At 48.7% G+C, this 57,671-nt stretch carries 47 protein-coding genes, 1 tRNA gene and 1 pseudogene; 26 read left to right on the forward strand and 23 right to left on the reverse strand.

What is annotated here, in order from left to right; translation table 11 throughout:
- The 7 genes and pseudogenes from HKK80_RS12675 to HKK80_RS12705 form a co-directional block, all read left to right on the forward strand.
- Positions 1–345, forward strand: a pseudogene (locus tag HKK80_RS12675) (ISH6 family transposase); the annotation flags it as partial.
- Positions 346–533: 188 nt separating this feature from the next.
- On the forward strand, positions 534–806 hold the full coding sequence (locus HKK80_RS12680; protein ID WP_411799964.1) for a hypothetical protein: 273 nt from the start codon (positions 534–536) through the stop codon (positions 804–806).
- Between the two features lie 192 nt (positions 807–998).
- A complete protein-coding gene (locus HKK80_RS12685; RefSeq protein ID WP_411799965.1) occupies positions 999–1,517 on the forward strand; it encodes a hypothetical protein in 519 nt (172 codons plus the stop codon).
- A gap of 89 nt (positions 1,518–1,606) precedes the next feature.
- Complete coding sequence (locus HKK80_RS12690) at positions 1,607–2,371, forward strand: SprT-like domain-containing protein (RefSeq protein WP_411799966.1); 765 nt, start codon at positions 1,607–1,609, stop codon at positions 2,369–2,371.
- Between the two features lie 40 nt (positions 2,372–2,411).
- Entirely contained in the window at positions 2,412–3,104 is a 693-nt protein-coding gene (locus HKK80_RS12695; RefSeq protein ID WP_411799967.1) for a hypothetical protein, read from the forward strand.
- 113 nt (positions 3,105–3,217) lie between these two features.
- Complete coding sequence (locus HKK80_RS12700) at positions 3,218–6,133, forward strand: helicase-related protein (RefSeq protein WP_411799968.1); 2,916 nt, start codon at positions 3,218–3,220, stop codon at positions 6,131–6,133.
- 174 nt (positions 6,134–6,307) lie between these two features.
- Positions 6,308–6,598 carry a hypothetical protein gene (locus HKK80_RS12705; RefSeq protein ID WP_411799969.1) on the forward strand — a complete coding sequence of 97 codons (291 nt, stop codon included), beginning with the start codon at positions 6,308–6,310 and terminating at the stop codon, positions 6,596–6,598.
- Positions 6,599–6,879: 281 nt separating this feature from the next.
- On the opposite strand, the gene HKK80_RS12710 is transcribed toward HKK80_RS12705, so the two are convergent.
- Together HKK80_RS12710 and HKK80_RS12715 are read right to left on the reverse strand one after the other, a co-directional pair.
- Entirely contained in the window at positions 6,880–9,531 is a 2,652-nt protein-coding gene (locus tag HKK80_RS12710; protein WP_411799970.1) for a restriction endonuclease, read from the reverse strand.
- Between the two features lie 139 nt (positions 9,532–9,670).
- Positions 9,671–10,042 carry a hypothetical protein gene (locus HKK80_RS12715; RefSeq protein ID WP_411799971.1) on the reverse strand — a complete coding sequence of 124 codons (372 nt, stop codon included), beginning with the start codon at positions 10,040–10,042 and terminating at the stop codon, positions 9,671–9,673.
- Positions 10,043–10,151: 109 nt separating this feature from the next.
- On the opposite strand from HKK80_RS12715, the gene HKK80_RS12720 reads away from it, so the two are divergent.
- A complete protein-coding gene (locus tag HKK80_RS12720) occupies positions 10,152–10,967 on the forward strand; it encodes a CBS domain-containing protein (RefSeq protein WP_411800014.1) in 816 nt (271 codons plus the stop codon).
- A gap of 137 nt (positions 10,968–11,104) precedes the next feature.
- On the opposite strand, the gene HKK80_RS12725 is transcribed toward HKK80_RS12720, so the two are convergent.
- A complete protein-coding gene (locus HKK80_RS12725; RefSeq protein ID WP_411799972.1) occupies positions 11,105–12,811 on the reverse strand; it encodes a serine/threonine protein kinase in 1,707 nt (568 codons plus the stop codon).
- Between the two features lie 178 nt (positions 12,812–12,989).
- On the opposite strand from HKK80_RS12725, the gene HKK80_RS12730 reads away from it, so the two are divergent.
- Positions 12,990–13,415, forward strand: a complete 426-nt coding sequence (locus HKK80_RS12730) for a hypothetical protein (RefSeq protein WP_411799973.1) — start codon at positions 12,990–12,992, stop codon at positions 13,413–13,415.
- A 574-nt stretch (positions 13,416–13,989) separates the two neighbouring features.
- Here the strand turns inward: HKK80_RS12730 and HKK80_RS12735 are convergent.
- Positions 13,990–14,322, reverse strand: coding sequence for a hypothetical protein (locus tag HKK80_RS12735; RefSeq protein ID WP_411799974.1), 333 nt, complete (start codon positions 14,320–14,322; stop codon positions 13,990–13,992).
- A 706-nt stretch (positions 14,323–15,028) separates the two neighbouring features.
- Between HKK80_RS12735 and HKK80_RS12740 the strand changes: the two genes are divergently transcribed.
- On the forward strand, positions 15,029–16,246 hold the full coding sequence (locus HKK80_RS12740) for a Cdc6/Cdc18 family protein (RefSeq protein ID WP_411799975.1): 1,218 nt from the start codon (positions 15,029–15,031) through the stop codon (positions 16,244–16,246).
- A 353-nt stretch (positions 16,247–16,599) separates the two neighbouring features.
- Here HKK80_RS12740 and HKK80_RS12745 read toward each other — a convergent pair whose 3' ends face one another.
- The 3 genes from HKK80_RS12745 to HKK80_RS12755 all read right to left on the reverse strand — a co-directional run bounded on the left by HKK80_RS12745 (position 16,600) and on the right by HKK80_RS12755 (position 18,528).
- On the reverse strand, positions 16,600–16,980 hold the full coding sequence (locus HKK80_RS12745; protein WP_411799976.1) for a hypothetical protein: 381 nt from the start codon (positions 16,978–16,980) through the stop codon (positions 16,600–16,602).
- Positions 16,977–17,831 carry a ParA family protein gene (locus HKK80_RS12750; RefSeq protein WP_411799977.1) on the reverse strand — a complete coding sequence of 285 codons (855 nt, stop codon included), beginning with the start codon at positions 17,829–17,831 and terminating at the stop codon, positions 16,977–16,979. Before HKK80_RS12750 ends, HKK80_RS12745 begins: the two co-directional genes overlap by 4 nt.
- A gap of 136 nt (positions 17,832–17,967) precedes the next feature.
- Complete coding sequence (locus HKK80_RS12755; RefSeq protein WP_411799978.1) at positions 17,968–18,528, reverse strand: TATA-box-binding protein; 561 nt, start codon at positions 18,526–18,528, stop codon at positions 17,968–17,970.
- A 293-nt stretch (positions 18,529–18,821) separates the two neighbouring features.
- On the opposite strand from HKK80_RS12755, the gene HKK80_RS12760 reads away from it, so the two are divergent.
- The 3 genes from HKK80_RS12760 to HKK80_RS12770 all read left to right on the forward strand — a co-directional run bounded on the left by HKK80_RS12760 (position 18,822) and on the right by HKK80_RS12770 (position 21,994).
- Entirely contained in the window at positions 18,822–20,213 is a 1,392-nt protein-coding gene (locus tag HKK80_RS12760) for a DEAD/DEAH box helicase (protein ID WP_411799979.1), read from the forward strand.
- The gene (locus HKK80_RS12765) at positions 20,213–21,556 is read left to right on the forward strand and encodes a DUF790 family protein (protein ID WP_411799980.1); all 1,344 of its coding nucleotides are present in this window, start codon (positions 20,213–20,215) and stop codon (positions 21,554–21,556) included. The genes HKK80_RS12760 and HKK80_RS12765 overlap by 1 nt, the downstream gene beginning before the upstream one ends.
- A gap of 84 nt (positions 21,557–21,640) precedes the next feature.
- Positions 21,641–21,994 (forward strand): helix-turn-helix transcriptional regulator, encoded by a 354-nt coding sequence (locus tag HKK80_RS12770; RefSeq protein ID WP_411799981.1) that lies wholly within the window; start codon positions 21,641–21,643, stop codon positions 21,992–21,994.
- A 22-nt stretch (positions 21,995–22,016) separates the two neighbouring features.
- Here the strand turns inward: HKK80_RS12770 and HKK80_RS12775 are convergent.
- The 6 genes from HKK80_RS12775 to HKK80_RS12800 all read right to left on the reverse strand — a co-directional run bounded on the left by HKK80_RS12775 (position 22,017) and on the right by HKK80_RS12800 (position 26,669).
- Positions 22,017–22,151, reverse strand: a tRNA-OTHER gene (locus tag HKK80_RS12775).
- 396 nt (positions 22,152–22,547) lie between these two features.
- A complete protein-coding gene (locus tag HKK80_RS12780; RefSeq protein ID WP_411799982.1) occupies positions 22,548–24,296 on the reverse strand; it encodes a histidine kinase N-terminal 7TM domain-containing protein in 1,749 nt (582 codons plus the stop codon).
- Positions 24,297–24,978: 682 nt separating this feature from the next.
- Entirely contained in the window at positions 24,979–25,266 is a 288-nt protein-coding gene (locus HKK80_RS12785) for a PadR family transcriptional regulator (protein ID WP_411799983.1), read from the reverse strand.
- A gap of 138 nt (positions 25,267–25,404) precedes the next feature.
- Complete coding sequence (locus HKK80_RS12790; protein WP_411799984.1) at positions 25,405–25,632, reverse strand: hypothetical protein; 228 nt, start codon at positions 25,630–25,632, stop codon at positions 25,405–25,407.
- A gap of 25 nt (positions 25,633–25,657) precedes the next feature.
- Positions 25,658–26,089 (reverse strand): TRAM domain-containing protein, encoded by a 432-nt coding sequence (locus HKK80_RS12795; RefSeq protein ID WP_411799985.1) that lies wholly within the window; start codon positions 26,087–26,089, stop codon positions 25,658–25,660.
- Between the two features lie 91 nt (positions 26,090–26,180).
- Positions 26,181–26,669, reverse strand: coding sequence for a hypothetical protein (locus HKK80_RS12800; protein ID WP_411799986.1), 489 nt, complete (start codon positions 26,667–26,669; stop codon positions 26,181–26,183).
- 267 nt (positions 26,670–26,936) lie between these two features.
- On the opposite strand from HKK80_RS12800, the gene HKK80_RS12805 reads away from it, so the two are divergent.
- A complete protein-coding gene (locus HKK80_RS12805) occupies positions 26,937–27,293 on the forward strand; it encodes a winged helix-turn-helix domain-containing protein (protein ID WP_411799987.1) in 357 nt (118 codons plus the stop codon).
- 243 nt (positions 27,294–27,536) lie between these two features.
- Here HKK80_RS12805 and HKK80_RS12810 read toward each other — a convergent pair whose 3' ends face one another.
- Entirely contained in the window at positions 27,537–29,027 is a 1,491-nt protein-coding gene (locus HKK80_RS12810; RefSeq protein WP_411799988.1) for a PQQ-binding-like beta-propeller repeat protein, read from the reverse strand.
- A gap of 394 nt (positions 29,028–29,421) precedes the next feature.
- Here HKK80_RS12810 and HKK80_RS12815 point away from each other — a divergent pair, with 394 nt between their 5' ends.
- Positions 29,422–30,666, forward strand: a complete 1,245-nt coding sequence (locus HKK80_RS12815; RefSeq protein WP_411799989.1) for a site-specific integrase — start codon at positions 29,422–29,424, stop codon at positions 30,664–30,666.
- Positions 30,667–30,864: 198 nt separating this feature from the next.
- On the opposite strand, the gene HKK80_RS12820 is transcribed toward HKK80_RS12815, so the two are convergent.
- Positions 30,865–32,079, reverse strand: coding sequence for a hypothetical protein (locus HKK80_RS12820; RefSeq protein WP_411799990.1), 1,215 nt, complete (start codon positions 32,077–32,079; stop codon positions 30,865–30,867).
- 136 nt (positions 32,080–32,215) lie between these two features.
- On the opposite strand from HKK80_RS12820, the gene HKK80_RS12825 reads away from it, so the two are divergent.
- Positions 32,216–32,746 carry a hypothetical protein gene (locus HKK80_RS12825; protein WP_411799991.1) on the forward strand — a complete coding sequence of 177 codons (531 nt, stop codon included), beginning with the start codon at positions 32,216–32,218 and terminating at the stop codon, positions 32,744–32,746.
- A gap of 2 nt (positions 32,747–32,748) precedes the next feature.
- Entirely contained in the window at positions 32,749–33,933 is a 1,185-nt protein-coding gene (locus tag HKK80_RS12830; protein ID WP_411799992.1) for a tyrosine-type recombinase/integrase, read from the forward strand.
- 381 nt (positions 33,934–34,314) lie between these two features.
- On the opposite strand, the gene HKK80_RS12835 is transcribed toward HKK80_RS12830, so the two are convergent.
- From HKK80_RS12835 to HKK80_RS12860, 6 genes are all read right to left on the reverse strand, one after another.
- Entirely contained in the window at positions 34,315–35,418 is a 1,104-nt protein-coding gene (locus HKK80_RS12835; protein WP_411799993.1) for a tyrosine-type recombinase/integrase, read from the reverse strand.
- Positions 35,415–35,975 (reverse strand): hypothetical protein, encoded by a 561-nt coding sequence (locus HKK80_RS12840; RefSeq protein ID WP_411799994.1) that lies wholly within the window; start codon positions 35,973–35,975, stop codon positions 35,415–35,417. The genes HKK80_RS12835 and HKK80_RS12840 overlap by 4 nt, the downstream gene beginning before the upstream one ends.
- 546 nt (positions 35,976–36,521) lie before the next feature.
- The gene (locus HKK80_RS12845; protein ID WP_411799995.1) at positions 36,522–37,493 is read right to left on the reverse strand and encodes a ParB/RepB/Spo0J family partition protein; all 972 of its coding nucleotides are present in this window, start codon (positions 37,491–37,493) and stop codon (positions 36,522–36,524) included.
- Positions 37,494–37,495: 2 nt separating this feature from the next.
- Positions 37,496–38,677 carry a ParB/RepB/Spo0J family partition protein gene (locus tag HKK80_RS12850; RefSeq protein ID WP_411799996.1) on the reverse strand — a complete coding sequence of 394 codons (1,182 nt, stop codon included), beginning with the start codon at positions 38,675–38,677 and terminating at the stop codon, positions 37,496–37,498.
- The gene (locus HKK80_RS12855) at positions 38,674–38,943 is read right to left on the reverse strand and encodes a hypothetical protein (RefSeq protein WP_411799997.1); all 270 of its coding nucleotides are present in this window, start codon (positions 38,941–38,943) and stop codon (positions 38,674–38,676) included. Before HKK80_RS12855 ends, HKK80_RS12850 begins: the two co-directional genes overlap by 4 nt.
- Positions 38,943–39,758, reverse strand: a complete 816-nt coding sequence (locus tag HKK80_RS12860) for a hypothetical protein (protein ID WP_411799998.1) — start codon at positions 39,756–39,758, stop codon at positions 38,943–38,945. Before HKK80_RS12860 ends, HKK80_RS12855 begins: the two co-directional genes overlap by 1 nt.
- Positions 39,759–40,433: 675 nt before the next feature.
- Between HKK80_RS12860 and HKK80_RS12865 the strand changes: the two genes are divergently transcribed.
- From HKK80_RS12865 to HKK80_RS12875, 3 genes are all read left to right on the forward strand, one after another.
- Positions 40,434–40,670, forward strand: a complete 237-nt coding sequence (locus HKK80_RS12865; RefSeq protein WP_411799999.1) for an ArsR family transcriptional regulator — start codon at positions 40,434–40,436, stop codon at positions 40,668–40,670.
- 198 nt (positions 40,671–40,868) lie between these two features.
- On the forward strand, positions 40,869–41,126 hold the full coding sequence (locus HKK80_RS12870) for a hypothetical protein (protein ID WP_411800000.1): 258 nt from the start codon (positions 40,869–40,871) through the stop codon (positions 41,124–41,126).
- Positions 41,127–42,367: 1,241 nt separating this feature from the next.
- Positions 42,368–42,613 carry a hypothetical protein gene (locus HKK80_RS12875; protein ID WP_411800001.1) on the forward strand — a complete coding sequence of 82 codons (246 nt, stop codon included), beginning with the start codon at positions 42,368–42,370 and terminating at the stop codon, positions 42,611–42,613.
- Between the two features lie 165 nt (positions 42,614–42,778).
- Here HKK80_RS12875 and HKK80_RS12880 read toward each other — a convergent pair whose 3' ends face one another.
- Together HKK80_RS12880 and HKK80_RS12885 are read right to left on the reverse strand one after the other, a co-directional pair.
- Positions 42,779–44,056 carry an McrC family protein gene (locus HKK80_RS12880; RefSeq protein WP_411800002.1) on the reverse strand — a complete coding sequence of 426 codons (1,278 nt, stop codon included), beginning with the start codon at positions 44,054–44,056 and terminating at the stop codon, positions 42,779–42,781.
- Complete coding sequence (locus HKK80_RS12885) at positions 44,053–46,755, reverse strand: McrB family protein (RefSeq protein WP_411800003.1); 2,703 nt, start codon at positions 46,753–46,755, stop codon at positions 44,053–44,055. Before HKK80_RS12885 ends, HKK80_RS12880 begins: the two co-directional genes overlap by 4 nt.
- A 138-nt stretch (positions 46,756–46,893) precedes the next feature.
- On the opposite strand from HKK80_RS12885, the gene HKK80_RS12890 reads away from it, so the two are divergent.
- Genes HKK80_RS12890 through HKK80_RS12915 form a run of 6 tightly spaced genes read left to right on the forward strand, consistent with a single transcriptional unit; the run spans position 46,894 to position 57,628 of the window.
- Complete coding sequence (locus HKK80_RS12890; RefSeq protein ID WP_411800004.1) at positions 46,894–47,736, forward strand: BrxA family protein; 843 nt, start codon at positions 46,894–46,896, stop codon at positions 47,734–47,736.
- Positions 47,733–51,422: a hypothetical protein gene (locus HKK80_RS12895; protein ID WP_411800005.1), complete on the forward strand. Its 3,690-nt coding sequence runs from the start codon at positions 47,733–47,735 to the stop codon at positions 51,420–51,422. The genes HKK80_RS12890 and HKK80_RS12895 overlap by 4 nt, the downstream gene beginning before the upstream one ends.
- Positions 51,419–52,000 (forward strand): BREX protein BrxB domain-containing protein, encoded by a 582-nt coding sequence (locus tag HKK80_RS12900; RefSeq protein ID WP_411800006.1) that lies wholly within the window; start codon positions 51,419–51,421, stop codon positions 51,998–52,000. The genes HKK80_RS12895 and HKK80_RS12900 overlap by 4 nt, the downstream gene beginning before the upstream one ends.
- Complete coding sequence (locus tag HKK80_RS12905; protein WP_411800007.1) at positions 51,997–55,839, forward strand: hypothetical protein; 3,843 nt, start codon at positions 51,997–51,999, stop codon at positions 55,837–55,839. The genes HKK80_RS12900 and HKK80_RS12905 overlap by 4 nt, the downstream gene beginning before the upstream one ends.
- Positions 55,840–55,898: 59 nt before the next feature.
- Positions 55,899–56,819: a helix-turn-helix domain-containing protein gene (locus HKK80_RS12910; RefSeq protein ID WP_411800008.1), complete on the forward strand. Its 921-nt coding sequence runs from the start codon at positions 55,899–55,901 to the stop codon at positions 56,817–56,819.
- Entirely contained in the window at positions 56,816–57,628 is an 813-nt protein-coding gene (locus HKK80_RS12915; RefSeq protein WP_411800009.1) for a nucleotidyltransferase, read from the forward strand. Before HKK80_RS12910 ends, HKK80_RS12915 begins: the two co-directional genes overlap by 4 nt.
- Positions 57,629–57,671: the final 43 nt, after the last annotated feature.

Genomic DNA, 57,671 nt, shown 5'->3' on the forward strand with positions numbered 1-57,671 from the left:
AAGACAGCGTGGCAGTTGGATCAGTACGGATCAGAGAAGGCAGCGGGATATCTCTATGGGTGGTTGCCGTCAATCGTGACATTTGCTGAGGCAGCTATCGAGGGGTTCGAGGTGCCGTGGACCTCGAACCCCGTCGAACGGCTGATGGGGGAAGTCAGCAAGCGGTGTAAGAACCAGTGGATGCGCTGGACAGCAGAGGGGCTAGAAGCGTTGCTCCAACTTCGGCTGGTGAAGTACGCCGATTCATCTCACTACCAGTTGTTCCTTGACGAACTGCTCCAGCGATCAACCAAAACAGCAATGAGCTGTGACCTCTCAACTGAAAACACCAGAGGCAAACTCTAGAGGACTTTGCGACGCGACCAATTAATCGGACTGCTCTTTGTTGGTCTGATAGTATTTTTGTCAGTTTTGGTCGGAGGGACTAATTTGCTCAACTACCGTATGAAATCATAGGTTATACTCAACAAGGAAACTACAAAATCCGATTCACCGTTAAGTCCATTATTCTTCCATGTCAGGACAAAAGTGCAATGGAATCAGAAACAGTTGAGCTTGGTTCAGCGCATGTGAAGGCCATAAAAGCTGTTCTTAACACGAGCGAAGAGATCAGTGGTGAACTGGACGACCAGCTACCAGAGGGTGAGAGCAGTGTAGAATTGGAGCTTGAGAATAAGCATCGAGAGATGTTGAGTGCTCTTCTTTCGGGTTATAAAGATATTTTGACTGAAGAATTACCAGAAGGGGAAGAATATCATGCTGACTTTGATGTAATAAAAGATGTTGAAGACGAAATTCATCGGTGAATATTTGGTATAACTACCATTTGAAATGAATAATTCGGGCTAACGTTCTAAGCAGATTACTCTGCAAGATACGCGCTGTGCATCTCGCACCGCCCATCTTGATAGCAATCCGATAAATTTGTTTCACTAATTTCGGCAAGAGTCTTCAATGTTATCGCCTCCTTCTTCACATCTAAGCGATTGGCCCTGACCATGGAGACAGACACGTGGATAGAGCGATTGATAGTACAGGAACTGTCGTATCCTGACAAACGGCATAAGCACGACTATAAGCCGAAAGAAGCTTCTACGATGGAATTGATAGTGACCGCTGCCTCGTTGAAGGACGAACTCGAAGAGATCACACAGACTTGGGAGGGCTTCGATGAACTCAAAGCGAAGCTAGAAGACGATGTTGAGCAGGCCATAGACCGCCTCCACGAGCGTGGCTTCATTACGAAGGAAGGTGAGCAACCCCTCCAGTTGAAATCCGCATCACTGCTAAACATCTTCGAGGAGCCAAACGACGAGCAAGAATCGGTCGATATGTCGCCGATCTGGACGCTTACCGACGACGGGTTGGCTGAGGCGGCTCGAATAAACGACGCATATACTGAGGACCTCGCAGAGATAGCGGCGCAATATGACGATCCCGAAGATGCGCCACGCTCTGAATTACTCCCATTGCTCAAAAAATACGGAATCAACCCAACTGGTCTACAGGTTGATTGATGTCAACGGGTGGAACAGCCACCCACAGTTCAACCTCCAAACGAGCGGTATCCGAGACGATTTTGTCTCCTGACCGCTTGCAGTGATACATGTCTGTGGCTGGTCACCTCGGTGATGCTCATGACCTCTCTGAACGCGCGCGGCAATATGCGAACGAGGTGATTTTCCGTGACGAGTGGCCGCTCACTGCTGAGCATGTTAACCTCAACCGGGTGACCTTCGAGACGAGCACGCGGATGGAGCGAAAGCACGGCGTGTGTTCGTCTGATGGAGCGGGCAATAGCACCATTCGGCTCTCCGAAAAGACCTTTGAGCGAGCCGGGTTCGAAGCAATGGAAGAGACGATTCGCCACGAACTTGTTCACGCTTACCAGCACCAGACCTCCGGGGTTGACCCCGGACATGGTGACTCATTCAAAGAGTGGGTAGGGCCGCTAAACCTCTCGGGTCGATGCAGTACTCACTATGACACTCAGCCCGAGGATTACAAATATCGGTTCTACTGTCTGCAGGGCTGTGGATTCATCGGCGGGCGACACCGGTGGAGTAAGGGTGTTCAGCGTGCAATCTGCGGAAATCTTGTCTGCGGTGAATGTGACAGTGACCTCCGTGTCGAAGGGCCAAACGGCGTGCTTGATGAAGTCCCAGAGTGGCGTAAGGACTCATCGTTCGACGAGGACGATCTTCAGTATCGATTCTACTGTGAGAATTGCGGGCTCATCGGTGGACGGCGGCAAATGTGCAAGACAGTGCGACGGGTAGCCCGAGGGGAAACGGTGTGTCAGGACTGTGGGTCTTGGAATATAACCGTCCGGGATGAGGACGATACTCTCCTTGCCCCCGCTGAGTTATAATACCTCCAAGGTTGACTGTACAGACAGAGACATAGTTCAAATGACGAGTGATAAAGACGCAGTCCACACGGATCTCGTTGACGCAGTTACAGCGGTCGTTGACCAGTGTCTTGAGGATACCCGCGCCGTTGAGGTTGGCCAAGATAACTGGTATCCAGACCTCCTGTTCCGCCAAGAGACGTTCATTGTCCACGAGACAGCCGATGACGTAACTATCCAAGTCTCCAGTGAAGCAGAAGCTGACCTCACAGAGTCAATGGCTGGGTCTGAATCCTATTACAAGCAGATTTCGGACGCACGGCCAAGGCTCGAAGACGAACTGAATGCACGCAATTTCGTTACCGAAGGATACAGCGATCCCGAAACTGGTGAGGGGAGATTACGTGTGTTTGGCTGGGATCACGATCCATCGTGGTTCGAACAGGGTGACTACATGAAGGTGTATCGCTGGCGAACGCCAATTGAGGTCGTTCACGTTAGCCCGCCTGGTGAGCAGCCTCCAGAAGATCGACCACTGCCAGTCACAGGCGATGGCGAGTATATCGGTGCAGATACGCTGCACTTGTATCTCCGTGGCAACCGAGGTGGCGAGTACCTTATCGACTATGACGATGACGTTGCCTCGCTTTACCAACGAGACTCTGACACGAGTGAGACGCTAACAAAATCGAGTGAACCGGGGAAGACAATTTTTGTCGGCAATCCCGAAACTGGCCCGCGACAAACTGGGTGATGGATCTGGGACGCCCTGTGGCACTGGCCCTGACGTACTCTAATCGTTGGAGATGTTGTAGGACGGCCGCCAACATTCAAGACATCGTGTTCTCTTGACTTCTATAGCCCCTGATGAGCGATATCGCATTCTCTCCCGGACAGCAAGTCCTTCTTAACGGCCGCTCTGCAGAGGTTATTCAGACCCAAACCGTCGGTGATATCGAGTATCTTCGAGTCTACATCGATGGCGATGGCACGAAAACAGTCTGTCTTGAGGACGTGGATATCGAAGCCAAACAGTCCGGTATCGACGGGCTCGGTGATCTTCAGCTCGAAGACTACCATCCAGATCACGAAGCTGTCTCCGCACAGTGGTTCGATCTTCACACGCAAGCAACGAAGCTCAAACTCGCCCACGAGCAAGGGCAACTGCTCAGCATCTCAAATTCACTTGTCCGATTAGAGCCCTATCAACTCGCCTGCGTGAACTGGGTGATGCAGAAGCTCCGCCAGCGAGCACTTATCGGCGACGACGTTGGACTCGGGAAAACGATTGAGGCAGGACTCATCCTCAAAGAACTCTCGGCCCGCAACCGTGCGGATCGTGTCTTGTTCGTCGTGCCAGCCCATCTCCAAAAGAAGTGGATTCGAGATATGGATCGCTTCTTTGATATCGACCTGACCGTCGCTGATCGGGCGTGGGTCGAAGGAGAACGGCGACGGCTCGGAGAGGAAGCCAATATCTGGAATCAGGATCACCAGCAGCTCGTCACAAGTATGGCGTTTCTGCGCCAAGAGGAGTTCCGCCCCGCACTGCAGGACGCCTTCTGGGATGTGGTCGTTGTCGATGAGGCACACAAGGCCGCCAAGCGAGGCGAGTCACCGAGCAAGACAGCCAAGACAATCGATACCGTCGCCGGAACTTCAGATTCACTGCTCTTGCTTAGTGCGACGCCACACGATGGAAAAGGTGAGGCATTCCGCTCGCTCGTTGAGTATATCGACCCGTTCCTCGTCGCCGAGGATCAAGAACTCTCCCAAGAGACGGTTGACCGAGTGATGATCCGGCGAGGGAAAACCGATATCTTCGATGACGACGGTGAGCGAATCTTCCCGGATCGAGAGGTCAACTCTGTCTCTGTCTCGATGACACATGATGAACGGCAGTTCTATCGTGCCGTCACCGATTACGTGAAGAACGTCTACAACCGCTCTGACAAGTTGAACGAACCCGCCGTCGGGTTCGCCATGGCACTCATGCAGAAGCGGCTGGTGAGTAGTGTTGGAGCGATTCATGCCACTCTCCGGCGTCGATTGGATGACCTACTAGATGAGGAAGCTGCGACTGAGAAGCTTTCTGCAGATGCTGAAGCATATCTTGATGGCGAAGACCTCGATGAAGATGCCAAACAAGACGCCGAAAACGAACTGGCCGGACTGACGATAGCCAGTAATGACGCGCAACTCGAAGAGGAAATCGATACACTGCGCGATCTCGTCGCTCTCGCAGAAGATCTCCCCGTCGATTCAAAAGCTCAGAAAGTGCGGCGATTCATCAGTCAACTGCTTGAGGAACAGCCAAACGAGAAGCTCCTGTTGTTTACCGAGTATCGGGACACCCTCGATTACCTACTCGACTTCGTCGAGGACGAACCATGGGCCGATGAGATTCTCGTTATTCACGGCGATGTAGACAAAGACGAGCGAGCGCGGATCGAAGACGAATTCAATCACGGCCAATCTCGGTTGCTGTTCGCTACGGACGCTGCCAGCGAAGGGATCGATCTCCAGCACAGTTGCCACATCATGGCTAACTACGAACTCCCGTGGAATCCCAACCGGCTCGAACAGCGCATCGGGCGTATCCACCGGTACGGACAGAACAAGGAAGTGAAAGTCTGGAACTTCCTGTTCGAGGATACCCGTGAGAGCGAGATTTTCGAGATGCTCCAAACCAAGGTCGAAGAGATCCGCACGAAACTCGGGAATACGGCCGATGTGCTCGGGATTCTCGATGATATCGATGTTGATGGGCTCATCATGGAATCGATCCAGAATGACGATCCACCCAGTGCCACGAAAGAAGAATTAGAGGAGATGATCGAAGAGCGACAGCAAACCCTAGAGGAGTGGTATGAGCGAAGCCTCGTCGATACGAGTACGTTCGATGCGGAAAGCCGCCAGCAGATCCAGGAAGTCGTCGATGCCTCTGAGGATGTCTATGGAAGTGCAGGGGATATTCGAGAGTTCTTCCAGCAAGCTGTCGAGGCGTTTGGCGGTGAATTCGAGAAACGAGGGACAAATCTGTATGAGGCCACACTGCCAGCGGAGTTACATCCCACCACAGAAGGTGAACCCTACGGCCCATTCACCTTCGACCGAGACTTCGCCATGGATCACGAGGATATCACGTACATCGCCCCAGACACTGATGTTGTTCAACAACTCATGACGCGAGTGCTTGATGATTCTCGTGGTGAGGTTGGAATCAAGCTACTCCCGTTTGTCGATACGCCAGGGATCACGTACAACTATCGCGTCGCCTTCGAGGACGGGACTGGAGAGATTGTGCGAGAAGAGACACTCCCAGTTTTCGTCGATGTCGATCAACAGGACGCACAGCAAGTACTGGGTGAGCGGGTTATCGAGGGAGACACGGTAACCGCGAAACCTGATATGGATGACCTGCGAGCAGTCCTTGATACCAGAGACGAACTCAGAAAAGCAGCTGACCGGTATGTAAGTGCCCAAGTGAACGAAATCAAAGCTGACCTCCAAGAGATGCGCCACGAGGAAACCACTCGGGAATTAGAAAATCTCGATGAATATGCACAGGCTGAACGAGAGCGGATTGAGTCCTTTATCGAAGAATACGAGCGGAAAGCTGAGGCGGGTTCAGACATGGATATTGCCATTCGAGGGCAGCAAGAACGGCTAGAACAACTCAAAGATCGGATCGAAACACGTCGAGCTGAACTCAAACGTCGAGAACAGATTATCTCGCTCGCGCCAACGGTCGACAATTACTGTCTCACTTTCCAATTGTAGAATTATAAGCGACCGGCCCAGTCCAACTCCGTCCAAAGCATGAATCTAATTTGATTGCAAAAGGAGAGAAGAGTATTTAAATTAATAACATATATTTTATATTAATCGCAAGAGGGAGTGTAGATAGAGGGTGCTACAAACAATTAGAAATCTACCCGTGCTACAATAGTGTGTATGAATTCCGAATCGATGGTTGAAGATCGAATCACTCGACAAATCCAGTACCAAAACGAAATCGCCGAATTAGAAGCTCAACATGGAAATGATATCTATCAAGATTCAACCACACCTATTGTGATATGGCTCTTCGAAGTTCAAGCGAAGAACACGAAGGTCGGTGGAAAAAAACCAGAAGCATGGATTCCCGAGGAAGTGGCTGAGAGCATTCAACGGTTCTGTAGCGAGCGTGACCGAGACGCTACGGAGTCAATCATCTCCGTGGCAACACCGTCTATCCGCCGGTAGGTGAAAGAGACAACCAAGCAGCTGGCCGACGAGGGACATAGTGATTGATGGCGATTAATCTCTATTCACGACCTCTGCCGAAGTTAGGCGACGTACCGTATCATCGAGCAAGGAGTTGATGTGCGAACGATGATGTTGGTGTGGGGTGGTCAGATTACTCCGCGATTGAACCATATCTCGGTAAGATAATAGAAGATAAAATCAGTCAATCAATGGTTAATTGATAATCAGTAATGCAAATTAGTAGATTATTCAATGGACTTGTCTTGCAAATAATCGTATTATTCAGGCGGAGGTAGTCTCGAATCACTTAACATATTTAGAAGTTGTTGTCCAGAAATTAATTCTATTTTTTTACCATGACGTTTTGCCTCTTCAATCGCTGTGTTAGTATATGAAGCTGAACTTACAATTATCGCACGGTCAGCGTTGTCACCTGAAAGTACACCTGCTGTTTTTTGCACTGTGGGTCTACCAACATTATTTCCGGTGCTGTTCTGCTTGACTTGTATAAGAACAGTTTCCTTATTATTTTTAGCGACAACATCAATACCTCTATCACTCGAAGCTTGCGTTACTGTGGTGGAATAACCCATATCGCTCCACAGACGGGAAACTAGATGTTCGAAGCTTTCCCAGTCGTACTGAAATAGATCTTCAGAAACCCACGTAGTGTTTATTATATCATCTATATTCCTCTCTAACGAATCTATTTTTTCAACATCTCCATTAGAAATTGCGTCGTTTAGACTTTCTAAGGTTTCATTTATATCAATATGAGGATAGTCCTCATCTATTTGTTCGACAAAATTTATAACATTCTCGGCCGAAGTTTTAATTTGCTCAAAATCTTTAATCTTCTGTTGTATTGAATTCTCGTCAACTTTTTTATTATTTATTTTTCTATTGAGTCCAGTTATAACTCCACGAAGTGGTAGTGAAGAATTCCATCCATACAATTTATTTATTCTTTCAACCATATCTACTGTCTTCTCATACGAATTAAGCATATTGATTGCTTGAGAGGGGTTATCATTTATGTCTATTTCAGCAATATTTTGTTGAAGAGTATCTGTTTCTAAATCTATATTTGTATTTTGTATTGAGTCGAGTCGTATATTGAGCGAACTTTTTATTTCGTAGCAATCAAGGAAAAGGGAAACTTCTTCAAGCTTTTCTTTGGCTTCACCAGGAGGATCGCCCCGGCTGATGATCTCAATAGCTTCTGTAGTCGATACATTAATATCAATAGGCTCATCTTTTTCAAATAGACTCTTTATTCTTTGTTCGATTTTACTGTGTTGTCGGATCGCTTCGCTTGTATCTTGTAAGTAATTATTAAAATCACTAACAGCCTTTTCAGCCTCATTAATCGAGTCGTAGTTCGTAGGACTAGCTTCCCTCATCCGGGATTCGATTTCAATATCAAAATCAACACTTTCGTTTATATCATTTGCACGCTGAATAGCCTCATCATAATCCTGTTGGACACTCTTCCTATGCGCCTGTTCTTTAGCTTTCTTAATAGCAACCACAGCTCCTCCGAGAACACCAATACCACCTAAAAATGCTCCAGATGTTTCAATATTTTGAATTTTTCTTTCAGTTTCTTCAGCAAATTTTTGTGCATTTTCATATTCCCTATTATCAAATGCAGATTTAGCAAGTGAAAGAGAACTCTCCTGACCAGATATTTCTTCAAACGTATTAACAACAGATGACGTGCTCATATTTTTTACCCTGCTGATATTTTTTTGTGCAATGGCGCGCTGACCTGCAAATGTATAAACAGAGTCCATTTCACCACTAAAGAACGCAGTATCATTATGGATTGTAATAAGCGGTGCCGCCGTGGTCGGTAAGGTATGACTCCATACTGTTTGGCCAGATCTACTGTCAACTGCTCGGATAGAACCATTTGAACTCCCTAAATATAGTATATTATTAGATTTTTTCTTGTTCATCCATTGAACTGCTCTATCGTACTTGTTTTTCCAAACAATTGATTGGTTTCCCATATCCACAGCTAATGTTACCCCGTCATCATAGCCAATATATAATAAATTACTAATCATTGTGGAATTCAATTGGTTATTCGAGACGCTCAAGTCCCAGCGTTTTTGTCCGTCAGAATAATCAAACCCATAGATTGTACCATCCTTTCCAATCCCCACAAGATGAGATTCTCCAGCTTGAGGATATCCTGTAAGAGAATAATCTCCAGTATTCCATAATAATTCTCCAGATTTTTGATTATATGCATGAATACTTCCATCAGATTCTATAATATCAAGCTCTGAGGTGTATTTTTCCTCAGCAATAGTTGCAAATATCTTTTCATTTTTTGTATCCATACCAACAACCGGTTTGCCACTTTTTGACCACTTATTCTTTCCATTATCTTTCCTAAGACACATTAATTCACCTGGTGTAACACGGAACCCATCACTATTTTTTCTGTTTTTAAATCCTCTTCCTGCCGCAAATATGTAGTTATCCTGAATAGACAAATATGGAAGTGGCTGTCCTTGGGCGAATTCCACCTCCCAAATCTTAGACCCCGCATTAGGATCTATAGAATATATATTATTCCTTCCTGTGACAAATACAGTTTTTTCATCAGTATAAGGGGTTCCAACAACGCTCGGGAGATCGATTGACCACATCCGTCTTCCAGAGTCAATATCAAGTGCAGCAAGTTTACCATTCGAATTTCCAAAATTACTCATTCCGACAAAAACAGTTTGATTTATTTTTCCACCAACATCTCCAGCATCGTAATCAATCTTAGACTCCCAATTTAGTTCCAATGGAAACCCAATATAGTAATTTTCCTCAGAAGGGTTCTCTTGCTGGGCAGAAACAAATGGTAGACTTGACGCTGCAATCACCCCAGAGAGTAATGAACGACGAGTTAATCCAGAATAATTCATATACAGTTGATTGTTAATCCATCTCCACCATACATAAATGTAACTCACAATAAAATATAAAACAAAACCTGGCTAAGTTGCAGAATAAGATAACTTTGTAGGAAATTACCCTCTTTAATAGGAGAATTAAAAGACGGAGTCAAGTGTGGACTAAATCAGATATCCCAGTGTCGAGGAGTGAATGATTCATGGAGCGAGTAGATAATGTTCCAATTTGCATAAGATCAAAACTCTCAATTGATCGGTCAAGTGAATGATCAACCGTTGATGCTACCAGTTGCAGAAGATTGTCAATTGAAATCACGGTAAGTGGGTGTTGACCAAGAAAATAACCGGTGGCTAAACTGTTTAGAGAAACAGTAATAAAAGAGCCTCTATTGACCTTATCAAGAGCTAATTCTGCGTCTCGCCGTTGGAAAACTGATGTCTCAAGATCTTCGATTGGGAATAATTCATCTACAACTTGGTACTCAACACCGCCTCCTGCAGAAGATAAATTCTTATTAGACATAACTAGATTATATTATATACTTAGTGGTGATAAAATTATGGATTTGCAACCAATATACTCTGAATATTATCCCTTGGATTTGAGTATACTCAATAATCAATTAACGATTATGGCACGGAACCTGTATGATTGCACTGCATCAGAACTCGCCACTCAATCCGTTGAAACACTCTCAAAGGATACATCCAATAGCGAAGCAGCGAATTGGTTTGAGGAAACTGGATATGACGCGGCTCCAGTTTACATATCAGAAGATCCCATTGGGTTCGTCCACAAGGACGATGTGAGCACCAAAGAGGAAAATATCGCTATTGAAGAGTCACTCACGCCACTCACTATTGAATATATAATTAGTGGTGACACCACATTTTTAGGTATGGTTTCAGCTCTGATTGAGAAGCCGGTATACTTCTTAGGCGGTCATAGACAAGTTGACGGTATTCTCACCCGCGCTGATCTTAATACAACGCCTGCACGAATATATCTCTTTGATCGGATAACATATCTTGAGGAAACTCTTAGAGAATTGATCCTTGATCGAATACCTGACTGGAAAGCAACGCTGAATGAAGAAGATATCATCAAAGAGATCGAAAAACGGTATGCAGAAGCACAAGATGCGAATGTCGCACTAGAAGAAATTCACTACACACAGTTCTCAACACTCTGCACAATCGTTTCAAGCGTTAAAGAATGCTGGGTTGCATGTGGATTCTCAAGAGAGAGGAAAGCTAAAGATCGTCTCAACGATATCAGAGAACTTCGGAATGATGTTGCACATGCCAATCTAATCGTTGAGAATACCGATAGTAGTGGATTTCTCAACGCTGGTCGCACAACAGAGAACTTCTATGAAGTGTTAGAATCGATCAATGACGTTCTCAATTCCTTACAAGCAGAGGGATACGAGCCCGAGAATAGCTGATAGCAGTCGGGACTCATTATACTGAATCTTAATTGAGCAATTAGGAATGTTGGGCGGATTTAACAGCACTAAATCAGGGGACACGACTCTATCACAGAAAACAACACGTCATTCGATCAAAATAGGATGAAACTCAGTTAGTGAAGATTAATATGCAATTCATCTGTAGAAACAGAGTCTGGAGACCCCTTCAAAACCTTTCTGGCTTCCTCTGAAACATTCATTTCTGCTTCGATATGTGAACCAATAGAAACCAGATAAGTATTGATAAAAATATTTTCAGGCTTAATTTGTTCCTGCGTTTCAAATGGCACTATCATTCTGGCTTTAGACCCTGAATGAATGTCTGCATGCGGGCAGTACCAACCCGAAGGAATGTTACTAAAACTACCACCAGATTGTACCGAATAGCTGTATCCATCTACACAAGAGACTGAAAAGGCATTAATACTGAATTGAGACCAGTTTTTGTCCGTCTTATTTTGTAATTCTACAAACACATACATCATATTCGCCGAGTCTAAAAACTCAAAACCTATTAGCTCAACTATTAACTCCCCAGTTTCAACCCGTGCACTTTCAGAAGTATCCCCCCTGGACGACTCTTGGCCTTGGTTAGCGTAAAGCGAGTCTGTTGATGGGATCGCTTGCTTAGACTCAGGTAAAGTCGAATTAGATGCACTCACGGCGGTGGTATTCACCGAGCTTGTTGTCGTTTCTTTGCTGAGATTATCAAATATATCCTGAAGATCATCACGGAGATATACGATATCATCATACCGATCTTCCTTCTGTTTAGCCATTGCTGTCAAAAGTACATTATCTAACGACTTGGGCACGTCAGTGATTTGGCTTGGCGGGGTTGGAGCGTCATCCATTACGGCTCGCATCACTTTCGTTGGCGATCCCTTGAACGGCGGATCGCCTGTGAATAACTTGTATAGAGTTGCTCCAAGTTGGTAGATATCGGTGCTCAAATTGGTCTCTCCATAACTCTCATCAAACTGTTCGGGTGCAGCATACTGTGGGGAGACGCCTTCCATGCTGTTCGAGTGGTGGAGAAGATGCTTGGAAAGCCCCCAGTCTGCGACCTTTGGCACGGCCCACGCATCTTCAACAGTGGTGAAAAGCACGTTTTCAGGCTTAATGTCTAAATGTGCCACCCCGCGACGGTGGGCATGTCTCACGCCGCGTGTGATTGAGATAGCAGTCCAGAGGGCTTGTTCTATGCAGATTGATTCTTGTTGACCAAGATGACCACCATCCATGTACTCCATAGCAATCCACGGAAGCGGGGCATCGCCGTAATCCAGAACACTCACAATGTGGTCGTGATCATCTAATTTGTCCCATGTTTCGGCTTCGTCAATCATTCGCTTAGCTTGATCCGCATGGAGAGTCCCCGAGATTCGGGGTTCCTTGACAGCTAAAATCATATCACCATCAGGTATCGGGTATTCTGCTGTTATTACGTCAGCGTTACCACCGCCGCCAATAGGTTCTCCAAGAGTTAGATTGTCGTAATTAATCGATAAGTCTGGGACTGACGGAATTTTAGGGGGCCGTTGGTCTCTGGCCGATTTGGTACTTTTTGAACCGGAGGGGGTTGATGAGTCTTTCTTGGAAGGGCTGTACGGTCGGTTATCTCTTCCATCATCGGAAGCGTTTCCACTAGTTATTTCATCAGCGTGCTCTGTAAACGACTTTTTGTCACCGGGTTCTCTATCTTTTTGACTGCGAATTCTCTCAACAAATGATTTTTTATTAGATGAATCATCTTCCCTCTGCTCACGTACCTCTTCTACACGTTCTCTAAACGTTTTTTCATCATCCGGTTCTTCCATCTTGTCTGAAGCTATTGGTTAGTGATGATAAAATTTCGCCCATGATCAAAGATAATTAATTGTAATATTTTCCCTTATGGTATGCTCCACGAGAATCATTGTCCGTATATATGCTATGGGTACATTTCTAACCAACCTGACAGCAAGTTATAAAGTAAGAACACAACAATTGGAGTTTATGGTTCATATCGAGATGCGGCCCACACCTGAAAAGAAACAAGAGGCTGAGTACGAGCCAGACTGGCTTCGAATCAGAGGTCAGCCCGATCACATATGGTTTAATAATACGCATCTAATCGAGGTTTCCGACCGAAATGTAGAGGTGGGCAAATATTATCTCGGTGTGAATGGTGAAATGCTCTTTCAGCGTGTTCTAACTATTGATGACGTAGCAGTGGATGGGTCTATACCTTCACATATTGACGACGTTGAAAACCCGCTACAAAAGATTACAGTTGAGATAGTTTACGAGGCTGGAAATAACGATCCTATGCCGGAGAATCCAGCAAAGGAAGTCGTACCAAAGTATGTTTTAGAAACTGAAGAAGCGGTTAATATGGGAGACATATCAGCTACTCCATTTAAACCAGCAAACGATATTTAGGTCGCTACGCCGTCCTCTGAGTACGCAGTAAGCCGCTGCTGTGGAAGCTCGAACCTAATCGAATCTAGTTATGGTCACCACTACCAATCAAGGGGTTGAGGTCGGCGTAGTCATGGTATTCATCCCGATATTCGAGCCCTGATAAAGAGGGTAACGCATCTTGAATCTAAGGGCCAGGGTCAGTTAAGCCACAATGATAGACACACCAGTTGCTACCCGTGGGGCTAGTTGGGTACTCATCGTCCGGGATGGGTGTCCTGAAATGATGTTCGTGAGCCGTTTTGGGGGGTTTCGCCGCCTTGTTAACATCCGGGCGGAGGTCAGGATCAACCACGTACGTCGGGTAGCAATCATCCATCCGTTCGCCACCAACGTTGAACGAGAGATTGAATCGATAACCGGTCGGTGTCCGTCACTCAACCCGTGGTCGAGGAGATCAGGAAGGTGCTCTTGTAGCGAACCCTCACTCACATCGTCCCGGTCAGCTAGCTCTGACGGCCCTTTGATCACGTCACCGGTGGCGTAATGCTCACGGAGATCTTCCCGCAGTGCAGCCCAAGATGCATCATCACCATCACTCATTGACAGCACCCTTGTAATCCCAGACGAGACTGCCTCCATCACGATGAACCTCGTATCGATACGGCCCGTGTGGACATGTTGAGCACGATTCCTTGCCACAGGGCACTTTCTTGATGACCGTTGTCGTCTCACCGGTGTCATCAACTGCTTCAAGACGTTCTTCCTCGGCGACCTCGATCTCATCTGCCGAGATATCTGCTCGGTACTCGATCAACTTGTCAATCCACCCCTGCAGCTCTCGAAGCGTACTGTCGTCCTGTTTGGGAACACCTTCGGCAAGGTACTTCGGGAGACTCTCGGGTGATTGAGGCTGTTCTGCTGGCATTCTTACCAAACAAAACGAGGATATATGGGATTAAAGTTTGGTAAGATACTGAATTCTAGTGAGTTGTAGGGAGGTTTTTTGCGTTCACGTGTGAGAGCCAACAGCAAAAGATGGATCGAGATAGCCAAGAAGTGGATTTCTGGATGGGAAGATTTTGTTGTCGAGATCTGTGACTCACCCCGTAGATTCGTCTGAATATTTTACTATGATTCTCGTGGAATATCGGAACACCCCCCATGTCCGTAGAGTCTTCAGAGTGGATCACTTATAAAACACACACACCCCACCATGTCCGCAGAGTAGCGGAAAATAACAGGGGTCGATAGGATAAACAGCGTTAAGAGAGTCTAAAAAACGCTGTTTGAAGGAGTAAACGAAATATAACGGGTAGCGCAAAGCAAATTCCCGTGACAAAGAGAGTGTTTTCGTGTTTTCTTTACTTTACTACCCATTACGGGTTTGGTTGTTGAGTATTGGTAATAAAGATACCGGTCATATTAGGTGTAATTCTAAGCGATTACTTTGTCAGAGTCTAACGGCCTCTCAACTAGCCACGACCGTCTGCACAACCGGAACCCTAGGTGTATTATCTTGAGATACAGCGGACGTGGTGGGGGGTGTGTGTTTTAAGTCAGATTTCTTCTCCAGACACAGAAGACACTCCGGACGCGGGGGTTTTAAGTACCACCCGTGTTAGTAGTTCTCTATGCCCTCTAAATATGCAGGCCAATCGACCATCTTCGAAGACGAAGAAGTCTTGTCTGAAGATTGGACTCCAGACGACTTGCCTGAAAGAGATGACGAGATCAGCCAGCTTGAATCCGCCTTTGCTCCAGCAACACGGGGTGCTGGAGCCGACAATGTTTTTCTCTACGGTAAGGCTGGACAGGGAAAAACTGCGGCTGCACAAGTTGAGCTATCCGAACTTGAGTATCACGCAGAAAATGAATCCGATGTCCTTGATCTCACTACGCTATTCGTCTCATGTGAAGACTTGACTACTTCATTTCAGGTTGTTAATCAAATCGTCTATCAGCTCACCGGTGAACGTATGAATGGACTTAGTACGTCAGAGGCATTTGATCGAATGTTTGAGGAATTTAACAAAATAGGTGGCACTATTATTTTGGTTTTAGATGAAATTGATAATATTGGAACAGATGACAAAATTCTTTATTCTATTCCCCGTGCAAGATCAAAAGGGTATGTTGACGAGGATGTCTACCCGAGCATTGTAGGTATCTCAAATAATCTCAAGTGGCGAGATAACCTCTCACCTAAAGTCAAAGACTCCTTGTACGATGAAAGTGTCCATTTTGTTCCGTATGATGCTAAACAACTTGGAGAAATTCTTGAACGTCGTGCTCAAAAAGCGTTCATTGATGAAGATGTGCTAGGGAATGATGTCATACCAATAGCATCTGCTTTTGCTGCACAAGACAAAGGTTCGGCACGACAGGCTATCGGGTACCTACGCAAGGCTGCAAAGCTTGCTTCCTCCAAGGGTGATGAAACGGTTACGGAATCTCATGTTAGGGAAGCTGAGGCATTGATCGAGAAAGAGCGAGTTGAGGAGGGTATGCGAGGTCTCACAACTCAAGGTCATCTCGCCCTTGCTGCAACAACCGCACTAGAATTATCAAACGATACTCCAGCTAGAACCAAAATCATCTATGGGATTTATAAAAATATGGCGAAAAAAATTGATTTCAATATTCTCGCTATGCGACGAATGAGAGATCAACTCCATGATCTCGATATGCAAGGCATAATGATTCGATCTGAATTTAACGATGGGTCTCAAGGCGGTCACTATTATAAATACGAACTCGGTATTGAGACCGAAGCGGCCGTTAGCGTACTATCCAATATTTCCCGTCTTGATGAAATTGACCTCAATAGTATCGAGACCACACACCGGTGACGTTTCGATGCCCGAACGACGACTGTTAGCATCAAGCCGACGTGAACAGGACGATAACCATTGCAGACTGTTACCATAGTGGAGAGAGCACTGCCCAACCGATTGTGCTTCTGCTCAGAATACTATGTCGATGCCTCGACTATGGATGAGTTTCTTTGACCGGGACAAGACAATCGCTAGTTCGTTCAACAAGAAAGCGACGGTTTGATTCCTCTAATCTCTTCAGACAAGATTCGGTAATAAGCTGCTCGTGATTCTCGACAGAGGTTCGTGTAAAAGTCTAGATACAAAGTCATTTTTAAAAACGTAAACGCATACGAAAATGCAAACGCAAACGCATACGCAAACACAAATTAGTAGTCGTTCTCGACTCTTTGAACCCGTGCCCGCTTTTCAGCTTCGGCGAGCTCTGGTGTTACGTCCTGAATGCTATATCGAACTAACAACCGCAGTAATTCACTACGGTCACCTTTTGAATCATTGTTAGACCCTAACTCGGCACGTAGAGTTTCGACCGTTGACTGGAGCCGTTCAGGATTCTGTTTTAATGCTTGGAAGAGTGCGGCTGTGCGCTCATCACGAAATGCAACAGTTTTTGATACATCACCGGACTCGATCCGACCCATCGCCTCTGCGAGGTCGTCAACAAAACGCTCGGTAGCTTTTGCTTCTTCATCGAGGGAACTACCGCGATCATCTTTCATACTATCGGGTACTTGTAGGTCGTCGCTCATTGTTCACCTCCGATACGATCAACTAGTTCATTGGCGTTGGCGAGGTAAGCTTCCTTTGCACGGCTGGCTGTAGCCGAGGGCTCTTCGAGCTCGAAAATAGTCTTTCCTGCTTCAGTTGCGTTTCTGATGTCTTGTGATTTTGCCACCGGGTTGGGTGCCATTGCGCCATTGAACTCCTCTTGATAGCGGTTCATATAATCGTCAGCGAGAGTGGTTCCTCGCTCGAATTTATTTGGTATTACCATGGTAAGTTCTGCATCGATATCCCAGTTCGAACGATATTTATCGATATCCTCAGCTAGTTGCTTAACCTGACCAAACTCGTAACTCCCCATCTCTACAGGTGCGATTATGTTTTCAGCTGCCCACACCCCATTGTAGGGTACAATCCTAGATAACCCCGGTAGATCGATTAGGATAAAATCATATCGGTCTTCGAGATATTCGTCTACAAACGCTTTTAACCGACCGTAGCGATCCTCTCGATCCTCAACATTGTTCAGTTCACCATCGACACTATCGAGTCCTGGATGTGCCGGGATCAGATCGATGCCCTCGTTTGTTTCGTAGATTAAACGATCAAGGATGGCATCAGCACCGTTCATTTTGACGAGTTTTCCAAAGTCGTCGTCGAATACTGATGAGAGGTTAGGGAAATCCTCGTCATTCTCGATTGCCGTCTGTTGTGGTTCGTAGAGACCGAACTGTTTGGCGAGATCCGACTGCTTCCCTGCCAAGTCAATCAAGATTCCTTCATGACCTAATTCAGTGAGTGCTCGCCCAAGATGAGCTGTAGTAGTTGTTTTTCCGGTACCACCTTTGTCGAGGAATACTGCTGCGCGTATTGTCATACATATACGTATGCGTTTCCGCAAACGCATATATTTACGGGTCGTAAACTGCTTTGGAGTCAAACCTCGTGGGATCAGCTTGTGATCGTGCGACTGGCAAGGTAGCAGTGAATCGGTGTGACGTGGTCTCCGACAATCAGCCTGCCAAGCCGAGTTCGTCAATCCGTTCGGTCATCTTCTCGACGCCTACAGTGGCGTCTTCTGGCGTTTTGCCACCGGTAATCACGATTTTCCCACTGCCGAAGAGTAGAATGACGACTTCGGGATCATCCATCCTGTAGACGAGCCCTGGGAACTGCTCTGGCTCGTACTCGACATCTTCGAGTCCAAGTCCAATTGCGAGCGCGTTAAGATTGAGGCTGTAGCCGAGGTCTGCACTGGAGACGATATTTTGGACGGTGATTTCTGGATCGTCACCGACTGGAATCCCCAGCCCCTGCAATTTCTCGAAGACGATATCGAGTGCGCCGTGCACTTCCTCGGTACTCGATGCACCGGTACAGACGATCTTACCGGAGCGAAAAATCAGTGCGGCAGCCTTTGGGTCTTGCGTTCGATAGACCAACCCGGGGAAGTTGTCAGGATTAAAATCGGCTCCTGGGATGTCGGTCGCAAGTGCTTCGAGATCAAGTTCTTGACCGATCCCTGTGGATGCAACGACGTTCTGGATTTCGATTGTTTCTGTCGGCTTGACCATGTGTTAGTAGTACAATCGGAGATACAGCACCCACTAATATAAAAGTGGTATATAAGAAGTAATAAAGGCCGCTCGGATAGTCGAGTGTGTACACTAAATTACAGTATTCCCAGCGTGCACCAGCACAGCTGTGGTCAGTATGCCACTGCACACCCCACATTCCAAGTGTAAATCCCCTGATTTCGACCGTCTAAAGCGAATATACGCCGTTAGTGGTTTGGTCGATAGATGATTGATTCATTTGTCTGTTGACCCAGCAGCGACAAGTACGTCCCCACTGTAGGCCGACCCGAATGCGTCTCTCGTTCGACGACGGCACTCTCTTGCTTGCGGATGCTCCCGATACTGTCCCTCACGCTGAATGGGACGACCGTGTCGAGGAGTACCGGGCTCAAGCCCAGCACTATCGAGGGATCTACGAGTGGGCCACCGGTGACGGGCAAGCCACACTTCGGGAATCGACGGCGAGTCTCGCTGAATTCGAGGATGTTGCTCGTTCATATTCTGAGTTCGATCTCACGCCATCGGTCGCTATTGAACCACGAGACTACCAACAGGACGCCTTGGCAGCGTGGCGGGATAACGACCGACGTGGAAGTGTCGTCCTCCCAACTGGCAGCGGCAAGACGTTCCTCGCCGTCCAGGCTATCGCTGACGCCGGTGTCAGTACGCTTGTTGTCGTCCCGACGATTGACCTGATGAATCAGTGGCATGCCACCCTTACCAACGCCTTTGGCGAGCAACTCCCAGACGGTGTTGGCGTTCTCGGAGGCGGTAGCCACAACGTCACCGAGATCACGGTCACGACCTACGATTCCGCCTATCGGTACATCAACGAGTACGGCGACCGATTCGGCTTGCTTGTCGTCGATGAAGTCCACCATCTCCCGGCACCCACCTACCAGCAGATCCCCGAGATGACGATAGCACCGTATCGCCTCGGGCTTACTGCTACCTACGAACGGGCCGACGAACAACACGAAGTCCTGGAAGACCTGCTCGGTTCGGTCGTCTATCAGGAGGCCGTCGATGAGCTGACTGGGGAGTACCTCAGCGAGTACGAGACGATCCACCTACAGGTTGAGCTCACCGGTGACGAACGGGAGACCTACGACGAAGAGTACCAGATTTACCGCGAGTATATCGATACTCACGATATCGAACTCTGGAAGGAAGACGGCTACCAGGAGTTTCTCAAACGAACCTCGTATGACCCGCAAGGCCGACGAGCTCTCATCGCTAAACAACGAGCCGAGAAAATCGCCCGCACCGCCGAGAAGAAACTCGACACCCTCGATAACCTCCTGAAACGGCACTACGACGACCGAACGATCATCTTCACTGCCAACAACGAGTTCGCCTACGAGATTTCCCAGGAGTTCATTGTCCCTTGTATCACTCACCAGACAGCCACCGACGAACGAACCGAGATCTTGGAACGGTTCCGCACTGGTGAATATTCGATGCTGGCCACCTCACAAGTTCTGGATGAAGGGATCGATGTCCCGGCTGCCAACGTCGGGATCATCCTCTCTGGGAGTGCGTCCAAACGGCAGTACGCTCAACGACTCGGCCGTATTCTCCGCCCGACTGACGACAGCCAACCCGCTCGGCTCTATGAGATCATCACCGAAGATACGATGGAGACCTACGTGTCGGATCGCCGCCGACAGGGGGTGGCCTGATGCTCACTGCCGACCTCGCCCGATCCCGGACGGACGGCGACACGGTCACCCCGCTGTTTGTCGATCCCGACGAGGAGCGATATCAACAGACGGCAGCTGAACTGATCGACATCTTCACCGAGCATCTGGGCGAGCCGAAAGGCGAGTTAGAGGCGACGATTGACGAGTTGACAATCGCCGATACGGACTACAAAATCGTCCAAGGGCTGGCGAAACTACTCAAAGACGAGTGTGAGTTCGAAGTTATCGCCCCGGTCGATCCACAGGAGATCCGTCGGCGACTGTTCGAGAAAGCCAACGACTCCTATCCGGTCGTCCGCCAACCGACACTCGGCGATGATACCCAACCACTGGATATCTACAGCAACGTCGCTGACCGACTCGGGATCTCGCTTGAGGAGTGCTACAAAGGAATGTACGCTGACCTCGACGAAAACAAACGGCTCGTTCGCTTCGGCAACCAGGCCATCGAAGGCCATGACGACGATGAGACGACGACGACCACACAGCTCACCGGTGACAGTGCGGAATCGTATGCCGATGATACGATCACCGTCGAGTGGCTACTCACCCGCTACAATCTGGCGTTAGCGCAGGCTGTTCTCTACGATGCGACGGAGATGCGGATTCGCGTCTGGGACAATTTCTCGACGGTGTTCAGCTACGTCAAACTCTTTGGGTTGATGCATCGGATCTATCCGATTGATGATACCGGAAGCAGGGTTGAGAGTACGGACGGAGCCGATGGATACGAAGCTGTGCTAGATGGTGCCGCTTCGCTGTTTTCGAAATCGCGGAAGTACGGCATTCGGATGGCGAATTTCCTGCCAGCTCTGCCCTTGTGTACGCGCTGGGAGATGGAGGCAGAGATTCTCGACGAGACGACCGGAACAACGGATCACCGCCGAACGCTTGCGTTGGATCACACTGATGGCCTCTCTTCACACTATTCGGCACAGAGCGACTTTGACAGCGATGTTGAACGGACACTCGCCACCAAGTGGGAGCGAGCGAACACCGATTGGGATCTCGTACGTGAGGATGATGTCATCGATCTCGGCGCAGAGGTGATGTTGCCTGATTTTGCAATTGAGCATCCTGATGGTCGGCGTGTAATCCTCGAAATCGTTGGTTTCTGGACGCCAGAGTACCTCTCAGAGAAGTTGACGAAGATCAGGGAAGCAGACGCAGCCAATCTCGTGGTGGCGGTTTCAGAACGATTGGACTGCTCGGCAGACGATTTCGAAGGGATGGACGACCGGGTACTGTGGTTCAAATCTGGGATTCACGTATATGATCTCGTGGAGTTGGCTGAGGAGTATGCCTTGCCGACAAATGCCTAAAATTCACAACTTAGAATCTAGATTATTTCTTGGTTAGGAGACTTCTATCGACAGATTTAGTGAAATTCGGATCTATGCGATTATGTGAGCGTTGCTGAACCTACTGTTGAGTTATCTGAGTCCCAGCACCGTGGACTGGAACTGATCGAGGAGACTGGCGGTATCCACCAAAGTGAGCTCTGGAAAGGACTGGATGTCTCTTCGCGCACGGGGAGCCGCATCGTTGATCGGCTGTTGGAAGCTGAGTTGATTGAGCGCACGGAGACGATGTACAATGGCAGGAAGACATACTATCTGACACCGACCGATACGGATCTCGATTACCGATTGTTGATGGCTGGTGACATGCTCTCACCGCTTATCGGTGAGGATGATGTCGATTCGCAAAGCGATGTGTTCACCCAGTGGGTGATGAATCTCCAGTATAACCAAGAGTAACGCGGATCAGTTGATATGTTGATGGGTACGCTAGGATTCGAACCTATGGCCTTCCGGACGCCTTACCAGCGTTGCAGTCAGTGGCCGTGCCGCGCGGACTCACGGCCCTGCTGGTGAGACGCACTCCGGTTGTTCTGCCAAACTGAACTACGCACCCGCTGGATAGCCTCTCTGTTCCGGTGGCAAACAAGTGGTGGTCTGGAGAAGCCATTCGTCACAGAACTGGCCCTACCGCGTTGTATCGTCCTGTTCAGCTTTGCTATGGGTGGATGAGTATTTTGTAGATGCAATTTGTATGCCCAGTTGGAACTTGGCGGGTCGTCACACGCTCCAAGTTCCTCTTCCCGTATGGCCGACCAGGATCAGTCGATTGGCGTTTGTCCGTTCTGCGGTTCGATACTCCCAGCTGGGTCGGTATTGATTGAGTACGAGTCTGACGGTGAGCAGCGTGTTTTCGCTCGGTGTTCGGACTATCGAGAGCCGGTTCATCCTGAGTGAGTCTACCGGTGGACGAGCCGACTGTAGTCGTTGCGCAACTCTGAGCGTCAGTCAACTAATCTCTCCGTACCGTCGGCAGCTCAACAACAAACACCGCACCCTCAGAAGGGGTATCGGCGGGTGTTTTAGTATCAATAACGTCGCCTTCTTCGCGATCTTCGATCCAAACATCACCACCGTAGCTCTCTACCAACGACTTGACGAGGTACAGCCCAATTCCGGTACCCTCACTGTCGAGTCCTTTCTCACCCTTGCCGAAGATATCCTCCTTTGCGGCGTCAGAAATGCCTGGGCCATTGTCTGCAACTCGGATTTTAATACTCCCCTCCTCTGTGTTCGATGACACGGCAACGGTCGGAACTGGTTTGTCGTTATGCTGCATTGCATTCTTCAGTAGGTTGCGGAACACAGAGCCTAACATTTCGTTAGCTCGCACAGATACCTGCTGAACCTCCGCAGCAGAGATGATGTTAGCGTCTGGATATGCTTCCCTGACCTGTTCAATCTCAGATTGTACTACCGAACTGATACTGATCGGTTCAAGTTCTTGCTCCGCTGAGAGCATGACAGCTGCCATCTCTCGGGCTACCTTTGTGAGATCAACGGCATGCTCTGCATTTTCATGGACGGTCTGCAAATGCGTTTCTGCTTCCTCATCATCTATGATGTCCGCGACCATTTTTGTATACGCAAGTATCAGTTGGAGATCGTTCCGGATATCGTGACGCAACACTTGATTAAGAATATCCAGATTATCTCGTTGCTCTTCAATTTGCTGTCTGTACTCTTTTTCTGCCGTGATTTCATGCAATACGAATGCACGGCGTCTCTCGTCGTCGCCGACTGTTGAGGCTGTCACAGAAAAGTGTCGTTTCTCACTGTTGGGCATGATCTTGATTTCTATCTTACCATTGTCCATCTCGGTGAGCTGGCTGAGATCTTGATCTCCGGTTGAGGAAACAAATTCGTCTGCTGGCATACCAACGTACTCTAGATCAGTACCAAACAGGTCATGAGCAACCCGGTTGGCGTAAACGAGACGGTCCTGCTGATCAAGGACAACTGCAGCATCGTCTATATCCTCTAACAGCACCCTACGTGCGGTAGGGATTAATTCCAGAAAATCTACGTAGAATAGTGCCCAGAGAAAGGTCACGGACAGAACCGTACTCCCGGCCATCGTTGCATTGTATAACAGGTCTGGATACGGCTCAAGTCCGGCGACTTCAATAATAGCCGCCAGATAGATGACTGCGACACCGCCAAGTATTGCACGGGCCTGTTGGCGATACGCACCACTCTGGGTCACATATGCGTCGAGAAACATCCCCAGCATAGCAGTGGCTGCGACAAATACTACAAACAGGTGAACTGCCCACCAGGCACCAAACTCATAGACTGGTGTCCCATTTTGCACAACCATCGGCGCACGGGTATAGAACAGGCCGCCAGGATTGAGTCCGATTAGTAGTGCCTCAAGACAGAGATAGCCACCAACACTGCCCAGTGCGATTGGCCGTTTGAGCCACGTTCGTTCAGTATACTCTGCAGCGACATACATACCGGAAAACGCCACTATAACCGCAGCAAGCCACGAAACGCCCAACATACGAGGAGCAATCAGTTGACTGTCTAGTCTGGTGCCTGCTCCGTAGCTAAGTATCCAGACGGTTGACGCAAGCCCGTGGATAACAAGTGGCTTACCACCGGGGTTCGACCGGTGTTGCCACGCAACCACTGCAACACCTGCTGATATTAGTGCCGGAATTCCGAATAAGACCAAATCAAACTGGCTTACACTCATAGTGGATCAATTGATAAAATATTGTATAAATATTTGTGTGGAAAATATAATATAATAAAAAATCTCTCCAGAGATAGTCGTCAGTCGTTTTATCTTAATTAAATGTGCAGAGCGAGCATTATCATTCAGTTCAAAATAATCAGCCAGTCAATTGTTGTGAAACTACCCAAGGTGCACAGCCATTGATCGGTTTCGGTCGTTGAGCCTGCCACAAAAATAATAACTTTACTAATGGTTTCCTGCTGATAGCTTCGTGCAAAATACAATCTCTGTTAGCCGCTGCGGAAGGTGAGGAAACTGATGAACTCCGAGAAGAGGTCGAAGGATTAGAAGCCCTGATCGAAGAACTCACCGAGTTCAAATCAGGCACTACATTTCACACCCGGTCGGGAGCTGATCCATAATTCGGGTGCTTGATTGCGATTTTAACGGTCACCAACTATTATATTTGCCTCCAGTGTGGGAGTACCCATGAGTGTCGTGGGGGCGATTTTGGCGGTGCTTTCTGGGCAAGATGACCGGGGTGCTCCGTACGAGTGCCAGCATTGTGGGAGCCAATTTCCTGTCCACCATCACTCCTGTCCAGAGTGTGGCGGCTACTCGATTGATCGGGCTGAGTGGTCTGCAGAACCTGAATGACCGATAGGTGGGTGATTATTCCGCTTGGTCAGAGCCGAATCGACTACCCATTGTCACCTTCAGAGAGTTGTTTCGCCTCCCATTCGTGGCGGTCGGCAAGCAACGCCCGCCCTTCTGGAGTCAATTCGTAGTTGTTTGTTCGGTCATCAATACTACTCTTAGCGATGTACCCCTTCTCAACGAGCGTGTCGAGACTGGGATACAACCGTCCATGATTGATTTCTGTGTCTCCGTAGTCTTCGACCGCACGCTTGATTCCAAGGCCGTATGAGCCACCTAGCCCAGCGATACAATACAGCAGATCCCGCTGGAAACTATTTAATTCGAACATTGCCCAATCGATTGTTGAAATAGCGAAATATATTTCTACCGAATGTGTTAAATTCCAACTCAAAGTTCCCTTGGCTGATAGAAACGAGTGTGAAACTGTTGCTCAGATCTGATTTTCTGTGTCTACTTGTCGGAGCCGTTATTGGAGTGGTGGCCGGATGGCGTGGGCTGGGAGCTCAAGTTCTTCACCGTCTGGCAATCGTATCCGGTAGCGTGGCTCCTCTATTTGCTCGCCGGTGAGTGTCGTTAGCTCGCCTTTGACGACATCAATAATTCGACCGTGGTCGCCGTGATACTGGTCATGATCAGGGTCTGTCTCGTCAGGGATATCGATGCGAACTGTGTCTCCAGTGCTGAACTCGGTCATACTCGTAGCTATCTGATAGTGAATCTCAGTTGTGTTGGGGTGTGTGATGTCGTTCAACGACTTCTGCAAAAGCAACATTCTCTTTTGCAGTCTCAATCCGAACGGTTGCTCGGTCGCCAACCTTTGTGTCCGGAACGATGACAACGTAGCCTCGATCAATTCGGGCAATCCCGTCGCCTTTGTCTCCGATGCTATCGATCTCAACTTCACGTGTTTCGCCGACATCGACAGGTGGCTGTTGCTTGTCTTCTTGTTCAGGTGCTGGCTCGGCTGGTTGATCAGCTGGGGAGTCAGATACAGTGTCTGCATCTACCGGCAGCAGTGCCACGCGGTATGTTCCACTCGTGTCTATCGCGCTGTTCTCTATCTCTCGATCCGGAATCTCAATGTGATATGAATCGTCTTCAGCACCCACCTGGGCAGTGAAGAGGCAAAGCAAATCATCAGAAATTTCCATACCACAAGCACGCTGCCGAGGTTGAAAAGTGATTCAATTTAGTACTGTGAAGAGCAGCGATTACCATGGAGAGAGCGTATGCTGGTTGTGGTCATCGTTCAATCGCAACGATATTTTCCAGTGGCTCTCGATACTCACCTTCGCCGACAACTGTCCCATCTGCGGTAATCCGATACTCTTCATCATACTGAGTGAGGCGGAGTTCAGTCGTCTTGTGAGTAACATCCCAGCCAGCGTCGGTAAACCGCTCAGCAAGACTATCAAGCCATTCTGCGTCTAACTCGCCAGGTTCGATCTGTTCCAAGCGACCTGCTGGAAATCCATACTGGTTGATGTCGTGTTCGACGACCTGCTCAAAGAGCGCATCTGGGTCAAGAGCTTGCCAGTCGTCGAGCGTATCGGCAAGGGCATCTCGAAACGCCACGATCACGAGTTGTTCGTCGGTAGCATACTCTGGATTTTCCGCAGCAGCCGTGGTCGTTCCCGAATCCGTTTCGTGTTCCCAATCGGCGATTGTTTTGTCTGCAGGGCAGTCCACGACAATGGCTTCGTCGGGGTCATCATCTTCAGTATCAGCCACTGAATCGCCAACAGAGACTGTCACGGTTGATTGCTCGGGGGCCATCTTAGTTGTTCAAGACGAGCCATCCATCAAGTATCTCCCGGCTGAGAAAGTTCACAGGTTCCCAGCATGATTTGTCTGCCCCTTGCTTTGCAGTCACCTATCCGAAATGTAGAATATACCATTTAAAGCTAACATGCTGAAGATAACTAGAGTTGCTTCAGAGTTCGATTGAGAATGATAGCAGCGGGCTACACTGGGTATCGGTCGGACTGTACAAATACGATGTCAGCGATAGAGTCTAAGAGCGAACCACCGGACTCCCGGCACAGTACAGAACCCCACACGACAGAGTCCATCGATGCAGAGTGTTTTCTGGAGGTCATCTCCGACACGTATGCACGGAATATCTTGACGGCTCTGGCTGATCGTCCGACAGCCGCCGCCACGTTAGCCGAGGAACTGGACGCGTCACGCCCGACCGTCTATCGCCGGCTGAACTCTCTTGAGTCAGCTGGGCTGATCGAAAGTACCGTTGCACTCGACGCTGATGGTCATCATCGCAAACGATTCCATGCTGTCGTGGACAGCGCGAATCTCACATTCGACAGCAGCGGGATTGAAATTACGGCTCTAAGTTGATCTTTCGCTGTATCAGAGAAATTGATCTTCCGGTCTTCCATTAGCACGCAACCAGCTTCGGTCAAGCCAACTGCCGCCTCCTCACTACTGTCACGAAGAGATCTCGAATAAACCCCGTCGCAAAGCGGTTTTATTCTTCATAGAAATAGGGAATTTGGAATATTCTTGCCTAACTGAGTGAAACAACAGTCAGATTAGCGATATTGCTACCAATTGGCATGCAGGATAGACAGTGCGTGTCTGTCAGTTACCGGCTGGGGAAAGATTAAGTTCAACTTCAAACTCAACAGGAGAATTGGTAATATCGCCTGTGCTTGGGTTTACACTGAATTCAATTGGACTCGATGGTGTTGGATCAGATGGCGTCGGTTCAAGCCCATCTGACCTGACGATACTAACATTATCAACCTCAACATTGCTCGGCATTGCTATGTCAAAGTCATCTTTTCCATTATCAGTGCTGAGGTTCTCAACAGCGAACGTGAGTACGTGTGTTTCATTGGTACTGGTAACTTCCTTTGGATTCAATGATACATTACGCACATCAACTTTCGGACTACTGGATTCACCTGACGATGCCTGTTGATTCCAGTCTCCGTGATGTCCCAGTGTGCCCAAATTGACCCGAGACCCTTCACTTGACCCGCTCACATCTGCATCCAGCGCGTAGAGATTGTTGTCGTAACTCCCGACGAAGACAGTACCATCGACCACTGTCGGCGATGAATAAACTACATCACCGGTTTCAAAAGCCCACTGCCGGTTGCCAGTTTTGACATCCACCGCATAGAGATTAGAATCAAGACAGCCAACGAAGACAGTTCCATTAACTACCGTTGGCGACGAGTAAACAATTCGCTCAGTTTCAAAGACCCATCGTTGCTCACCAGTCTCAGCATTTATGGCGTAGAGATTGCTGCCATCACTTCCGACGAATACAGTCCCATCAGCTACCGTTGGTGACGAATAAACAATGCCACCAGTTGTGAAGGCCCATTGTAGATTTCCAGTCTTGATATCCACTGCGTAAAGATTGGCGTCGTTGCTCCCGACGAAAATAGTGTCATTTTCAACCGTCGGCGACGAGGCAATAGAATTCGCAGTCTCAAAGGCCCACTGTTGGTCGCCTGTCTCTGCATCCACCGCATATAGATTGTTGTCGTGACTGCCAACATAGACGATGCCATCGACGATAGTTGGTGATGAAACTACAATATCTCCAGTTTCGAAGGCCCACTGTTGGTTACCCGTCTCTGCATCCACTGCATAGAGGTTGTTGTCACGACTGCCAACGTAGACGGTTCCGCCCACTGCAGTCGGAGATGAAAAAATCCGACCATTGGTTTCAAACGTCCATTGTTGTTCACCTGTTTCAGCATTCACCGCGTACAGGTGTTTATCATGACTCCCAATGTAGGCGTTCCCATCCACTACGGTCGGAGATGAAAAAATCCGACCATTGGTTTCAAACGTCCACTGTTGGTCTCCCGTCTCAGCATCTACTGCATACAGATTTGTGTCCAGACTACCAATAAACACCGTATCATCAACCACGGTTGGTGGTGATTCAATGCTACCCTCAACTTCGAAGGCCCACTGTTGTCTATTCTGTGTTTGTGCTGTCGCAGATCCCGTTCCAAATATAACTGTAGGTGTCGCTCCAGCAACCAATTTAAGAGTGTGTCGTCGAGTTGAGGTAAGTTTTAGATCCTCACCATTTGGGTCATTTTTCATAAATACGTTGTGATTCTCTATCGAGAAATATCTAATTATGCGTTCCCCCGACCAGTTTGACCGATACACTGTCTTTGCTGGATTTAATCTCTGTATTTTGCACAGCTCGATTTTATAGGTTTGAGATCGGCGCCGTTGTTTCGCTATCTTATGTAAGAGCCATTTGAAAATTGGAAATGATTTGTTGGCTTATAAATAATAAATCTTGTCTGATTTTGATGTAGCGTCATATAGTTTATTGATGCTTCGGCTTATTCACGGGCTATTTGCTACTTAGTCAGTTGTCCAAGTACGACACTCAACTCACCAAAACTATTAGATAGCTGTGAGATAAACGCTACTCCACAAGAATGGCCGATATCAAATCACCCCAAACCACAGCGAGGCGGTTCCCGTGAGCGAATCACAGTACCAGTGGTCACGGAAGTCACTCGACGAGTTGGTCGATTTCTACTACAGCGAGATTCGACCGGCGATGCGAGACGACGATCACGACCCAGATCACGGCCGTCCCAGCTACGAATGGCTGGCTGACCACGGCTTCTCGGGGTTGTCCTACGCTCTTCAGGAGCATCATGACCTGACTGTGAAGGAATTCTTCGTCGAGGAAGTGGGTCTTGGCGACCATACCCCTAGGGACTCTGACCATGATTCCGGCTACGACTGGAGTGTTCAGAACGACGAGACGGTTACAGCGATCAAGAAGTATCTTTCGACACAACGTGATCGCGGGGAACTCGCTGAATCTACAGTCAAAAGTCGTCGCTCCCGTCTAGCCGAGTACACTCGAATATACGAGCAGCTGCATGGAGCGGTTAGCCTCACGCGAACCCTCGACGATATAGAGGAACGGCCCACCGAAAACGACCGCTGTATGGCCGTCTTCGACGTACTCAAAGATCGGCTCTCAACCGATCAATCCCGGCTCAAGTACCTCGGCGACGTACAACAATTCTACGACTATCAGGTTCGCTTCCAAGGTGCAAAGTACAATCCACTTGATGGAGCCAATGACCAGTTCCGCTGGGAGATTGATAATCCCGATAACAAGACTGTTGACGCCGACGGAATGCGAGCCATCTACGAGGCAGCCGAGAGTATCGACGAAAAGTTGTTACTGTTGGCACTCGGTGCGTGGGGACTAAGGCCGAATGAAGTAGCCTCACTCACGGTGGATCAGTTTGTTCTCGGTGATGACGAGGACAACCGAATCGTCTTCGAGCAACGCAAGAACGGGCCTGGTGAGGTCGCCGTGCTATTCGGTGTTGATGTTCTGAAACAGCGAATTGTCGATCTTGATGACCCTGGGTGGGATGGCTATCTTTTCCCATCTGATCGGTCAACAACGGGTCACATCACACCGCAGACGGTCACAAACCGATTCAAACAGCTTGCTGAGACCGCCGATGTCACCGTTGAGGGTGTAACGCCAACTGCCAAGATGGGGCGTCGATTCTGGTATACAACCTACAACGAAGCAGTCAAGCAGATGATGGAAGGCTTGAAGGGTATCGCTGCGGATCAGGGTTCGTCAAGTACTGAGATTGTTTCCCAAAATTATCTCTCAGAAGCCGAAAAACGGCGATACCGCCGTGAATCAATGCAAGACGAACTGAAAGCAGTCTTTGGAACCTACTAAGCAAGTTGTTACCATCTCTTTGAGAGACATGAGTACAGCATTTACGTTTTCTATGGCAGCAATACGAAAACGCCGATTAGAAGCGTACGCCCATCTGTAGAACCGAACTATCATCGAATGACTGTTGATATATTGCACACGAATGGCTTTTTTTACGAATTAGACTACAACGGCACATTTAATTTTACAAATAAGCGTTCATATTTCAAAAATGGCGTCAAAAATTCTATTATGTATCTCATGTTGGTCAGGCTGATCTGTAATAACTTGACCAATAGCACGGTTAACAAATTCGCCCCCATTTTCTTCGAACATCGCGTATCCAACTACATAGCCAAGATCTGTTAATGACCATTTTCCACCTACTCTATTATTTCCTTCTCTCTTGACGAGAGGGGGTTCATTTATCCATTTATCAGAAGAGGAATCACTCCCGAGATTATTCATTATTTCAGTAACTTGTTTCTTACTTGCATTACATTCACTTTTTATTTTGTTTCTCCTAATATATCTACTGTCTGTGTTCCAAACCACCTGAAAGACTTCTTTAGCAAAGAGTTGACCACTTTGGCTGTTATTCATCAATTTAATTGAGTCTCGGATTTGATTTATTAATTCCACTGCACCAACGATTTCCTCAGGATGAGTTAGTATCTCTTCTAAAAATCTCAAGTACTCCAAGTCATGATCATTTGTCTTATGTCCAACTGAATCAGAATCTGCTTGTTTATATTTTTGAACTGCCCGTCTTGCTTTTTGACTCCTTTCTCTCATACCATTGTGATTTCCTAGAATATGCCTTTCATTAATAGAGCTCTGAGATAACTCTTCTTCAACTGATTTCATTTCTATCACATCATTTATTTCTGATGCATATTCGTTCTTATCTTCAAATTTATTCTGAATATAATCCAAATAACTAGCCATATTTCTCTTTTCTTTTTTAAAATTAGAACGAGGCTCACCGAACATTCCTATTGTAAACCCCCATCCCAATTCATCGTAGCTAACGTTTGTGTCTGACAAGAACGTAAGTGACCGGAGCATTTGTCCTATTGTATAGCCCAAGCGAACCTCGTGATCAAATTTAGTATTAGGCATCCAAGTATGAGGCTCAACGAACTCGGAATCTCGTTCCAAGTGGAGTCGGGGTTCGATATTTAGCAACTCTTCCCACTCTTCTGACCCATACTCTGAATCAAGAAATCCACCAGCATCTAAAAGTGCAATATCATCTACCAGGGCTTGTATCCGTTGGGGAAGACTGGGAAGACGTTTATTTATAATATTACGGCGGGCTTTGTTCTTTTTTTCAGAATCTAGATCATCACTATGCGGTAATCCAGCTAGGAACTTTCGCTCATTCTTATATATATGACTGGACTGAATGTTCCGATCTTCCTCTAAGTCCATACATTGCCATATAGTGCTACAATTATGATTATTTTGAACGATGAATTTGAGCGATAAACGAACTATATATAATTTTTGCCTACCCCCCCATCGACCTGTTATCTTCCCTATCCTTTCACTAATTATCGAGTGTAGAATGAATCAAGAAAACCAATCAGACTCAGAACAGGGTCAAACTACTGATACAGGCGATATTATACGCACGAAGATCTGCCTTACTGATCACCATAATGATCTGCTGGATCAAATTGTTGAGAAGCGATATGCATCTCGTAGTGAGGCTGTGCGAGCAGCAATTCAGCATCACTCGCAGTATCTTAGTGAGAATGAAAATACAGATATTGAATCATTACAGACAGAAATCAAACACCTAACACAAGAAATTGAAACTGTACACGAGAAAATAGAAGAACAAAACTCTGATGTGGTTCATATAGCTGAACAATCGTCAGATAATGCAGATAGTTTAGCTTCTGAAACCAACTCTGAAACAGAAAATAAAATTGTTAAAGAACTAACTAAATCTCATCCATTGTCTGTTGATGACATTGTAGAGAGGATTGGGGGAGATGTTGTATCTGTGGTTCCCAAGATCAGATCTCTACAACAAGAGGGCATTATCAGCCCAGTCAGTGACAATACCGACAAGTACGAAATTGATATATAAAAATGACAGATAAAAATAAGAAGCTGACGGATTTCGATAATAGAACCGATCAAAAATCGACGGGAAGCACCCCAGACAAGAAAACAGAGGGTGAAAGAGAGAATAAGAAAAATAGAAAGGTTGAAAAAAGAAAAAATTCAGATAGCACCACAGTTTGTGGTTGTTATGAAGAAATGAAAAATAAGTATCAAGAAAAAATTGACGAGTTAGATATTACTCCCCCTAAATGCGGCCACTGTATTGCATACTTATCTAATGAGGCACCTGTGAAATCAGTGTATGAGTATAATTGTTCTCTTCGATTTTTTATTGAGAGCATTCATCTACAAGGAGTCTGTATAAATAATGTCGAATTTGTAGATGTACGAGATTATTTCGAAGATCGAGGGAAACAAGGGTTAGCTAAATCTACGATTACCAGAGATAAGAGCGCAATCAAAGGGGCAATAAGCCGGTTTGAAGCAGAGAATAAAAAGTTCCCAGAAGTTTCTTGGAAGATGTCTGAAAATATAGATCCAAGTAATTATAGCACGGATACTAAATATGAGCGAGAACCACTTAAAAACGAAGAAATAAAGCAACTGATGGCGGCATTAGACGATCTCAGAAACAAATTGATGGTTCTCACTAATATAGAAACAGGACCCCGAGCCAAAGCAACTACTTTAATAAAATTATCTGATGTAAATCTAGAAAAGAAGCAAATAAAACTAAAAAATACAAAATCTGGAGGAACTTATATAATACCACTGACCAACAAATTAGCTGCCTTGCTTGAGCACTGGATTCAAAATGTTCGCACAAGTTATATTACAAATGAAGACAATCCATATCTATTTCCTTCTAGAAAAGAGGGAAAATTATCAAAAGACGAATATAATAGACTTGTACATACTGCTGCCAAAGAGGCTGGAATCCAAGAAAAGATAGGCGAAATATCGATAACTGGAAAACAAAAAGAGATGTTCAACAATAATAGAGATTATAGGACTAAATGGAAAGTAGATGTGCATACTCTGCGGCATACCTTCTCTCGGTTGTTGAAAAATAACGAGGTATCTAAAGACGCACGAATATATGCATTGGATCACTCAAGAGATGTAACGGATGAATACGGCATCGATGAGGAGGCCTCCAGAGAAGAAATAAGAAAGAAATTTGATGGAATCGACATCTCAATTCTATAAGTATTCTCTACAGCGAGGTAGATACTGTATGATTAGACACCATTTTTGTTCATAATCTGATTTATGTATAAGTATTCTATTCGGTGAACTATCTCAAATACTTTCACTCTCGTTACATTAACTGGGGTAATGCCCATGTAATTCCCATTTCAGTTCTTCAAACGCCCGTTTGAAGAACTGAAGTGGGCATTTAGTTCCCATCCTAAGTGGATCTGCGAATCTTGTCAATTCTGAACATAGTGGGTTAATAAAGATAGAATATATCATACAAATGATTGTGTCTGTGAGTTTATTATTCTAAATACTATACTACCAATATTTGATAAAATAATAGATATCTACAGACGGTTGCGTATAGAACGTAGTAGATCACGATAGAAACTATCTCGGCACGTCAAATCGATCTCGGATCGATGAAAACTCCTGCCCACGCCCATGGGAATATTGTTGAGTGGTTTTCGGATTACGGTGGTTAGCTACCAGTTGCCGGTATGGAAGCGGTACGCCTGCTTCTTTCATTAGTGTGAGACAAGTATGTCGAAGTGTATGAACCGTCACCCGATTCCATTCTCTTACTTCTATGTCTCCATCGTACTGTTCACGTTGTCCAGGTGGAACCTCCGATGTCCCAATTGTCCTCTGAAGACCAGCTCGTTCTGCCGCAGATGTGACGATAGTATTCAGTCCACTGTTGGTCTTCAGTTTCCCTCCATTGTGTGCAGGAAACAGATACTCCCCACTCGTTCCTGCTGCATAACCAGCGCGATATTGATCACACCATATTTGAAGTTCTGTTCGTAGCTCCCGGCTAATAGGCACATTGTAGGGTGCCCCATTCTTTGGATCACGAACGTAGATTTCGCACGCCTCAAAATTGACATCAGTAACCTGAATATTTCGAAGATCAGAGTTTCGCAACCCTGTTTCAGCTGCGACAATTACTATCAGACGATTCCGGTAGCTGTTCATCGCATCAAACAGTTTCCGAAGCTCTTGCCGATCAAGTGGTTCGCGTTCAATTGGTGGCGGCGTATTGTATTCTGATAGATCGATTCGATCTAATTCGATTGGATCAATTGTCAATACGTCAGCAGCATCGGTTCGTAACCGAATATAGACATACAACTCATGCACAGCCGTCAGCTTGCCCTCAATCGTCGATTGGCGGTTCCCAAGATCCACACAATTCTCAACGTATGCAATTATATCTGTGAGGGTAACATCCAGAATATGCACGTCACGAGCTTTGAGAAAGGAAACATACTGGCTTAGGTGATTCTCATATGTTGATGCAGACTCTTCAGTGAGTTTCCGACCGCTTCGGGCTTCTAGGTATGCACAAACAAATGGGTCCGAAACTGTGAATCGATCCGAATCTGTAACTTCAGGCTCGATATTTTGGCTATATGACTCTTGAGTAAGACGAGATATATGAGTACGAAACCAATCTGTTATCGTGTCACTGTTTGACGACCACGGCGTCATAGGTCCTCACCTCGATGCCTATTGTGATCATTATTCAGAGAAGGGCTAATTTTGGCAAGATGATATCGAGGTGGGTTTCCTGAAGTAGTGAATACATGACCGTGGTCTATCAGGTAGCCCAATATTTGCCGAACATCAATAGGTTGCATCTCAACGTACTCGATGATATCTGCTACTCTGAGCGGTGTATTTGCCTTCTCTAAAACAGAGATAACCTGTTTTGCGGCTGGATCAGCACCTTCCTCTAAGTTAACACCCATACTTTCCGCCTCAGATAGACTTCCGTCTGATGGGTGTTTTTGTTCGTTTAATGAGTTGACTGATTCAGTAAGATTATTGATCTGGTCTTCGATGTGGGCGACAGACTCAATCAAGTGGCGAATAGTGAGATCACCGTTTCCATTGAGCGTTTCACGGTGATCAGAGATCGATTGCCGTAGACACAGACTCACGTTACCTTGGTAGTTATTATCAGCCATCTGTTCTAATTCTGCGTCCAATTCTTCTGTGATCGTGAATTTGCGACGAACAAACGTCGTCTCGGGATTTGTATCCATGAATTTCTCCTGAACTACAGTGGCGTACCTCGGAGGGCTTCCGGCGGTACCAGCGGTCTTATAGTAGTCTGAGCTTCCCACAACGCAGTCACAGAAACCTCTTCAATTTTAGAGAGCCAGTCTTCACCTGCTGTCGATTCATCACACAGGTACTGGTCAATCGGAGATGGCTCTTGGCCTGTACAATTTTTGTTGAAATATGTTTCCAGTAATTCGGAGACAGCAATATGATTGAACCCTCGTAATGTTGGTTGCTGAATGTCGTCGCATTCAACGAATCGTGTTCGGAGGATCGATAGTGTTTCACAAGTCGGTGTAACCAAGGAAACACCGTCGTACCGACGCTCATCTAATTTTGCGCCAATCGCGTGTAACAACTCGGATTCCCCGTTAGAATCACTCGTGGAGAATCTATCTGTTTCGACTAATTGATCTGCATTTCCGTCTCCAATTTCACAGGTTTGTATGTACGTTTCAGAATCTGTCTGATCGACACCTAGAGTAAGCAAGCACCATGACTGTCGGAGTTCATCGACACCATGCCATCTAGTCATCTTCATCACCTCTTACCTGATCACCCTCAGAATCCATGAGCTCACTCGCTAAGCTTGTAATATTCTCTGAGATAATCTTGGAGAGCGGTTTGCGCTGCTCATGACAGTAATCCATGATCGCTCGCTTCTCCGCTGTTGAGAGTTGCACCGGGATGCGAGGAATTACCAGATACTGATCATAATCTTCCCCGAATAACACCTTCCGGTGGAGCATATCAACCCTTGTTTCGGGATTGGCCACGGCAAGATCCACAAACTCAATGGCTTGTTCAACAGCCTGGAACTCGACAGCGGTGGCAGCAATTTCGATCACTCGTTTAGTCGAGAGGTCGCTCTGGTTCCGAGCGAGTCGGTCGGCGACCCGCCATTGAAGATCGCCGTACTGGCGAACATCTTCGTTATAATTCTTCAATGCCGACCACTGCTGGTCAGTACCATCTGGGCCATCCGACAGCAGGACATGTACTTCATCAGGCAGCGACAGCACATCGATGTAACGTCGAACAGTATTGGCATCACGGCTGGTTCGGGCAGCAACCTGCCGGGCACGCTCGATCTTTGATTCTACACCAGTCTCAATTTCGTCCGCCAAGGAGCGACAGTATTGTGCCCACTCGTAGGTTGACCACTCCCGAACAATACTCTCCATTTCGGTCGCTTCGAGAGCATCTAATGTATCCTCATAGATCCGAACCGGCAGTTGTTCCCACCCACAGGAGACGGCAGCTTGGTAGCGTTGCCAGCCATCCGTGATGTGATATACATCATCTTCGTCCGGATCTGGACGCACGATCAGTGGCTTATTGATCCCGAATCCGGCAATGGATTGTTTCAGTGTTTCCGATGGCCGGACACGACGGGGGTTGTGCTCTCCATGGATAAGATGATCAACAGGCAACAGCTCGTCGTAGGTATCCGGCAACAACTCGCGGTTGGTGGCCGGATTCGATGGTGCCTGTGACATGCTTACTCCCACCCCCGTTCGTCGGCTAGTGTTTCGAGCCGTTCCAAGTACAGCTCCCTTGCCAGTTCTGTGTGCGTGTCGGCCCCCCGCGAGCGCATCGCCTGGACGTGCCATCGACTATGCCGTTGGGTTTCTGGGCCCTGCAAATCAATCCGCTTGAATGGCCGATTCGGCTCAATCTCTTCGTGTAGCTCTTTGAGTTCTTCAGTGTGCTGCTGTAGCGTCTCACTGAATGCCTCCCGGTGCTCGGTCGGTGATTCCGAATCGAGGGCCGTCGAGACATCCTTCCGGAATTCTCGAAGCGACTGGCGGAGTTCAAGTTCCGACATCTCCTCGAACTGGAGTGATCCAACAGTCTCTAAGACCGCATTTGTTGGATCGATGCTGTCGGCCTCCAATTCGGACTCAAATGTATCGTGCAGCGCGACAACCGCCCGTGAGGTTCCGGATTTTCCCTCCCCACTCCCGAGTGTCGCACGGGTATCGATCCCGTAGTTCTCTAAGGCTGTCTGCTCGCTGGCCGTTCGTTCCTCGGGATTTTTAAACAGTGACTGTAGCACCGGTGGGAGTGCGGCCGTCTGTAGGTGTTCTTCGATATGGCTAATCGCGCTCTCGTCAGAGCGGCCACAATATCGCTCAGCCATGTGAGCGAGGGCTTCCTCGTCGGTATCGAAGCGATCCTGTTCGATATCGAAGCCGGGTACAACTGATGTATCAGTGACTTCATCTCCGCTACTGGACTCTTCGGGCCGAATCAACTGATAGATCAGATTGAGTTGTTGTGCAATCTCCTGCTCGGATAGTTCGCGTCGGTCTGTGTTTTCGAGAAGAGATGTCCATGCGGCATCCAGATCGTTCGCCTGCAGAATCTTGCACGGAACTGTCTCATAGCCTGCTTCCATCGCAGCATAATACCGACGCGATCCAGCGACAATGGCATACTCTCCGTCTGTAGTCGGAGTTGATACATCACCATCGCGGCCGTTGTCAACACTGTCTGTGGAATCAGTAGTTACCCCCATCTCGACAGCGTCAACGGGCCGGACAATGAGATCATTGTATAGACCATCAGTATCGATGGCGGCAGCCAGTTGTTGATCAGTGTCATCACCTGTCCAAGCTTGGTCACGAGACTGCATCGGATCGATGACCAGCGACTCAATCGGGAGTTCAGCCCGTTTCATGGGGCCTGAACCTCCCCTTTCTCGGTGGTCATATCCCGGATGATCTGTTGCCAACCGACCTGTTCGAGGCTGATAGCCACGTCGTCGTCGTTGCCATCGTTGTCGATGGTAACCTCAGCTAAGAAGCTGTCAGTCTCGGTTGCGATTTTCTCCTGTACTTCATCTACTGCGGCGTCGTAGGACTCGTACACCGTGAGTTCGCTACCAACGAGGACGTAGAATCCCTCATCTGCCTCGGGATCGACGCTGAACTTTGCCGGTGGCATTAGCTGTCACTCTCCGAGTTCCCATCCCCATCGTCAGTTTCACTCTGTCCGGTTTCGTCGTCGAGTGCATCATCGGCCACATCGATTACCTCGTCAGCAACGACGTGATACGGTTTGAGCAGGCCGTACTGATCCGGCAAGATGCGGTCATTAATGCGAACGGATAGCTGCGGGTTGACATTCGGCCGGGTATCATCCTTTGGACCGTTCCACGACAGATACTGCCCATCGGATTGTTCAGTGTACTTGGTGGCCGTCTCGATGACCGAGTGGAGATTCAGGTTAGTGACGTTGAATCCAAGTTCGGTATATAGACCGCGGTCCGCATTAGCCCGACGAGTCTGCTCTCGAATTGCCTCTTCAGCCGGTGCAGCTTCGAAGCGGAGGTCGAACTCGTCTGTCCGAGCCGGAGTGACCGCTTGGAGTGTCTCATCAGTAACCCGGATCGTGAATGAATTCACTGCGAGATCTGGTTCGACTGACTGAGACTCCGCATCAAGTATGGCATTGAGATGTTCGTAGAGGGTATCGATGGCAGCTTCATCCCAGGGATTATCTGGCTCAGAGCTGTTCGAATCTTGTAGCTGAGTGTAGTCGATATCGAGTTTCTGTTTTGTCTCCTGCTCTCGAAGGACACCGTATTCACGGAGCTCGTCAAGCAGGTCTTCGTTAGGTGTGACGACACTTCCTCTCGCATTAAGCTGGATTATTGAATCCCCGAATGCATCCAGTATTGCCCGAGCGGAGTTCGTCTTGAGCGCGGGAATCGCAATCGTGCGTTTGGCCGTACCAGTGGCCTCAGACGTAGCGTTCATTCTCGACCTCCTGTTGGTGGTCGTGATGGCTCGGTCATTCCGGGCGTAGTCGGTTTGAAGCCAGCGTAGGGATCTTCAGTATCCGTGGGTTGGCGATTCAGGTCAATCCTCTTGCCGCAATCGAGGTTTTCGTGTGACAGTGTCCGGATCACCGGTGCAATGAGGACAGGCCAGGATGTCTGGGTGGCCTGATCACGACACTGTCCGACACGGCCTTCAACAATGAGTTCTCGGGTGCCGATATCAAACAGCTCATTTATTTCGGGATCGTGTTCCTCACAGCGTAATTGCGCGATGTTGTACTTGCGACGATCCGCAGACTGCGTCAGGTATAGTGTTATACCTTGACCTTCTGTGATATGTCTCTCACAAACACTGCAGGTCGGAGTTGACTCTGCAAGTGTGAGGAGATTTAGTTTCTTAGCCTGTTCTCGCAACTCTTCAGCGACACACTCTTGTTGTGTCGAGTTTGTTATTGTCATTGGGTTTCTCACCTCTGAAGCCCAGTCCGGGTCCCTACACCCGGATGCCTTCTACACTGCAAGGCAATCCCAGGGGACTGCGCTTCTACCAATACATCTATCTGCATGGGTAATAAGTTTAACGGATACATCTATCTGCATGGGTAGGCCTGCCGATGCATATATGTGAATGGGTAAAATCGACTCATACACGATGCCGTATGATGAACGGGACGAAGATACTGGAAAATTCACCAGTACATACCCGCATCAAGAGTTCTTAGATTCTCTTGAGTCTCTCTCTGGGCAGGCAAGTACGCAGGAAATCGCAGATGAAGTTGGTTGTGCCTATCGTACGGCGTATCAGAAGCTTATTGAGCTGGAAGAAGATGACAAGATCACCTCGAAGAAAGTGGCCAATGCGCGCCTTTGGATACTCTCCTCTGGGTAACACAACTTAGTCAGCTGATCCTCTATTCCGAGTGTAAATGTCTGACTCCGACCCAGTACTTTGCTCAGAGTGTGGCTGGACTGGCCCAGCAGATCAGCGCGTGCGCAAAGACGGCCAACTCCAGTGTCCAATCTGCGCTGAAACGTTTGAATATGTGGAATAGATTGAACTTCGTTCACACCATAGCCAGTTGTATCGATGGCCAAGACTGACAGGGACGCTGGCGATTTCAAGTTCGATCCCGACCAACTCGGTGACCTCAGCAAACTCGCGGAAGCGTTCATCCATGAAGAAGTAGACGCAGACTTTTTCGATGAACTTGACCGCGACTATCTCGAACATCTCGTTGACAGTGCTGAGTCGGAGTCGCCTGCGGACATTGACACACAAGAATACGAGGCTGCGATTGAGGTTGCTGAACTCATTCTAGATCGAATGGACGAAGCTGACTACTGAGAATTACAGCGGAGACGTGGTGTGTCCATACTGTGAGTCTTGGGTGACACCCCACCATGTCCGGAGAGTCCCTCACTTGCAATCGCGGTGTGTTTCACTCAGGACAAGGGGTAGTCGATAGATTTACTTACTAACTAACATGTTATCAACTGGCCGCTATACCCGCCAGCGGCAATACGAGACCCGCCGGGTTTGAGAGGCACTTCACTCTCACCCTCTCCTCTTCACAAACAGGCCTGCTGAGGAGGATATGATGAGATGAACTTACCAAACATAATGTGAGATCCCGTGTTGTTGTTAGGTAAGATATTCGCGGTTTCGCTGAGCAGCTCGCTCTCTTAGGCGAGATATTTGTGTTGGACTCCCGGCCAGGCGCGCGGACACTTGCACGATGGTGTGCGATACTCGCCACAACCCTCGATACCCTACTGGCTCGGAACGAAAAATCGATCCTCATCCGCTCTCGACACGTTTGATCTCGCCGGTGGCCAGCTCTTCACGTGTCTTGATCCTCGGTTGAGTACACTTCGATAGCGGGGGGTTCCATTCACACTGCGGGGTGTTTCACTTCGCACACGGGGGACACGTTGCAAGCGATTCAAACACCCAGTCGAACCGAGATCGTCTGGTAACAACACTACTCTAAGTATCAAACACAATAGCTACTGGCGAACGATTATACTGCGGCACAGTGAAAAGTGGGTTGCAGTGCTACCACCATGTTCAGTGGTGTAGCAGGGTTCTAGGGGGGTCAATGTCGCTTTTTCTCGAAGAGTGAAGTCGGGGGAGACTTCAACACCTGTTCAGGGGGTGTGTCGCCTTCGAGTCTGAATAGCGACAGCTATGCTTATACCGAGGGTATAAAAATAGGTTCGGCTCAGAATATCAACTCCAATAACTGTGTGTAGACAGACCTCTGGTCGCTGAGTAGGTTCCAGACCGATTGCATGGTTCCGCAATAACGTGCAACATCTATTCATAGAGACGGTTATAGCCGCTCTAAACCAGGAATGAGGGCCGTCAAGTTGCGTGAGAGTCAAGCGTATTGTCCAGTCTCCTGGCACGAGCTACTGTGTCAGCAGATTGCTTGACACCTGAGATCAACACAGCAACACTCTCCGTTATCGAGATGTAACGTACGGTGAACGACTTGATCAGGAGTTGATCCGACTGGCTTCTTGCGGAGCTAAAATGACCATAGGTGTTTAGCTCTCGACTGAGAAGCAATACGCACAGAACAGATGTACGATAGAGATGAGAGACCGCTCGGTGCTGTCGCTGAAAGTGCCTATGAGATTCTGCTGGAGACGATTGACCCTGACGACGGCATCCCACGGACTGATGCACACGAACGATTACTGGAAGCAGATTATGCAGAGGCTGATGCCGACTACGCGCTTGATCGACTGTTGAGCCGCGGCTATCTGTATGATATCGATTCTCAACTCTTCGTCACCGAGAATGAAGATTTTGAGCAAATCAAGTAGGTTCAGCTGGCGGAACGCTGTCGTTACTCTATCGGCGGTCGGATCGCACAGTGTGGGATATCGATGTTGTCACCATTGTCAAGTTGAATCTGGTAGGACGATTGAATCCGGTTCTAAACGTGCAGAGCCAAATTAAATACTGTGAATCATATACATTTTTTGACATCACAATAAGTCCTTGAGTAGTGACTCTGCACTTTCCCTAATATTTCCACAAAATTCCGTGAAAGAGTTAACATCGACAGAGGTCGGGAGTTCATGGACAACCATCGGATAGCGACCACGAACAGTATATTCGGTCTTGACGGCCCCATTTTGGCATGGATAGACCAAGGCTCCAGGAACATCATCTGCCAACTGGTAGGCTGTTAGCTGGTAGATATCGCTTTGTCGAACAGTTCCAGTCTTCCATTTTGCATCTCCCGTGAACACCACATCATCAACGGCATTCCAAACAACAAGATCGGGCCGCATCTGCACTCGCGGAGTACCTCCAGTTACGAGGCCGGTAACATTGGCTTGGCCCTCAACCTGCCATCCATCCCACTGATTGCCTTGCTCAATTGCATCCCGAAACGCTCGTTCAACGACAGCCTCAAAGATCTCATCCATATTGATGAGTAGCCCATACGACCCTCGCCTCCCTTCTCGCAATTCTTCAACGTAGACGTTCCGGACGATTAGTTCGGCCAACCGGAGTGCATCGCGGTAATATTCATTCAGCCGAGTCACCTCAATGTCAGCAAACTCATGGGGCCTAACTTGCCGAGGTGCGACCTCTCGACGGAACCGCGTGATCTGTTGGTCGAGGCGTTGTCGAAGCCGCCTGTCTGTCACAATTCGTTTGACTAGCATCGCCGCATACAGTACTCCCTGATTGGCCGGGATATTCGCCGACAGCTCGTCATAGTTTACTTCGAATTCAGTTGCCGCCGCTCCCTGTTGTTGTAGTTGTCGCTGAATATCGAGTTGCCCACGAAGAAACTCCTCTGAGTTGCGCTCTCGTTGGTACGCTTGTGCGAGACCGTGCTGCAATATCGTTTCTACCTCATCAACAAACAATGCAGCCAGAGCATCGAGGAAGGCTGTCCCACGCTGTACTTCGGTTCGTCGTTGGATTGTCTGAGCCTCAACTCCATTGGCATACTGAAGTAACGATACAAAATTGTCACCGGCACTCTTTGGGATCACCTCAATTGTTGGACCATCAGGTAGAGCAGCGATCCCGACAAACCGGGAAGAAGATAACACCACATGTCCATCACCGGTGTATTCGATGTCCAGTTTGGTAGTGTCAGTATTGATCCGTTGGTCGAGAAATTCGATGTCGGTTTCGGTCAGCGATAGTGGCTGTGACTCACTCCACTCAGTGAGCGTCACCGTTCCAGACTCGGGAATTGTCTCCGAGTCCGTTGACTCTTCATCGATTTCTGAAGGAGTCATTGGGTTTCTTTCTCGGACAATTCCTCCATCTCTGCTGCATTCTGAAACAGCTCGTCGGTCGTTTTGACGAGGTCTACAAATGCAGCAATCGCTTCATCATACATCTCGCTATCGTAGAACTCATCGACTACCGTCTGTGCGTCGCGGGTTTCGGTGTCTGCTAACTCCCACTCCCGGCCAATGATCCGGAAGTTTTCCGCGCCAGTTACCTCAAAGCCGATTTCGTTGTATGCATCTTCGTGCCGTTCAGCAATCTCGGGAACAACTGTTTTCGCCTTGTTTTTTGAATTCAGGTGGACGGATACACGACCGTTGCGCTCCGGTTCTGGTTTGAAAATGAACTGCACGCGCTCTGGGATATACGGCTGTGCCGAATGGAAACGAAGCGAGCGTCGATCCGTGTCCTCGTGGGTGACTTCATACATCTCATCAGTACCAAGGAGATCACCCACGCGCTCAAATATCTCCTGTTGTGCCTCCTCATAGACACGATCAAACGTCTGATACTCGGATTCAGTACTCGAATTCCCGTCTGTAGCGGGTACGTCACTACCCAGCTGTTCCCCGACATCAATTATCTCTGTGAAATCAGTTACAATGTCCACACCGACGAACGCACTCAAATCATCGACGAGTTCCTGCAGGGAGAAGGTTCCTAACTGCTGGGTCTCCACATTGACGAGGTGCTCAATTGCGCCGTCGAAGAGATCCTGGGCAATTCGATCAAACTGTCCAAACTGGTATTCCTCCAGTAACGGCAACAGATCATATCGCCATGTATCCAAAACAGCCTGTGGGCTGTCGAGGCCGAACAGGTAGGAGTGGCCGATCTGTTTTCCTTTGCCGAGATCAGGGGAGGTGAGTATATTCTCGTTCAACCGTTCGAAGGCGCGAATAGACAATGCTTGGAGTACGGCCATCGGTGTTGGCTCCTCTGTAAGCGTCTCTGTGATGGCGGTTGTATCCGCAAACCCGTACTCATCGTATAGCACATCGAGGTCTGGTGGGAAATCGATAAACCGGAAGCGACGCCGCAAAGCAGCATCAACAAGTGCAATTGACCGATCTGCGGTATTCATCGTTCCGATTACATACAGATTCGGTGGCAACGAAAAGTTCGTATCTGAATGGGCCAGCTGAACGGTGAGTGACCCACGTTTATCATCTTCAAGTAGTGTAATCGTCTCCCCAAAGATTTGTGCGAGGTTTCCGCGATTGATTTCGTCGATTATCAACACAAACGGTGAAGGTGATTCACCGTCTGGTGTTTGGTCATAGGCTGTTTGGGCTCGCTCAGCGATTCGTTTCAGGATTCCATCCTCCACCGTATAAGCGACCTCCCCGGAGTTCGTCGTTGAAGCGGTGAGCCCCTCAATGAAGTCCTCATATGAAAACGAAGGATGGAACGTCACGGATTGCACTTGCTCTTCACGAGGCTGCCCATCGGTCTGGTCATATACCCACCAGTTGGCGAACCGCTGGGCCTCGAATGTTTTCCCAGTTCCCGGCGGCCCATAGAAGACGACTTGATTAGCCTCTTGCAACTGGCGGGCAATTGTTCTACGACGTTCTTCCGGTGGCTTTTCAGGTGGTTCTACATCATCAAGCCGATTGAGTCGGGCATATTGTTGCCGTAGGCTATCGAATTTCTCGATGACAGATTCAATTGTCAGACTATCGAGTTGGGTGAACGTCTCAACATCGACGTTCCCTTCCCATCCATCCTCTCGAAAGTCGTCACCAGCATATAAGCCGTGTCGAACTCTGTCAGCACGAATCCCAACGAACAGTTGGTAGGCATTTGCTTTGTCACCACGCTCTGCCGGATAGAGCGCGAACCACGTTTCATCATTTAATTGGTTTCTTGGTTCGATAAAATTCACGTGGTGGGATACGCTGTCCGTCAGTTCCAACTCAGTTAGCAGATAATCGGTGATCTCGTGTAGATAGGTATCAATTCGCGGTTTGAAGTAATCATAGTATAGTTGACCAAGAACGGTGAACTCATCATAGGCTTGCATAATATCTGTTTCATGCTTGTCATTCTCTTCAGCCTCAAATTCTTCTACATCTTCAATCGAGAGTGACTCAGCCGACTGAATCTGCTGTAATGACTGATACCGAACGCTGTTTATTTTCTCCTCTCCTTCGTATTGTGATTGTTTAGTCGATAGATACTCGCTTGGGAGCCGATGAATAGCTGCGATAAGATCGTCTGGAGAAGAACGGTCAGTTTGCTCTTTTGTGCTGGCGGATTCTTCCTCGCCCTCAGTTGCGAGCAGATCCTGTCTATATCGCTGAAGACGCTTGGAGAACCCCCAGAGATATCGTAAACCAAACGTAGCGAACGATTCCGGTAGTGGGTCTGAACCGAGTCGATGTAAGAACCCTTCAAAATCAGCCACCTCGATGGTTCGGCCGTATTGAGACGCAAAATTCTCTACGAGTCTTTCTGTCAACTTGCTATAGAGGTCGCGTTTTTCATCTGCAGATAGATCCTCAAGACTAGCCGCTGGGGAAGCTCTCCGATCAGTGTTGCGGGCAGGGCCCCAATCAGCGAAATAACTGATTAGAGCCTCCAATGCTGCTTCATCATAACCGGTTGTTTCATGCCGTTCAGACGGTGGGAGGGCGAGAAAAGCGTCTTTCAACGCCTCAGTATCAAAGACATATTCTTGTGCCGTGAGAAGGCTTGGCATATACTTGTCACCTCAGAAGCAATCTAGATAGAACTTGCGGTGAGTCTCGGTCAATATGCGTGATCGGAACTTCCTTCCATGGAGGTAGGTGGAGATGCTTCCCTATATCTAAGTACCGTCAATGAAGTCTCATGTAGTATGAGTCCTCGCCCCGATGGACACGGAGTTTCTCTTCCTTCACTTGATGCCACCTATACTCACGGCGAGGTGACAATGAACCTCACCAGTTGTGGGTTGCTTGTCGAGAATGCCGAAATTCTCGCCCAACTCTATGCCCAACACCGCGACTGGACTGTGGTTGAAGAACGTTGGTTAGAGGAGCGATTTGATCAACGAAGCACTCGCGGGAGTTCCAAGAAAATCTATCGTATTCTCAGTGGTCGATTCAAAACTGCCACCGGGGATCTTCCGAGTATCGCTACACTCCCGTCTATCTTCGAGCAGTGTGAGACAACCCAAGAGAAGGCTCAAGTGTTGTATTTCTATCTACTTGAAGAAGATCCGCTGGTGAAGTATGTCGTTCATCGCTACGTAGACCGGTTAGTGCGAACTGGCGTCGATGGACTGGATTTCAGCGAAGAACCTATCCACAATATTCTCAATGAGGTTCATTATGAAGACGGAACCGAGTTCGATTATGCGGATTCGACTTCCCGTCGATGGGAAGAAGGATTCCGATCAGTGATGCGGGACATCGATGTACTTGAGTCGCAGCAATCCCTCCAAGGTGAAGTTCCAACGCTCGGAACCATTCCACTTCTCATTGCCTCGGGATACTCGTGGGAACATCACGGTGAAGAGTGGCTATCACAACCAACTGGCTGGCTGTATCTCTTCCAACCCGAACAGTACTGGAACACACTCGTTGAACGGGTGAGTGACCATCCAAGCTGGGAGGCTAGCAAAATGCACGGCGAACTCCGACTGAGTCCGACAGACGATACCTACGGTTGGGCCGATCCGTGGGAGGGAGAAATATGACTGCCGAGGAGTGGTTTGCTGCTGACGTTGGCAGTGATTTTGAGGAATCAGTCCGCATTGACCGGGAAGACGCCGGTCGTGATCACCGACTCGACTCCATCGACACCTACCACGTGACCACAGAATCCGAAGAGTTCATTTCTGATTTCCTTGCGCGCCTGCGCGGAGAATCACAGGATATGCGATCAGGGGCGAACTACTGGCTCTATGGCTACTATGGGAGCGGGAAGAGCCACCTCCTGAGTGTTCTCCGCGGATTGATGGACAGCGACTGGCTTCGGGAGCAGAACGGCGTCTGGGAGCAACTCACCGGTGAGCAGGAATTCGAGACGCTCAACGATATGTGGACATCGATCCACGACGAGTATGAGGTCATCCCGATTTCAGTGAACCTCCTGAAACATCAGGGCCAGAAAGAACGCAGCTTCAGTGAGATCGTCCTGCAGGCCGCCCACACATCTGAGCGGCTGACAGGCGTCGATAATGGCCTCTCATCACAGCTTGATGTGGCGTATTTCGAAGACTGGTATCGAACGACCGATGCGTGGGAAAATCGGACAGCGACGACCCAGTCCGTCTTACAGGAAACAGTTGACTCACCAGGGAAGTACGATTGGCAGGACGTACAGCAGTACGCTGCACTCGCTGAACGTGTTCTTCCGGGACTCTTCGAGCAAGAAACAGGCACCGCTGACGGGCTCGATGACCTGACACCCTCAGACCTTGATCCACAGGCTATGGTAGAGCGGTTGGAGAAGCTCCGAAGTGAGCGAGCTGTGGAATTCGACAAACCAGTCAAACTCGTCTTGCTTCTCGATGAGGTGAGTCTCTTCATTGGGACAGACTTCGACCGACTCACCGAGTTACAGACGCTTGCAGAGAGTGTTGATGAGATCGGTGATGGCGATATACAACTCGTGGCGACTGCACAGGCTCAAATTGAAGATGTCGAGCCCAAGTTTGCAGCCAGAGGCGCGGACTTCAGTATTGTCAAAGATCGATTCCCACATCGGTTCGGGCTCCCGAGTCGTCACGTCGGCGAAATATCGACACAACGTCTTCTGAAGAAGACCGACGACGGCGAACAACAGGTCGAAGACGTACTCAAACAGACGAGTAATGATCCAGAAACGTTACTCGTCTACTCCGGGATTGAACAGAATACTGATCCTCCGCTCGACAACATCGATCACGGCCGCTTACTGGCGTTTTATCCCTTCCTCCCATACCAGCCATCGTTATTCTTAGAGATCCTCTCTAACCTACGTGAAGAAGCCCATGATCCGGCTAAATCTATCTTCTCGGGCACTGCACGTGCGATTCTTGCCTTAGTGCATGGACTCCTCGAAGAGTGGATTGACGAAGGCAACGAATCAGCTGTCATCTCACTCGTCGATTTCTACGATCTCATCGAGCCCGAACTTGAGGATATCACGCCACAGGATGTTGGCGTCATCGATGAAATCGACTCTAAACAGGATGACGGAGAGTTGCAAGAACTTGACGTGAAGGTGGCTAAGGCTGTGTTACTGCTACAGCATATCCCTGAGACGATTCCAATGAGCGAGCGGAATATTGGAGTCGCGGTCTTGAGCGATCTCGATGGCCCAACACAGTTCCAAATGGAGAATCGCGTCGAAGAGTCACTCCAACGACTCCGAAAATTCATTCGACCGACACACAACGAGACCGGCGCAAAGTACGCATTCACACACCCCGAAGAACGGGAAATCATCGAAGCTTCCGAAGCAAATCTTGAGGATGCTGATTGGGAAGCGATTCTCCCAGCTGTTGATTCATACCTGTGGGAAGATATCGTCAGAGAACTCTCTCTACCGAATTCAGCAGAATACGGCGATACTGGGGAACAGTACCCTGTACGATACGAATTCAGTGTCGATGGCACTGCATTCGATACTGCCGTTGAAGCTGAACAGGCTCTAGATGTCTCTATCGCTGTCGAGGGGTTGTCACCAACTGAAACAGAGCCGGTGAGTCAAGATAGCGGAGATCCGCTTGAATGGGCAATTGGGCAAGATGGGCTTGATGACCTCCGTGATACACTCGTCGAATGGTGGGCTCTCCGCGATGCAGTCGGCGAGCACACACTTCCTGAATCGGTTGAGCGTGACCTATCTGACCGACGAACCCGTGCAATAAGCAAGCTCTCAGAAGCCCTCAAAGGCGGCTCCTTCGATGTTGCAGACCGTGGAGATCAGATCAACGGACTATCATCGGCAGTCGAGGAGTATCTCGATGTCAATTATCCCGATGACTTCCATCCTGTAATGCTACAGGTAGACGACGAACATCTCCAAGAGCTCAGAGGCCTCAGTGCGCAAGACTCGCTTCCAGCTTGGGCCCAACAAATTGAGGTTGCAACCGAAGATCCGGAAACACATGGCGGGGCGACCCAAAATAACGTCCGTGCCTTCACTGGTCGCCAATTGAAAAACCGCGGCGGGAACCTAGCGATGGCTACTATCCTGGATGGGATCGTCGAGAAAAAGCCGATCTATGAAGAAGCAAAACCGGCACTGTGTGCGATTATCTGGGGGTTGTGCCGAAAAGGCGATTTCTTACCCGTCGATGAAACGGGAGATTCAATCGAATTAGACGCAGTCATTGATCTATCAAAACTGACTACAACACGACTCAAGATCGCCGGTGGAGATAACGTCCGAGATATACTCCGCAAAGGTGGATTCATTGATTCAGCTGAAACAATTCCGGACGGGATCGTCAGACTCCAATCTGCAAACGAGAGGCTAGTAAACCGGCTCGATAGCCTCATTGAGGATGTCGAGATTGTGAAGAGGGAGGATATTCAGACTGCTGCTGTCCAGAACCTGCTAGCTTCCTTCATTGAAAGATTAGAGAGCAAACGAGAACAAGGGGTTGAACGCCGAGAGGAGGTGAAATCGCGTGATACCGACTGGGAGGAAGTCGTTGCGGACACAACAGAAGCGCAAACGTGGTATGATGACGCCACAGATATCTGGAACCGGCGACTATCGGCCCTTACCCAACTAGATGCCAGATTAACGCTCGCCAACCAACCATTCAGTTGGCTCTCAGAAAAGGCTGAGGCGGCTAGACAAGACCTCACGCAGAATATCGAAGACTACGACGGCGCATGGTGGACACACGATGGTTGGGATCGATTCAATGATGCCCGAACAATTTCGCCAGCACTCGATGATATATTGGAAGACGACTGGCAGTCATTCCAAGCCGACACAAATATCGATTCGTTCGTTGCTGACCTGCAGGCCTCGCCGTGGATCAAACCGTCACGGGAATTCAGCTCAAATATCCGCCCAGCGTTTGAAAACGAGTATATCAGACCATTACACCGAGTTTCATCGTGGTATGAAGACATCTCAGCGGCCGTCACAACGATTCTCGGCGGGACAACTGAAAATGATGCCGAGGACTTCATCCGTGCTACAACCGCCATTGATGACCTAGAACCGCTTGCTGTCGTTGCTGGCAGTGAAGTTGCAGCCCTACGTGAGACATTCAACGACTTGGTGTCTATCGTCGGCGAGCAGTCGCCTGCTGATATCACTATGATTGGCGTTCTCCCCGCTGATCAAGACTCGATTGATGCCGAATTGGAGCGACTGGTGAAAGAACACGACCTCAGTGTTGAACGCACTGATACGGGGGTGATGATCCGATGACAAGTAATAAGCCGTTCCATGATTTCACTGAACGACTAGCTCAATTCGCAGCTGGTCGCCGGGGAATCCGGAATCCATTCGTCATTGTACCGCTCAAACCGAAATACGAGCATCGAGTCGCAGATCGCCTTACAGACTGGGCAGAGAATCCACATCAGACCGAAGAGTTCCCTGATGACGGCACTGTCCAAGTACTCCAACTCAACGAATTACTGACCGAGACGCCAGTGTTTGACCTCGCTGTCGATCTTGGAAAAGACAGCTCACCCGCATCGATAACGGACACAATGCAGGATCGATTAGCTTCAGAACTCGTCTCTACGATGATTGACCATATTGAGGAACCCAACAGACAGCGACACGTCGTCTTGCTTACTCACCTCGGGAGTCTTTATCCATTTACGCGGGCGTCCGAACTGCTTGATGAATTGGATCGGCGGAACGTCCAGTCAACAATCGGGATTCCGTTCCCCGGTGAAATTGTCGCTGGGTCATTGCGGTTCTTTGACGGTGAATCACGGAATTACTACCCGGCACATCAAATCGATGGCCAGATTCAGGGAGTGCATCTGCAATGAGCGACACACCGATTCACGAGATATTCCAGCAGTCGCCAACCCGTGAGCTCGAAGAAGTCCAGAAGGTCAATGCGAGAACACGGGCAAAAAACGACGTACGTGAGTTCTATGAAACCGTCAGTGCCCGCAAAGTGCTCACGACGCTTGGCGAACTCGTCGATAAGTATCCCCACGAAGAATCCCGTTTCCTCTATATTTCGGCGACGTTTGGCTCCGGGAAGACACACCTGCTGAAGCTGATTGGCTTCGCTGCAGATACCGACTCTGAGTTCGCCGACCTTGGCGAAGAATTAGCTAACCGATGGCCTGGATTCCAGTCGTTCAGACAGAGTCTCGTCAACTCTCATGTTGATCGCCTGAAGCCCGTCTTCCTCAATCTGCTCAATAGGGATGCCTCACAGGAGCCGCCACTGCCGTACCTGATTTACGAGGCTATCGGCCGCGAGCTTGCATATCCGACTGATCCGAACTGGCTGCTTGAGTGGGCCTGGCAACTTGATATGAATCACGGTGACTGCTGGGAACAGCTCCAAGCAGTCGAACATGACGGCCAAACCTTCGACGATGTATACGAGGAACGAGCCTCGCTACGAAGCTGGCTCTACGAGGTCGTCCCGACGCTTGATGACACACCCTACTCGTCTCGTGAGGCAGTCAAACAGTCGATTGAGGAGGCCATAGAGGAAGTCGATCCAGATGAATTCGATCCGGACGAACTGACTGATCGCATTGAAGCGGCGCAAAATGCCCTGAGTACGCCCGATACAGATACTGAGTTGCTCATCGGACTGGATGAAGTTGCACTCTTCATCGGCGATGGGCGACACCGATACAGAGAATTCCAAGAAACGATGGACGCGCTGACTGACTTAGGTGTCGGGCCAAACCCACCGGTGATCGGAACCGGGCAGTATCCGATTGGCGAGATTCACGGCGAGTTCAACGAGACCGCAGTCACGGATCAACCGTGGTATGGCGCACAAGAGCCACTCGAAGGGGCCGATACAGAGATTATTGTTCGCAAACGCTGGTTGCAGAAGGATACTAGTGGGGCAGACACGGTGGAGGCTGCGTTGCAGGAGATGCCCGATCTCACACTGGATACATACGACGACGTGTCCGATGCCGATCCAGATCCCATCGAATCATATCCCTTCCGAGAATACGATCTCGGGTTGTTGCGGACAGTCCTTCAGCAGTTGATGCCCAGCGGTCGAGTGACTGATGAAGAGTACGTACAGGGGCGTGCCCTGCTTATTCTCGTCCGCTCGCTCTTCACACGATTCGAGTGGAGCTCCAAGCCCGTTGGAGCCCTCGTGACGTGGGATGAACTGTATGACCTCCTCGTTGAGGAAACCACCTACATCCCACTGTGGGTGCAGGAGATAATCGAAAACAAGCTCATCCCGTCCGCTGACGGTGATGAAGACGCCTGGTCAGTCCGCACAGCGAAGGCACTGTACCTGCTGAATCAGGTTCGGTCATCGGTACCATCAACGCCAGAGAACCTTGCCCGGCTGATGGTCAACGCCACCGACGAATCCTATGAATCAGTCAGAGACGACGTATCTGACGCTCTTGGTGAGCTTGACGGTGATCAAAAGATATTGACAGAGGTCAATGAACACGGTGACGAAGAATACCTCCTCGTGTCCGAAGAGCAAGAAGATATTCTCACAAGAGCCGATACACGTGCACAGGAGATCTCCTCCCACCGGTTGTCGGCTAAACTAGAGTCTACACTACAGGAGGGGAGTCCGCACTTACTCTCAGACAATAGTCGGCACGAAGTCGATATTGGCGGTGAGTCTAACGTCCCACTTCGGTTCAACTACTCAGTACTCGATCCAGTCGATAGAGCCCCAACTCCGGAGTTCGATGCCATTCGTGTTCGCTTGCTTGCCGATGATCCAGAGACAGTACAGAGTCAAGTCGAATCTTGGAAGTCAACCAACGAAGGACGTGAGGGAGGCGAACACATCCTCATTAGCGTTGAAATTCCGGGGCCCACAGTCGATAGACTACGGAAGGTAATGGGGATGCAAGAAGTCCTCTCCGAAGAGACTGAGACATATCCGGATTTAGAAGAGGATCACCGGGAAGACCAGCGAAATCTGGACTCGGATGTTCGAGAGCGGCTCGCTGAAGCCGATGTCCATGTGCGGTCAGGCAGTCCAAACGGAAGATATGCTGATGTCTTTGAGCGCGTTGTTGTCGAAGAATTACAGTCTGTATTCGGCTCTACTCGCTATGCACTCTCCGGTGGGATCACAGAAGTCGATGACGCGAAACAGATGGCGAACTTCTTCAGAGGAGTTGACGAGTGGCCACTCTCACAAGAAGATGCGGTCATGCTAGGGGTGGATACTGATACTGCAACCCTCACAGACGGCTGGTGTCAGTTATTCCTTGCCGACTACAAGACAACGCAGTCAATTCGAGGTGAGGAATTACTCAACGAAACGATCCAGCGAGGTGGCAGCTACAGAGGAACACCCAGAGAATCGATTTCTGCGCTGTTGATCACGCTCGCTACAGCTAACGAGATCGCCCTCCGGAAAGATGACGAGTATATCACCGAGCCAGAAGCGATTGGCCGAGCGGTTCGAAACAAGACGAATCTGACAGATATTCAAATTCGATTCGAGTCACTGGATGGCATTGATCCAGATCAGATCCGAGAAACTGTTCGGACGATCATGAGTGAGCCACCAGTCGGCAACGATCCGGACGCATGGCTTTCAGAACTCGCAGAGTGGATCGACGAGAACAGCGTTCTCGTACGAAGTGCGCTGCGAGGCGTCAGCAGAGAATTCGATGAGACTGCGTCACTGGGTGCCTTAGAAAACGCAATAAATCCAGCACTTAGCGGAGAAGAACTTGACACGGAGGACTTTGCATCAGAGGAAATCGAAACACAAGCCGAGCGGTTTGCCCGAGCGAAAGACCTCTTCCAGCCCGATTCCGACGATGAAACGCTCTGGGATCGATTCAGCGAGCAGAAAGCTGAGATGCAGCGACTCCATCCCGGCGCAGATGTCACCGCAGACATGCAGGCAATTACCGGTGGTGCCGAGGTTCCCGACAGTGAACGACTGCAGAAAATAATAGACGATGCCGACGCTCATCGACGGGCTGTCGCTCAAAATCAATACGAGCGTATTACCGGTGAAACACTAACTGACGAGGAACCGAAAAGTATCGTTTCCAGCCTCTCAACGTGGCTCTTCGCACACGACGGGAGTAGTAAGGAGACTGCTGATCGGGTATCCGTAGAATTTGAAGCAGTGAATATTGATGCGTTGTACGAGCTCTTTGAGTTGGCATGGGACGGCGACTCGTTTGTAGAGGCGGATCTGGTCGATCCGACGGTCATCCAGCAGGCCAGGCGATATGAAAAAGCGCGACGACTGCTTGAAGCATCCGAGGGCGAAGCCAGTCTCTGGTCACAACTGCGCGATGCATCAAAACGCCTCGGAGAAGAATATCCGACGCATCCGGTCACTAGCGAGATCAAGGACACGTTATCGCAGTCACAACCACCAAGCGTAGCCGAGGTTGAGCGGCTGCTTGAGGCAGCCCAAGATCCATTCAATCTTGAGAAACGGCTGGCAGAGCTTGCAGAAGAACTGCAGACCGAGCACCCTGACAAGGAACTCACCGACGTTGTCGTTGATGCAGTAGATGGAGATAGCTCGCCGAGTAAAGATCGTATGCGTGAACTCATCGACGATGCCGAAGAATTGCTTGAGGGTAGTAGCAAGCAATTGCGGAAGATTCGAGAGACTATGAATGACCTATCTGATGGGTCTGTTGTGATGATCGACTCCTTGGACTGACGGCTTGATGTTGCAATATACCAAACTTATTTATATTCAGTTCGTAAATACGCAACATAGTGTACACCGAGGCGGAGCTTCAAGCACTGGAAGCCCTTCAGGAGGAGTCTACGGTTTCAGGACTCGCCAACCGGCTGGGTCGGAGCCGTAGTTACGTGTCGGAACTCGTTGCCCGAATGGAGTCGAAAGGATTGGTTCATACTAGCCGTGAGGGGAAACAGAAACAGATCAATCGTTCAGATGCCCGAGCCATCGAACTGTTTGACAAGTTCGTCCAGCAGTACACCCACATTCCGTTTCCCGAATTACTCGGTGGCGCGACGCTTCGTATTCTATTCTACCTACAGTCAACGGCGACTACTACGCAACTCGCGGAGCAAGCCAACGTCCATCGGAGCACAGTACATCGGTCTCTCTCCCCACTGGAGAACCGCGGTATACTCTACAAATCAGACGGTGAATACACGCTCAACGATGAATTCGAAGGGCTGTCTATGTTGGCCCGTGAGTTTGCACACGTACGCCATAGACAGCGTGTTGAAGACCACGCTGAGTCGTTCACTATCCTCTGGGATTCTTTAGACGAGTTTCTCGTTCAGACTCGTGTCGAGATTGAATCAGAGGCGTTTCACCTGACTGGGCCAGAACTATTCCAACAATACGATCTCCCATTGATGGCCCGCCAGCGTCGATATTACTTGTACTCGGAATCAATCGGTAACATATCCCCAGCAGAACTGTGTTGTCACATGCTCGTGATCGATGATGGAACACGCTCGCAGTCGTACTCCCTCCTCTTGATCAGCGAGACAGGAATTGAGCGCGATGAGGTGCTCACACTCGCTGAAAAGTACGATATCGTAGAGCAGGTGTCGAACCTCTTCGAATATCTTGATACCGAAGGTGAAAGTCGATCAGGACGCCTCCCACGCTGGGAGGAGTTCCGTAATCTCGCCGAGGACTACGAGGTAAAAGTATGAGACAGCGGTTCGACAGTAAATACATCGAGTCCGAACTTGAGCGGGTCGGTGGACACCTCGAAACCGATCTGACCGTCTATTTGATCGGCGGTGGCGCAATGGCGTTCCAGGATCTCAAAGAGACCACCAAAGATATTGATCTTATCGTGGCTGACGGCGACAATCTTCGGGTGTTACAGGCTGTTTTGCTGGAGAACGGGTACGACATTGTCAAAGAGCCTGGAGAGGAATACGACGACCTCGGAGCACAACGAATTCTTGAGAACAATGACGGATGTCGTATCGATATCTTCAACAAACAAGTGATTGACAAACTCGTCCTCTCAGAGGGGATGCGCCGCCGGAGTGAATCCTATCTGGATGTCGGTGGGCTATCGATCGCGGTGGTCAGTCCCGAAGACATCTTTTTGTTCAAATCAGTCGCCGGACGAACGGACGATATCGAGGATATGTTCGCACTCGTACAGACTGATCTTGATTTCGACGTTATTGAGGACGAACTAGAGCAGCAGATCGAATTACTGGGACAGGAGCTATTTGTTACGTATATGAACGAGGCACTACTGGCACTCGAAGAGCAGCACAACATTACGACGCCATTAGGCGAGCGTGTCTCAGAAATCACCGAACGGGTATACCGGGAACTCGAAGTGCTGCAGGCCTTCGAGGAATCGATTTCTCGATCTGAGCTGAAAGCCGCGGTTGATCTCTCTACCGATGATGTAGATGAGGCTATCAAACACCTCACTGAGAAAGAAGTCGTCGAGGTCGAAGGCGACGTTGTCGTACGGGTGTCAACCAACCTGTGACTAGAAAATCCTGACTCTGCCGCCGTCCGAGAGATGATGGGCA

This window comes from Halonotius sp. F2-221B (assembly GCF_046719765.1).
Classification (GTDB): Archaea; Halobacteriota; Halobacteria; order Halobacteriales; family Haloferacaceae; genus Halonotius.

What these genes read in the sequence shown, in the direction of transcription:
- HKK80_RS12680 (WP_411799964.1), top strand. Translation starts at nt 534, where the DNA reads ATGGAATCAGAAACAGTTGAGCTTGGTTCAGCGCATGTGAAGGCCATA.
- HKK80_RS12685 (WP_411799965.1), top strand. Translation starts at nt 999, where the DNA reads ATGGAGACAGACACGTGGATAGAGCGATTGATAGTACAGGAACTGTCG.
- HKK80_RS12690 (WP_411799966.1), top strand. Translation starts at nt 1,607, where the DNA reads ATGTCTGTGGCTGGTCACCTCGGTGATGCTCATGACCTCTCTGAACGC.
- HKK80_RS12695 (WP_411799967.1), top strand. Translation starts at nt 2,412, where the DNA reads ATGACGAGTGATAAAGACGCAGTCCACACGGATCTCGTTGACGCAGTT.
- HKK80_RS12700 (WP_411799968.1), top strand. Translation starts at nt 3,218, where the DNA reads ATGAGCGATATCGCATTCTCTCCCGGACAGCAAGTCCTTCTTAACGGC.
- HKK80_RS12705 (WP_411799969.1), top strand. Translation starts at nt 6,308, where the DNA reads ATGAATTCCGAATCGATGGTTGAAGATCGAATCACTCGACAAATCCAG.
- HKK80_RS12710 (WP_411799970.1), bottom strand. Translation starts at nt 9,531, where the DNA reads ATGAATTATTCTGGATTAACTCGTCGTTCATTACTCTCTGGGGTGATT.
- HKK80_RS12715 (WP_411799971.1), bottom strand. Translation starts at nt 10,042, where the DNA reads ATGTCTAATAAGAATTTATCTTCTGCAGGAGGCGGTGTTGAGTACCAA.
- HKK80_RS12720 (WP_411800014.1), top strand. Translation starts at nt 10,152, where the DNA reads ATGGCACGGAACCTGTATGATTGCACTGCATCAGAACTCGCCACTCAA.
- HKK80_RS12725 (WP_411799972.1), bottom strand. Translation starts at nt 12,811, where the DNA reads ATGGAAGAACCGGATGATGAAAAAACGTTTAGAGAACGTGTAGAAGAG.
- HKK80_RS12730 (WP_411799973.1), top strand. Translation starts at nt 12,990, where the DNA reads ATGGTTCATATCGAGATGCGGCCCACACCTGAAAAGAAACAAGAGGCT.
- HKK80_RS12735 (WP_411799974.1), bottom strand. Translation starts at nt 14,322, where the DNA reads ATGCCAGCAGAACAGCCTCAATCACCCGAGAGTCTCCCGAAGTACCTT.
- HKK80_RS12740 (WP_411799975.1), top strand. Translation starts at nt 15,029, where the DNA reads ATGCCCTCTAAATATGCAGGCCAATCGACCATCTTCGAAGACGAAGAA.
- HKK80_RS12745 (WP_411799976.1), bottom strand. Translation starts at nt 16,980, where the DNA reads ATGAGCGACGACCTACAAGTACCCGATAGTATGAAAGATGATCGCGGT.
- HKK80_RS12750 (WP_411799977.1), bottom strand. Translation starts at nt 17,831, where the DNA reads ATGACAATACGCGCAGCAGTATTCCTCGACAAAGGTGGTACCGGAAAA.
- HKK80_RS12755 (WP_411799978.1), bottom strand. Translation starts at nt 18,528, where the DNA reads ATGGTCAAGCCGACAGAAACAATCGAAATCCAGAACGTCGTTGCATCC.
- HKK80_RS12760 (WP_411799979.1), top strand. Translation starts at nt 18,822, where the DNA reads ATGCGTCTCTCGTTCGACGACGGCACTCTCTTGCTTGCGGATGCTCCC.
- HKK80_RS12765 (WP_411799980.1), top strand. Translation starts at nt 20,213, where the DNA reads ATGCTCACTGCCGACCTCGCCCGATCCCGGACGGACGGCGACACGGTC.
- HKK80_RS12780 (WP_411799982.1), bottom strand. Translation starts at nt 24,296, where the DNA reads ATGAGTGTAAGCCAGTTTGATTTGGTCTTATTCGGAATTCCGGCACTA.
- HKK80_RS12785 (WP_411799983.1), bottom strand. Translation starts at nt 25,266, where the DNA reads ATGTTCGAATTAAATAGTTTCCAGCGGGATCTGCTGTATTGTATCGCT.
- HKK80_RS12790 (WP_411799984.1), bottom strand. Translation starts at nt 25,632, where the DNA reads ATGACCGAGTTCAGCACTGGAGACACAGTTCGCATCGATATCCCTGAC.
- HKK80_RS12795 (WP_411799985.1), bottom strand. Translation starts at nt 26,089, where the DNA reads ATGGAAATTTCTGATGATTTGCTTTGCCTCTTCACTGCCCAGGTGGGT.
- HKK80_RS12805 (WP_411799987.1), top strand. Translation starts at nt 26,937, where the DNA reads ATGTCAGCGATAGAGTCTAAGAGCGAACCACCGGACTCCCGGCACAGT.
- HKK80_RS12810 (WP_411799988.1), bottom strand. Translation starts at nt 29,027, where the DNA reads ATGAAAAATGACCCAAATGGTGAGGATCTAAAACTTACCTCAACTCGA.
- HKK80_RS12820 (WP_411799990.1), bottom strand. Translation starts at nt 32,079, where the DNA reads ATGGACTTAGAGGAAGATCGGAACATTCAGTCCAGTCATATATATAAG.
- HKK80_RS12825 (WP_411799991.1), top strand. Translation starts at nt 32,216, where the DNA reads ATGAATCAAGAAAACCAATCAGACTCAGAACAGGGTCAAACTACTGAT.
- HKK80_RS12830 (WP_411799992.1), top strand. Translation starts at nt 32,749, where the DNA reads ATGACAGATAAAAATAAGAAGCTGACGGATTTCGATAATAGAACCGAT.
- HKK80_RS12835 (WP_411799993.1), bottom strand. Translation starts at nt 35,418, where the DNA reads ATGACGCCGTGGTCGTCAAACAGTGACACGATAACAGATTGGTTTCGT.
- HKK80_RS12840 (WP_411799994.1), bottom strand. Translation starts at nt 35,975, where the DNA reads ATGGATACAAATCCCGAGACGACGTTTGTTCGTCGCAAATTCACGATC.
- HKK80_RS12845 (WP_411799995.1), bottom strand. Translation starts at nt 37,493, where the DNA reads ATGTCACAGGCACCATCGAATCCGGCCACCAACCGCGAGTTGTTGCCG.
- HKK80_RS12850 (WP_411799996.1), bottom strand. Translation starts at nt 38,677, where the DNA reads ATGAAACGGGCTGAACTCCCGATTGAGTCGCTGGTCATCGATCCGATG.
- HKK80_RS12855 (WP_411799997.1), bottom strand. Translation starts at nt 38,943, where the DNA reads ATGCCACCGGCAAAGTTCAGCGTCGATCCCGAGGCAGATGAGGGATTC.
- HKK80_RS12860 (WP_411799998.1), bottom strand. Translation starts at nt 39,758, where the DNA reads ATGAACGCTACGTCTGAGGCCACTGGTACGGCCAAACGCACGATTGCG.
- HKK80_RS12865 (WP_411799999.1), top strand. Translation starts at nt 40,434, where the DNA reads ATGCCGTATGATGAACGGGACGAAGATACTGGAAAATTCACCAGTACA.
- HKK80_RS12870 (WP_411800000.1), top strand. Translation starts at nt 40,869, where the DNA reads ATGGCCAAGACTGACAGGGACGCTGGCGATTTCAAGTTCGATCCCGAC.
- HKK80_RS12875 (WP_411800001.1), top strand. Translation starts at nt 42,368, where the DNA reads ATGTACGATAGAGATGAGAGACCGCTCGGTGCTGTCGCTGAAAGTGCC.
- HKK80_RS12880 (WP_411800002.1), bottom strand. Translation starts at nt 44,056, where the DNA reads ATGACTCCTTCAGAAATCGATGAAGAGTCAACGGACTCGGAGACAATT.
- HKK80_RS12885 (WP_411800003.1), bottom strand. Translation starts at nt 46,755, where the DNA reads ATGCCAAGCCTTCTCACGGCACAAGAATATGTCTTTGATACTGAGGCG.
- HKK80_RS12890 (WP_411800004.1), top strand. Translation starts at nt 46,894, where the DNA reads ATGAGTCCTCGCCCCGATGGACACGGAGTTTCTCTTCCTTCACTTGAT.
- HKK80_RS12895 (WP_411800005.1), top strand. Translation starts at nt 47,733, where the DNA reads ATGACTGCCGAGGAGTGGTTTGCTGCTGACGTTGGCAGTGATTTTGAG.
- HKK80_RS12900 (WP_411800006.1), top strand. Translation starts at nt 51,419, where the DNA reads ATGACAAGTAATAAGCCGTTCCATGATTTCACTGAACGACTAGCTCAA.
- HKK80_RS12905 (WP_411800007.1), top strand. Translation starts at nt 51,997, where the DNA reads ATGAGCGACACACCGATTCACGAGATATTCCAGCAGTCGCCAACCCGT.
- HKK80_RS12915 (WP_411800009.1), top strand. Translation starts at nt 56,816, where the DNA reads ATGAGACAGCGGTTCGACAGTAAATACATCGAGTCCGAACTTGAGCGG.